Here is a 55,719-nt window from a genome sequence, read left to right as displayed (position 1 = left end):
GTCATCTGGAGATAATGATTGGATAATTTCAATTAACTTATAGACACTTTCTCCATTACCACTAATCGATAATTTATTAGCTATTTCTTCAACACCATTGTCTAAGTAAAATGGAGTTTCATCATGTTTAGTTGATAACCCCCTAACATAATCTGCTTTTTTTAGGAATTTTTCTAAATCGCCTGTGGGCATCCATAGGTTATCTAATCTTGATTTTATTGGACTTATTAATTTATTAAAATATTTATCAGACTCTTCTGATTTTTGTAATGTGTATAATTTCCAAAATCTTGGGTTTTTAGCATCTATGAAAAAGTAACCTTCATCACCAATACGTAACATGTAGAACTCATATTCATCCAATAGCTCTATTTTTCCAGTTTTTATTATTCTTGATAATTTTTTAGGATGGGTATTCGACTCTAAAATATATGTTTTTACAACATTTTGTTCGGGTTCTAATTTTGTGTCATCTAAAATGTCTTTATAAGATCTCTCCATGTTTCTTTCTAACCATTCGTATAATTGAGGACGATTTGTTATATTGGGTATGGTACTTCCAGCAAATGTTGCATCCATGATTATCACATCTCCTAATAACAATAAAAACAATGTAAGGTATTAAGAAAACATTCCCAAAATAGACATCAGTTAATTTATTTTGAATAATTTATTTTAATGAATAAAAAATTTTCTTTTTACCTTTTGTTATTAACTTTTCTAATCTCACATATTAAGAAATTTAAAGAGAAGATTTTATATATGATTATAATTATATGTCTATTCGTAAAAATATGTTCGAACATAATTTTACTAACAGAATTAATTAAATGACCACCCAAGCAACATGACGGCGTTGCCAGAGTTGGGTGGGAGGTAAGCCCTGGATCTATATGCGAAAAAGTTTCGCCAAAGGACCATAATAGTTTGTGCGGAAAATTTTCGCCATAGGTCCTAAGTGTGATTGCTATGAAGGAGTATAAAATAGGGGATAAGTCAGTCTGGATTGCTTATGATGGACATTCTAAAAAATATAAAATTGAGGTTCGGAAGGGGGTTGAGGTTGTTGGGGAAATGGAATGTTCAAAAAAGCAGGGGGAGCGAATTATTGAGTTTCTTGAGTTACTTGGGGTTGAGAAAATTTGGGATTTTTAAAAAGAGATTGGAGGAATAGTTATGGAAGAAGTTGTAGCCCCTAACTATTCATTACCTGAAAAGTTGAGACAACATGGAGGTTTGGATGACAAGGTTCTTAAAACCTATGCTGAAAGGGTGAGGTCTATGGAAAAGAAAGAGAGGTTTTACAAATACATTTCAAACAATGGCACTGTAATATACCATAGGGGCAACAAATGGCGTGGGCTTGGAGAGGATGTTAGGATTAGCAAGGAGGAATATGTAAAGTATAGGATAAAGCAGGTTGAGGATGTTAAGTATGCTGTTAATTTAACTGAGAAGGAGAAGGAGCAAATTATTAATGATATTTTAGATGAATTGGAAGAACTTGGAGTTGATACAAAGGAAATACTAAAGAATTTATTGAAACAGGAGATGCGTGAAGAATTGGAAAAGGGGAATAGGATTGCCCCGATATTCTGGCTGTCTATGGATGAACAGGGGAACCCTTGCGGGGAAGGGATTTACAAACCTCTAACTTTAAAAGACATTCAGAATTGCATTAAGGAATTAAGGGAAGAAGGAATAGCAAAGGCACATGAGCCAGTTTCAATTCAAAAAATAAATATTATAAAAGATACCTCTAATGCCATTTTTCTTTCTATTTTTTGGGATTTATAAATGTTTTGGTGGTGGTTATGGAGGTTGAGGGTCTTTTATCAAGACTTGTTAATGAAGTTGAAAGGGCAAAATCTGATTATCATAATGGGGATGAGATTGGATTTTTAACCCATTTAACTAATGCAGAGGGGTTGATTAGGGAGATTATAACATTGCACAATATTATGAAGGGGGAGAAGGGGTATGATGCAATCTTCATCAAATGAGATTCGTGTCTAAATGAGAAATTAAAAAGGTGGTTGTATGGGGATGGGGGTTAAAAGTATTTTAGATGAGATTAGACGGTTGAAGAGAGAAAATGCCCAATTAATTAAGGAGAAGAAAGAACTCCAAAAAATGAGGGATGAACTTTATGCTATGATGGTGGAGATAGAGGAGCAGATTCAAAGAAACAATGCAAGGATTAACAAACTCATCCAAGAGGCCAAAGAAGTTAAAAGATTTGGAGCGTTATAGGTGGTTTAAATGGTTGAAGATGGCAAAAATCAAACCAAAGAAGGTAGGAGGATAAGAATTCGCATGATTGATTTTTTGAATTAAGTGCAAAAGAGTTTGAGAAGAAGTATGGAATTTCATATTGGATGTTAGAAGAAATATTAAGAAAAGGAGAGTTTGAGATTATTTGAATTGCTTAATTTTTATTTTTTATTTGGTTTTTGGATTTATAAATTTGAATATATAAATTTTTAAGATAAAAAAATTCAAATGGAAAAAATTTTAATGAAAATAGCAAGATAATAGTATTTTTATAGAGGGGGAGGTGGTGCCTATTGAGGATTTTTAGTAAGTTGGGGTTTATATTTATTTGTGTAGTAGTTACCATCGCTGGATGTGTTGATATTCCCCAATCATCTAAAAATAGTAAAAATGAAATATCTCCCAACGTAGCAACTGCTTTCAATATGTATAAAGAGGGTAGGTATCAAACGGCTCTGATCTATTGTGATAAGGCAATTAAAGAAAATCCAAACGATAAGTGGGCTTGGTACCTTAAGGGAAAGATTTATTATCAGCTTAATGAATCAGCCAAAGCTGTAGAATGTTTTAATAAATCCATCCGAATAGACCCTAACTTTGCAGATGCTTATTTCTGGATGGGTTTAACATATACATCATACTATATTACTAATGAACCTTCCCACTATGCCGTAACATGTGATTACAAAACTGCAAGGAAATACATTGGTAAAGCAATAGAATTGAACCCAAACAAAGATATTTACTACTCTTATATGGCTCAGTGCTATATTCTTGATGACTTGGATAAATCTATCGAGTATATCAACAAAGCTATAGAATTAAATCCAGATAATGCGTATTATTGGGTTCAAAAGGCAGATTATTTAGAATTAAAAGGAAAATATAAAGATGCTCTATTGTGTTATGATGAAGCATTAAAAATAGAACCTGACAATGTGGATATTATGCTTAAAAAAGCAGAACTGTATCATAGAATGGGACTCACTTATAAAGAAAAAGAAATTTTAGAAGAAGTTGAAAAGATAGACCCACAAAAAGCAGAACTTTATAGATTTACTCATTAAGCGAGAATTAAATTAATCATCCTCGTTGGTATATTTTATTATCTCTTTTAATTTTTTATGGGTATTTTCAAAATCATTATTTTTAATATGCATTTCTAATTCAGAAAATAGTATTTGCACTTGTGGGGTGTATAGTTCATTTTTAATTAGGTATTCTTTATACTTCCAAACCAATTGCATAAGTTCTTCTTTTTTCATTTCTTTGATTGTTTCTTTTGCATATTCCCAAACTGTGGATTTTGATATACCCAATTCTTTCCCAACTTCTCTAATTGAGTAGCCTTCTTTTATTAAGTTAATAATCTTTTGCTTTATAGGGTCGTCAACTTTTTTCTTTCTCCCTCTTTTCTTTGTTTTTATTTCTAAGTATATGGTTGGTTCTTTTTTTAACATTTCAATTTTGTATTTCATTTTTTTGTTTTCATATACGCCTTTTGGAATTCTAACTAATACAAAATCTTTTTTGGATAGGTTTTTTATTCTTTCAATTTCTTTCCAATTTACTATTTTATTAAGGTCGATTTCAATCATCCTATCCTCCTTAAAACATCATCTGCTATCTTTTCTTGAGTGTATTTCATGATCATGTTCATGTTTTTGTGTTTTGTAATTGAGGCTATTATTTGGGCTGGGATTTGTTGCCTTCCTAAATGGGAGATGTATGCATACCTAAGGGAGTGTGTGTTGATTTTAAGGTTTGTTAAAAACCATTTTGATGCGTTATTTGCTATTCTTCTTAATTCTTTTCCTTTCCAAGATTCAATAACTTCTTTAACAGTTTCTAAATCGTTGTTTGTGATTTCTTTTGGTAAGATTATTTTTCTTTTTGTGTTGTCTTTTCTTTTTTCTACTTTGACTTTGACTTCTTTTTCATTTGTTTCTATTATTTTTATTAGCCCTTCAACTGCCTCCCCTATTCTGCATCCATTTCTTAATTGGATTAGTCCAATTAAGAGGTATGTGAGGGCAATTTTATCCTTTTGGTATAGTGGTTTTTTGGTTCGGTATTGTTCTATTAGTTTTAGTAGTTGTTTTTTGGCTTCTTCATAGTCGAGTTCCATGTCCCAATTATCTTTCATGGTATCCCCACCATGTTTAAGAGTGTCCAAAAATTTCTAACCTTGGGTAATAAAATAACCAAAAGATTACCTTTTACTGGTAAATCCAATAGGTCATAAAACTCTAACATCATCTGAATTTACATGATAAACAAGAAATATGGTATATCCACAGGAATAGATTTTTTGTCTATATTTTTTAGTCTTATGCAAAATTAATAAATAATCTAAAATCCAAAAAATAAACCAAATATTGTGAATGTTAATGTTTTCACTTCCCCTAACCTTCAACAATAAATAAAAAATGAGAATGGTGTTACTATGTTAAGCTATCACCCTACTGCTATTAAACTCAATAATGCAAGAGATGTAGTTCTCCGCAATGTAATTATAAAGAATTTTCCTGTAGGAATAGTTGCTGAGAATTCCCAAGTGTCTATGAGTAGAGTATATTTGCATAATAATGATATTGGTTTGGATGTACATAGTTCTAACCTTACGATAGCAAATAGCCAATTTTCCAATAGGGGGGCTGATATAGTTATTAAAGGCAAATCCAGGGTAGAAATTATTGATACAGTGGTTAGAAAAATACTAAACATTATCGGAACCTCTTCTCAATTAGATAATGAGGCACTTAATATTGGATATTTAGCACACAAAATCCTTACAACAACAGATGCTAATGAAAAAGAACATCTATGGAGCAAAATAAAACATTATATAAGAACTACTATAATTAAGGGAGAATATATTGCAGATTGGATAATAAGGATAAAAGGCCTCATTGAGATATTTGGTTTATGATATATCATCTCTCTATACCTTATTTCCTTTATTTTGGTCTTTTTGGTCTTTTATTGAAGTTGAGACATCAATGTAAAATGGTAAATAATAATATTTAAATACAATAACAACAGGATATTAAAATACCAACATGATTTCGAAGCTTTTGGGGGGTAATAGTCCATGAAAGTAATTATCAATATAAAATGTCCAAAAGATGACGCAGATGGGACACACTGGGAAGATTATACTATAGAAATCACTGAAGGGGGAGGGTCATTTCCAGTAACTTACGCCAATTGTAAGATTGTATCAGCTTATGTTCCTGTTATTTGTTGTGATTGTGGAGAAAGGTTTGATGCAGAGGTAGAGATTAACGAGGGTGAAAAAGTAGCTCAAAAAGTAAAAGATATGGATCAAGAAATATTATGGCCGATATCTTATGAAGGAAATTGTCCAAATTGTGGAAATCCTGTAGAATTTATAATAGATATGTGGGAATACCCACAAGGTCTTATAGAAACATTAGTTAAAGATTATTCTTCAAATGTAAAATTTATCAAATAATTAATGAGCCACAATTTATCCATAGTCCTCTTATCTTATTTTCCCTTCTTCAATGAGTTTTTTAAACTGCTCTAATTTTTCTTTGAAGTCTTTAGCTTCCCTCAGTTGTTTAATGTCTTCTTCTAATGCTTCTTGTATTTTCTCACAACTTAGGATGTCATTAATCGCTTTATTCTTTTCTTCAAGGAGTATTTGCTCTAATATTGATGGGTCTTCTCCAATTATTCTAAATAATCTTGTTAATGGTGCTGTCAATGCTGAAATCCTTCCAGAATGATAATCAATCCATATTTCGGCTTCTTCTACTCCACCCGTATAGGCAATCTTGCTTAAACTTAGATAATAAGCATCTTTTCTAAACATTGCAAGCAAATCATTTTTTAGCATGTTGATTTCTTCAAGTAGTTCGTTGTATTTGGTCTCATAATCATTTATTTCTCTTATTTCAGTTTGTTGTAGGTTTTGGATATTCTCTTGTCTATCCCTTTTGAATATACTTAAGAATCCCATTTTATTCACCTCCAAGTTTTGCTTTTATGAGTTCATTAAGCAGTTCTAAATCGTTTAGAATTTCAACTGTCAAAATCTTGATTCTATCTTGATACGTGATGTTATGTATGATTTTCAACCGTTCTCCTATTCTAATCATTATTTTTTTGTAAAGTTCATCAAAATTGATTAGTTTTTCTTCTTGTACAGGGGTTGTTTCGGGTTTGCGTTCTGGCTGGGTGTTTTCGGGTTTTTCAGTTGGTTCATCATCTCCAAAATCTGGAATTTTTATGTCTTCTTCTTCAAATGAAATGTCTTCAAAACCTTCAAAATTTTCATTCTCGTTCATCATAATCACCTAAAGATTTCAAGAACTTGTCAAAAGAGAAACTCATATCAAACCCTGCAAACTCTTTGGTTTTGGACGTCTTTTTCTTCTTGTCACTCATGGTTTCTTTTCCAATATATGCCCTCATGGTTGGGTTTAAGTTAAGAGCAGAGTCAATAACATTTGTGAGTTCATATCCAATTTTTTCAAGTGCATTCCTATACATCTCTGCTTCTTGGTGTGCCAATAGGTATGCAAGTCTTTCTCTTGGGTCTTTTGCAAGTGGGATTGCAATTTCAGTATGGTTGTCAACAATGGCAAAACTATGAGCATAGATTGTAATGATGTCCTCAGAAATGTCCAAACATTCTTCTGGAACATGCACTGCCCTATACTGCTCTTTTTTTCCAGTAATTAGTGATTTTATGGTTACAGTGAGTTCTTCAAGCCAGTCCATGCATCTTCTCCTGTATAGTATTACATACATGCCGTTTGGGTGGGGTATCATTGCTACTGGATATCCGTATATTTTTTCTCCCCTCCCAGTGTTCCAAATGATGATTTTTTGTTTTACTTTATATGGTGCCAATGCTACTAATGCCGTATTTTCTTTTTCTTTGTCAATTTTTTTCTTTTTTAGTATTTTGATTGGGTTTAATGTTTTTTCTTTTTTAGTTTCTTGGATTTCTGTGTTTTGAGGATTTTCTGGTTCTTGTTGTGGTGTATTTGGTGGTGTCTCTTGTATGTTGGGTTTGGTCTTGAGCTTTCCAAAGAGTCCCATATAGTCCACCTACAAGGATTGTGGATGTCTGTAGGTAATTCTTTCACAAAATTGTTTGTCGTAAATAAAATAGCCCCTAAACTTGTTCTTTTGTTTGATTTTCAAGTATTCATCTATTGAATTGCATTCTTCCATCATGATATCATCAATGTCGAGGTTTGGAACCATGTTTGCCAATAATTTAGCGTCATCTAATCTTACAACTTTCCCAACTATGGCAATGTGCATAGCACCGTCAATCAATATTTTATCTAATCCTGTTAGAAACTGGGTAGCTCCAAAGAGGTTTATTCCCAAAGACCTTCCTTCTCTGTAGATTTTTGTAATTGCATACTTTCCATGCTGGTTTGTTATGAAGTTTTGAATTTCATCAATGAAAAAGAAGACGGGGATTTTATACTTGAATGCTACTTTTATCGCCCACTCAACAATCATTTTAAAAATAAGGTTCTCTTCTTCATGGGTTAAATCGGAGTTTTGGGAAAAATCGATGATGTTAATTCTTTTTGGGGATATGTGTTTGAAGAAACTTTCATCTGAGGAAAATAGTCTGTCTTTTTTTAATCTGTCCATCGTTTCTTCAATTCTCATGTATGTTTTAGATGGGTTATCAGGGTTTTTCTCATGTTGGAGTGCAATTTCCAAAACTTTATCTGGGTCTCTAATACCCTCAATATCCCATATTTTTCTTAATCTTTCTCCGTGTAGTGTCCCAGTTCCGACATTTGTTAGGTTTTCAAGAAATGCATAGTTTATGTTGCTATATTTTATCTTTGCATCTATAACTTCAGTTTTCCAGCCGTTATCTGCTTTTATATTGTTTAGACGCCTTCTTGGCCTAAATACAAATCGAGTAACTGGATATGCTTTTGGTTCTAAACCAAAGTATCCCAAAATAGAATTATCTCCAGACAATCTTGTGTATTTTCCTAAAACATTTGGCATTCCCATGGCAAAATCTCCAGGGCTTCCATATAGGTGGGGGTATTTTTTCATTTGTTGGATATACCACTCAACGTATTTCCACGTCTTTTCTCCATATTTTTTCATGCATTGTGCTCGGGGATATTTTTGGGTTTCAATATAATAGATTTCTTTTATTTTTTCGGCTTTTGAAACGTCAATTTTTCTTTCAAAAACAAAGATTAATGGATAAATCCCTTTTTCGGTGTATGCCGCCCATATAGCTTCTATCATCCCCCTCATGACTGTTGTCTTTCCAAACCCTGAACCTCCAATGAATAATGTGTGATTTGCTTCTTCTGTTTTTATTGATAGTTTTCTTAGAGTTTTATTTCCGTGTTTTCTCCAACCTAATGCCTTCCCTCTACCAAGATATATTTGCACTTCCATAACTGGCCACCACTTTGTAGTAGTTAAAAAAATTAAAAATCCCTAAAAATTGTTATTTTTAGAAAATATTGATTTATTAGCCAAATAGCGAATAAAAAAATATATAGCATCGTGTAGTAGTTGAAAAAAAACAGTCAAAAAAAAGTTTTCACACTGGATAGTCATACCTTTTTTTGAACTTTATTAATAGTACTCCAATTATTAAACATACTAATCCCCCAATGATAACAGAAGTTTTGAAGTTAGAAACATCCTTTTTCCATTCATTATATGCCATAATGTATTCTTCTTTTGTTTCATTTGATTGTTTGTTGATTAAATCAGTTATAATTGATTTATATACTTCATTTTGTTGTTTGATTAGTTCATTTTCTGCTTTTAGTGTTGTAATTTGTTTTTGTAATTGTGTAATGTTTTTTTGTAACTCTACGTTCTTCTTTTTGTAAGAGATATATTCTGCTAACAATTTGTTTTTCTTATCAAGTTCTTTTTGTAATTTTGATATGTTTCTTTCTAATTCAGCAATTAGAGCATTATATGCCCTGACCATTACTGCAGTTTGGTTCTCTATGACAATTTTATGTATTATTGTGATGTTATCATCCCGAGTGGCACTGCTAACATTGAGTATGTAAATTGTTTTTCCATTAGTTGTGTTCTTCGGATAGCAAGTGTAATAGGTTCCAGTCTCTGGATTATACACCACAATTGAATTAGCATAGGCACCACTCAATAGGACCAGCATTAAAATAGTCATAATTTTTTGTATCATATTCCCTACCCAAAGAGCCCCTTAATCTTCACACTACCCGTTTTTCTATTAACTAAAACATAGCCCATGAAATCTCCTTTTGTTCCTTTCTTTCCAAATAATAACTTAAACTGCCAGTAATAGTTCCCATCTTTTTCATATTCTCTAATACTCCCAGGTTCAACATCAAGATAATAATTATGCTCTTCCAACATCTTGTTGTATTTTTCATCAAGGTATTTCTTAGCAAGATTGTACGCACCAATGGCAGTTATTGGATACTTTTTTGGTGGTGTTGATAGGACCACAAAAGAACCGTCTGAATACCTGATAGTATTGTTGATTATGACATATCCTTTTGCAGGATAGCCAAATTCTAAAAGTTTCTCTTTTATTATCTCATTATCGTCTTTCTGATGTCCTAAAATAGCAAAAGAAATTAAAAAGACAGTTAAAAAAGTAAAAAAGAGAATGCGTTTCATAATACCACTTATGTTATACTTATGTTGACAACTTCAGTTGTGTTCTCAGGGATTACATAGGTAACATTGTTATACAGTATCTCTAAGTAGTAATACATCTCCGAATATGATGTATTTACTGGAACAGTTATTGTTGTCGGCAATGTTACATTAGCAAGTGATGCTGCTTCAGTGAAGTTGGCATTGTCATAGGATGTAAATAACACAATACCGACGGTTATGTTCTCTTTTGATGCATCAACTGATATTATAGAACTGTTAGTTGAGTTGTCAAATACAGCAGCAGTTGAGAATGATAGTGTTAATGTTGTTGAATTATCATCGGTTACTGTTTCATTTACTGTTGAATTGTCAGTATTGTTAATTGTTTCATTAATTGTTGAATTTGTGTAGGTATCGTTTAGGTAGGTATCATTAGTTGTTGAGTTATCAGCTGTTAAATTTTGTAAAAAATCAATTAAAAATCCTCCACCCTCACTACTATGTGAGCTCATCCAGAACGCTCCAATGCATGTGAGCACCAGAGCAATTATTAATCCAATAGTAATGTTCCGTTCCATTTAATCACCTTTTTTTCTTTTTAGATTTTCTTTTATTTTTCATCATGTCTTTTCTATCAGCTTCAACAATGTTGCCTTGTTTGTCCACATAGTAGAACTTCCCCTTTTGCCTTTTTATTCTTCCAACTACTTTTTTAGCCATTTTTTCACCTATGTGGTTAGATTTGAAATGGTTTGGTTGATTGTTTGGTTCAGAGTTTCATTTATTGTCTGATTTATCAATGTGGATGTGTAGTTTTTGAGAAAATCAAGAATTATTCCTCTTTGGCCAAATATCACATCTTTTATTTGGTCTAAAAGGCCAAAGTAAGATAGTGCTATAAAAATCAGCACTGCTATTGCAATCCACTTTATATTTCTTAAAATAAAGCCAATTGCAAGGATAATGAGAATCTCCAACCAATGTTGCTGTATTATACTCAAAATAGAGCTTACATCCATTTCACCCACCTTAATCATCACCTTTAGCAAGATATCCAATTATAACTCCAACACTAATACCCAATATGACTTTAGAAATTTCTAAAACAATCTTCCCTACATCTTGCGTGTAATACAACATTATTAAAATACTAATGACAATTGTTGCAACTGCATCTCCAAAGCCCCAATCTCTAGATGCAAGCTTCCATACCGATATTATAACTAAAAATGTAGTAACACACCAAGCTAATGTCCCATCCAGCCCCAACTTTTCTCCAATTACCATTACCTTATCACTACACACAAAACATAGCAAAAAAGTTAAGATTGCTGCTATAACTTGCTGAATCACATATAATCACCTGTTCATTTATCCTCCAAACCCTGGAATATGAGGTATCAAAGTGAAATACTTTCCAAATGTTGCTATTGTAGCTCCTACCCATAAAAATAGTATGATTTCATCGTCTCCCGTTTCAGGAGCTAAAATATACAGAGTGAGCAATCCTGCAACAGTTATTACTGCTGGACTTACCGTTCCAACGTTTAATGTTAAAGAACCTGTAATCAACCATAAAATCCCAAAGAATGCGAGAACTGCTGTAAGGAACACTGCAAAATATGCAGAAGCATCATTTTTCGTTTGTACAAACGCATAAATGTTTTTGTACACATCACTCTTATCCACGAATTTGTCGAGTATTTCAACAAGAATAACAACGAGTAAGGGGAGTGATGCAAAGGTTGTTACTATCTCATTAAAAGTAACTGATTGCTGTCCTGCATAGTAGAATAATCCTCCTGCTGCAAGAGAACAAACTGATGCCTTTACAAACCACATTCCCCAGTTAGTTTTAGACGCCATAAAAAACACCTCCAAAATATTTGTTAAAGTTTGAAAAAGAGAATTTAAAAAATAAAAGAACACAAAAGAGCATTAGAAGAGCTTAAGTACAATTATCGCACCGCCAACGACCAAAATAATCACCACTAAAATAAGCACCCAATCTGGAATATTTCCAATTCCAAGGCCTTCTTTAAATGACTGCCAAGCACTACCCACCATAGAACCTGCACTGAACCATACTGACGGTTCATATTGTTTTGTAGTTTCTTCTATTTTCTGTGCATTCTGAATATCCAACTGTGCCTGTTCTTCCAATCCCCATGCTGTTTTTTGTGCTGCTGAGTAGTAATAGTCACCAATCATCTCATAGTTTTTTGACAACTTCAATGCTAATTTTATTTTGTCCGCATCTTTTGAACCTTCAATGCTTCTCAACTGTTCAATTGATTTATCATAATATTCTGCTGCTTTTTTTGCGAGATCTTTTGCATCTTCATTTGTTGTCTTATCTGCAAAGTTTAAAGCCGCATTTTTCTTCTTTTCAAGTGATGAAATCATTGTAGCTAAAGTGTCTTGTATCCTTGCAATGTCTTCATCAGTCATCTCATCTTTTTGCAGTAATTCAGCAATTTCTTGCACTCTTTCGTCACTTAGTGTTACTTCAGTGTTTGTTAGTACTGAAATCGCTGGCTTGGCAATTAACCATATTGGCAGTTCTCTTTGTCCTGCGTCATCATTAACTTTCACGTTTGCAAAAATCAAAATATATGTCTCATATCCTGTTGTTAGGTCATCTGTTTTATACTGTAAAGATGTAGCAAAAATATTCAAATTTCCAAGATCTCCAAAATTATCAGAAGATTTTGATGCAACAACCCAATTTCCATTATAATTTCTTAAAACAAATGCTGTAAAGTCATCTGCAATCACAGGGTTAAGTGGGTTAAAGTAGCTTGGATTAGCAATAAATGCAACTTTGTAATCAGCAGATGATGAGAGCACGTGAACAGGAGTTGCCCAAACCCTTGCAATCATATTTGAGACAGCACCATTAACATCTGTTTTGTATGCCACATATTCCCTTTTATCTGCGAACTTAATAGGTAATGAACCTGAGAACCCACCTGTTGAATATTTTCCAGCATTTTCATGATTCCATGCAGATAATGATGTAAGTGTTGCTGAAATTGGATCGTCTCTAACATGCTCTTTTACCTCTGTTACAGTACCATCCTCATGTGTAATTGTTTTCCAAATCCAAACTTCCCTGTAACCTTTCACCTCAACAACTAATTCAAACTTATCTAACTTAGAATTTAATAATTCCAATAGTTTTTCTCTATCAGGAGTTGTTAGCATGCTTTTTGCTATTCCATAATATGGATCGGGCGTCTTAACAATAAAATGCCATGTGTATTCAGAGTTTCTTAATATTTTATCTCCTTTCCACGTTGTTATCCACCATTTCTGTCCATTACTATCCACCACATAAACCTTGACTTCCTGGATGTGGACCTTATTTTCACTTGGATCGTCTGCGCATGGGGCATATATATTTATCAATACTGGGAATGCAGAAGGTCCATAAATTTTATCAGGTCCTTTAAGTGTTACCCTAATATCTGCCAAACTCCCAGTAACTTGCTTATCATACGCTACCAACGTAGTTTGAAGTTGTTGCCTTAATTCCAAAAGGTCCTTTGCAACTTCATCCTCAGATGTTGCTTTTGTCATTGCAAATGTGCTTTCAATATCAGTATCATTTATAAGCTCCTTGTCAGTTGGCATCTTACCATCAGTAACTACTGCAGAATCTTTTTTCATGTCTAAGTCAAGTTCCCCGTCAGATATATAATCGATTGCGGCACCGATGAGTAGCCCTACAAGCACTCCTGCAACGATTGCAGGAATAATCCCTCTTTTTGATTTTAACTTTTTTAAAACAAATCTTTTAGATGCTTTTAAAAACCACATAAAACCACCTAAAAAATGAGATTTTAAAAAAGAGATTATCTTTTCATAATAAAGTATGCCCCAATTCCCCCAATTAAAAGAATACCTACTGCCAATGCCCATGTTGGAATGTCCTCTCCCCCACCAATTGGAAGGAATGAACTTTCAACAATCTTCAATACAACTTTGTCAGTGAATATCGGTTTTGAACTATCTTTTTCGAATACTTGAACTGAAATTTCATAACTATCATATTCTAAATCATCTGGAACTTCAAACTTTAATTCTACTGTTTTTGTTTCTCCAGGTGCAATTGAAAACGTAGTCTTTGGAGTCTCTGAATTATTTGAAAATATACTGCCAGTGATTATTGCATCGTAGTATTTTACTTCATTAGTTGGGTTTTTTATTTCCAATTCAACTGTTGCTACTTGCCCCTTACCTGCTTCAACTTCTGGAGTTAGAAGTTTTATTGGCTCAACTACGGTTATTGGAACGTATGTTGTTACCTCTCCGTTTTTTGCTGAAATTTCTAAAACATAATTTCCTGGAGCAGTTATTGGGATTGTGAATGTTTGAGTGTCATAAGCGCTTAGTGCACCGCTTTTAGACCAAATTACTGAACCATTAGCATTCTTTAACATTAACAATACTGAATAATCATCTCCAGACTGTTCAATAATAGATACTTCATTATCCCCAATACTCCATGATGGAGGTTGTTGCACAATGAATGGTAAATCCTGAACTTGATAAGTAATGGTTTTCTGAGTAACATACTCATTCCCAAGAATATCAGAGCATATGAATCTAACAATAAATTGATGCCCTCCAGTAGAATCAGGAGTTGCAAATACAATCTTCACATTTGTAGGTTCTTTAAGATCCCCAATAATATATGAACCATCATTAGATTCTGGAATGTTTATGCCGTTCTTTTGGATCTTTATGACATCAACTCCCGTAATGTACAATTTGGTTGAATAGGCATCTTGAATTGGTTCAAGATTTAGAACTACTTCAAACATTGAGGATGGATAAGTTTCAATATCCTCAGGTGTTTGTGAGATTTTCAAAATGCTTTTAGTTGGGAATAATTCGATTGTTATGTTTTTGTCCCCATCTACAGTTATTGTCCTTGTATCATTCCAATAACCACCCTTATGGAAGATTAAAGTATATTCTCCATAAGGCATATTAGTTGTAAAAGTTCCATCAATTGTTGTTGTTAAATCTCCTGAAACACTTACACCCGCTAAACTTTCTCCTGAAAGCCCATCAACTACTTTAATATTTACAGTTCCATAATCAAAACTAACTGTATTGTTTATATCTGATTGAACATCTACTGTTTTTTCGATTGATGAAATTCCACTAATAACTACTTTAACTGTATAAGTTCCAGGCTCTTTGAAAGTTGTAAAAACTCCATTTTCATCAGTTGTTCCTTCTTTAACTCCATCAACATATACTTCAGCACCTGGTGCGGTTTTTATTGTTAAAGGATATTTAATACGTTTATATTGAACAATAGATGCCGAAATTCCATTATTAGTTATATTTTTCACAGGAGCCTTAGAGAATATAGCCCCCTTCGTCCATGAAGGTCCAACACCATTATCCCACACTTTAATTACAATAGTATTCAGAGGTCTAAGATTGTATGCGTATGTATTTCCAGATAAGCGATTTCCGCTGTCATCGTATATTCCACTTCCACCACCAGGTGTATAACCCCCTATTGCAATAGTCGATGGCATTGTATAATCCTCAAATTCAATAATACATGATGCCGAACGACTTGCTGAGCCCCTGAATGTAACAACGTATCCGTATGGAATTTCTACAATCTCTGGTGGAAATGCAAAAGCATTTCCTCCATCATATGGAAGAATGAATCTAATATAATCTTTCTCTGTTGGAAATGTTATAATTCCATTTCCAATGAAATTATACTGAGGAGTATAATACTTCCACGTAATGGACTGTAACGTTTGATTAATTACATCATCACTCAGCCCATCAATCTTAACCATATAAGATTCAGCACTTACCGCAGATATTGATACTACTGCTAAAAGTGAAAGCAAAATAAATAATATTTTTTTCACCATAGTAATCACCCCTCAACAAAATAGTCCATGGTAATCAACAAAACAAGAATTCCAATCCAAAACAGAATTTCATAACTGAACCCATCCAAAAACCCCCGAATGAAGATAGTTGCCAGATAAATATCATAAAACAGAACTCTAAAACCAGCCCCAAGTGGTTTAATATTGATAATATCTTTGTTTCCCTTATTTGTCAAACTCCAATGAATAATCAAACCCACAATAGTACCCAAAATAGCAAACTCCGTTAAAATCAACTTCTTCCAAATTAGATAAAAAGAAACCCCCAAAAACAACAACATTTGAATAATTGATTTAACACCCAACTCAACCACCCTGTAAAACAGAATTTAAAGCAGTTTCTAAAATCTTATAATCTTTCCACCGAGGATGTTGCCTTTTTAACTCTTCAACCTTTTCCATGAACGCTTTTTTCTCATCACCACCCAACTTTAACTTACTCGCTATTTTTCCAGCAACAATTTTCAATCCCTGCAAATTTGAACATTGGGCATTTTTGTAGATTTTTGAGCCTAAAAGAACACTACACTCTAAATTTTCAACATCCACCTTAACTGGATGCACTTCGTGCTCTAAATAATCCTTTTGATAACATAAAACAGGATTGAGACAATAAGGACAAACATGCACATACACAATAACCCCTCCAAAATCCAAAATAATCAACTTTTTAAAAAGACAACGACACTAACCTCTACCCTAAAGCCCCCTCCTCATAGAACGTATCTCGGAAGGGGAAGGGCTAAAAAGAGTAGTTCAATCCAATATTAGTATAGAATTACTACAATCTATATATTTATACCTTTCGATATATTCTGCAAAATTTTAATCTTACAAACCAATATTCCAAAAATAGCAGTCCTTTAAAATTTTCTTTGAGATTATCAAAAAATAAGGTTAAAAACATTATCGGATTTATGCTAATCTTGAAAATAACACTTTTGTTTTAATAGAAAACTTTATATATTAGTTTTGTATTTACTATATCACAACGCAATACTTGAAATCCCATGGGGCTCTGCCCCGCAAGGGTTCAAATCCCTTCCCCTGCGCCATTTATTTTAATGTTGTTTTGATTGTTTTCTATTTTCATTATTTTATATTCGAAATTGTCATAAATATATTTAAATTTATGGATTAATATGTTGTTTATCAACTCTTTTGGAGACATATAAAGAGTAGTGGCATCTTAATACCCAAAATCTTTATATATTTTAAGATTAAATAGATGTTGGAAAATTTTATTGGAGGTTATAAAATGCCTGCTCCAAGGTACAGATCAAGTTCATACAGGAAGGTATATAGAAGAGTCCCTGGAAACAGGACTGTAATCCACTACAGAAGAAAAAAACCAGCAAAGCATAAGTGTGCAGTTTGTGGGAATATTTTAAATGGAGTCCCAAGAGGAAGGCCTGTTGAAATAAGAAAACTTGCTAAGACAGAGAAGAGGCCAGAGAGGCCATATGGTGGCTACTTGTGTCCAAAATGTTTGAGAAGATTAATGATCCAAAAAGCAAGAAGCATGTCAAATATAACTTTGTAAACGAATAGGAATTTAACTAATTTTTAAAATACCTTCAAAATTTTCAAAAATTTTTAAATGCGAAAAGTATATATACTAATTTTTAAATTTTAAAGAAGTTATTCAATTAAGTTAAGGTGTAAGCATGATCATAACCATTGGGGGCCTGCCAGGAACAGGAACAACAACAATGGCAAAGAAAATTGCTGAAAAGTATGGTTTAAAGCACGTTTGTGCAGGATTCATATTCAGAGACATGGCAAAAGAAATGGGCATGGATTTATCAGAGTTCAGTAAGTATGCAGAGGAAAATGAAGAAGTAGATAAAGAGATAGACAGAAGGCAAGTAGAAATGGCAAAAGAAGGGAATATTGTACTGGAAGGAAGATTAGCAGCATGGATGTTAATGAGAAATAACATAAAAATAGATTTGGCAATTTGGCTCAAAGCCCCCCCAATGGTTAGAGCTGAGAGAATAAGTATTAGAGAAAATGAAGATGTTGAAGAAGCCATGAGAAAGATGCTCGAAAGAGAGCAAAGTGAGAAAAAAAGATATAAAGAGATATATAACATAGATATAGATGATTTATCCATATATGATTTGGTTATCGATACATCAAAATGGGGTGTTGATGGGGTATTTAATATCATCTGCACCGCAATCGATAACTTAAAAAAGTAGGCAGATGATATTAATACCTCCCCATTTTGAGAATGAGTTGTGATTGGCGACAATCACAACAACAAAAAATGAGGTGAGGTATCATGCCAGCAATTGAAATTGGGAGAGTTTGTATAAAAACAATGGGAAGAGAAGCAGGAAAAACATGTGTTATTGTCGACATAATAGACAGAAACTTTGTCCTTATTGATGGAGAAGTTAAAAGAAGAAGATGCAACATAAAACACATTGAACCAACAGACAAAAAAGTAGATATTGAAAAAGGAGCTTCAACAGAAGAAGTTAGATTAGCATTAGATGCTGCAGGATTATTGAAAAACTAAATTATTTAAAAAATAATTGCTAAATACAACTATAATTATTCTATTCTCAATTCTATGCTTATTTTTTTATTTTTTGCATGGTTTTTTAGCTTTATAAGTCCAAAGATTTCATTTAAATGTAATTATCTTAAAAATTTTATTTATTAATTTAAATTAATAAATCTAAAAAGCAAAAAATAAAAATAAAATAAAAAAATCACATTACGAATTTACTCAATATTAATTCCTTTCTTAACAGATTTTTCTGCTTTAGGTAATGTGACAATTAATAATCCATTTTCGAATTTAGCTGATGCGTTTTCTTCTTTTACAGCTGCTGGTAATTTTATTGTTCTATATAATTCTTCATCTTCTGGAATTTCTGAGTAGACAACTCTTTCAGATTCTGTTATCATTAATGGGGCTTTCTTAGCCCTTATTTCAAGTGTGTCTCCAACAGCATTTAATACGATGTCTTCTTTATTGACTCCTGGAAGCATTGCTACGACTTTAATGTGTTCATCCCCTTCAATAATTGCAACTGGCATGAAACCTTTTCCGGAGATTTCTATTGATGTGCCCCCTCCCATTCTGTAGGACATTCTTGATGTTGTGAATGGAGTCATGAACATTTCCATCATCATTTTTTCAATTTCTGCAAATGGGTCTCTTCCGAACATGTAGTATCACCCCCTACACTAAAAGGTTTGTTCTTAATACTATTTATTCTTTATCTTCATTACATACATACCGTTGAAGTTCTATATAAATTTTTCGGTTTTGTTCATTTTTGTGACACAATATTAAACATACTAAATTAATATATATAAAGGTAAAAAGTTTAAGAACAATGAAAAATTTTCATGGTGACAATCATGTTTGGAAAATTAAAGGAAAAACTGGGAAAGACCATCTCAAAACTCACTGAAAAAATATACAAAAAAGGAGAAGCAAAAGAAGTAACTATTGAACAATCAAAGGAAGAAAAACCCCAAACTCAGATGGAAAAAAGTGAAAAAAAATCGCCATTCGGATTTTTAAAACGTGATACCCCAACCAAAGATAAGGAAAAAGAAAAAACAATAGAAAAAATAGAAGAAACTCCGCAAAAGAAAGAAATCAGTTTCTTTGATAGGTTCAAAATTACAAAAACAATTAAAAAAGTTCTTAAAAAAGAGGTTGTTATAACTGAGGATGATATTGAGGATGTTTTGGAAGAGTTGGAGTTAGAGTTGTTGGAAGCGGATGTTGCTTATGTTGTTGCTGAAAAGATTATTGAATCATTGAAGAACCAGTTGGTTGGAATGAAAATCTCTCCTAATGATGACCCAGAAGAAATTACAATAAATGCATTAAAAAATGCTATAAAAGAAATTTTATCACAAGAACATATAGATGTTGAGGAAATTATTAAAGAAAAAAAGAAAAAAGGAGAACCGGCAGTATTTGTATTTGTAGGAATCAATGGAACTGGAAAGACCACATCTATTGCAAAGTTGGCATATAAATTAAAAAATAAGGGTTATTCTGTTGTTTTAGCAGCAGGAGACACATTTAGAGCAGGAGCAATTGAGCAATTGGAAGAACATGCAAAAAATGTTGGAGTTAAGGTTATAAAGCATCAAAAAGGAGCTGATAGTGCAGCAGTAATCTATGATGCCATACAGCATGCAAAGGCAAGAGGTATTGATGTTGTTTTGGCAGATACTGCAGGAAGGCAGGCAACAAATGTCAACTTAATGGATGAGATTAAGAAAGTTGTTAGAGTTACAAAGCCAGATTTGGTTATATTTGTTGGGGACGCATTGGCTGGAAATGATGCAATTTATCAGGCAGAGGAGTTTAACAATGCAGTGAATATTGATGGAGTTATCTTAACTAAGGTTGATGCAGATGCAAAAGGAGGGGCTGCATTATCTATTGCCTATGCTATTGGAAAGCCAATTTTGTATTTGGGTGTTGGACAGAGGTATGAGGATCTAATTGAGTTTGATGTAGATTGGATGGTGAATAAATTGTTTGGGGAGGAAGAGGTTAAGTTCTCAACGGAGAGAGAATTCTAATTGAAACTTTTAGAAAAAGTTGAACAAAACTCTTCGAGTTTTGTAGCTCGAACCTTCGGTTCGATTAAACGAAAACCTTTTCGGTTTTCGTAGCCCAAACTTTACGGTTTGGTTTCATCAAAAAGGAAATACCTCCTCGCTGACGCTCGGAGGTATAGATAATTGTTATTTTGTTTTTTATTTTTTAATTTAATTTTATTAATTTTGAGGGGGATTTTTATGGGAAGATACAGAGTTGGTATTGATATTGGAGGAACATTTACAGACCTTGTTTATTTTGATGAAGATAGCAAAGAGTTCCATATAACAAAAGTCCCAACAACACCAAAAAGTCCAGCAATTGGGGCAATTAATGCAATAAAGGAGGCAAAAATAAATTTTAATGAGATAGATATTCTTGTCCATGCAACTACCTTAGGAACAAACATGTTTTTAGGGCAGGAACATCTTTTACCCCCAAAGATTGCATTAATAACAACAAAGGGATTCAGGGATGTTATTGAAATAGGAAGGCAGAGAAGACCTAAACTTTATGATTTATTTTTTGAAAAACCAAAGCCATTGATAAAAAGAAGAGATAGATATGAGGTTGAGGAGAGGATAGGCGCAAATGGAGAAATAATAACGCCACTAAATGAAGAGGAACTATGTAAAATTGCCAAAGAAATTAAAAATAAAGGATATGAGGTTGTTGTTATCTCTTTCTTACATAGTTACAAAAATCCAATCCATGAAAAGAAGGCAAAGGAAATAATAAGAAAACTCTACCCAGATGTTGATGTTATTACCTCCCACGAAATCGATCCCGAATATAAAGAATATGAAAGAACAAGCACTACTGTGGTAAATGCCTACCTAAAACCTTTAATGTCAAAATATCTCAAAAATTTAATAACTTCTTTAAGAAATGAAGGATTTAATGGGAAATTTTATATTATGCAGAGTAATGGAGGAGTGTCTAACATTAAATATGCCACTGAAAGGCCTGCGGCATTTATCGAATCTGGCCCCGCAGCTGGGGCAATCGCAGTAGCTTATTACTCAAAAATTTTGGGGGATGAGAAAGTTATTGGCTTCGATATGGGGGGAACTACTGCAAAGGCATCAACAATAATCAACCACGCCCCATTAATAACAAATGAATATGAAGTTGGTGGGGAAGTTCACGCTGGGAGGTTAGTTAAGGGTTCTGGTTACCCCGTTAGGTTTCCATTTATTGATTTAGCAGAGGTCAGTGCTGGTGGAGGGACTATAGCATGGATTGATGAGGGAAATGCGTTGAGAGTTGGTCCAATAAGCGCTGGTGCCGATCCTGGGCCGGTTTGTTATGGAAAGGGAAATGATAAACCAACAATAACAGATGCAAATTTAATTCTTGGAAGATTGGGAGACAAGCTTAGTGGAGGAGCATTAACATTAAGGAAGGATTTGGCAGAGAAGGCAATATCAAAATTGTCGGAAAAGATTGGAGAGAGCATAGAGGATGTTGCATTGGGAATAATAAGATTGGCAAATACAATAATGGCAAAGGCATTGAGAATAGTTACGGTAGAGAGAGGATATGACCCAAGGGACTTTGTTATGTATGTTTTTGGAGGAGCAGGACCGTTGCATGGTGTTGAGTTGGCGGAAGAGATGGAAATTAAATCAATATTAATTCCCCCTTCATGTGGGGTTTTCTCTGCGTTGGGGCTTTTGCTATCTGATTGCAGAGTTGATAAAGTTAAAAGTATATTAAAGGATGCAGATGAAGTTGATGAAGAAGAAGTAGAAAATATATTTGTTGAATTGATAGAAGAAGGAATTAAAGAAGTTGATGGTTTTGAGGAAATAAAAATAATTAAGCAAATTGATGTTAGATATAAAGGGCAATCGTATGATATAACAATCCCATGGACTGGGAATTTAGAGGAGGTTATAAATAATTTCCACAAGAAACATGAGGCAATTTATAAATTTAGCTCATTGGATGAGAATGTTGAATTTGTTAATGCAAGAGTCACAATTGTTGGTTTATTAACAAAGCCAGAGATAAAATACAATGAGATAAAAGAGTATGTTCCAAAACCTAAATGCTATAGGAAAGTTTATTTCAGCAATGGATGGGAAGAAACCCCAATCTACAATAGAGATAAACTTAGGCCTGGAGCAACATTTGAGGGCCCTGCGATAGTTGAGGAATATGACTCAACAATTGTTATCCCACCAAATTATCACGCTATTGTGGATGGTTATGGAAGCATAAGGATTGAGAGGAATTATAGTATTAAAGAAAAAATATAAAATATCCATTATAGTCATTCTACAATTAAGCAAAATCCTTGCGGATTTTGCAGCTCTTCGCTTCGCTTCGAAACCGAAGGTTTTAAATCTACGCTCACTTCATGAGCTCCGATTAAATGACATTTAGCATAACTCTAATTTAAATTGGAGTTTTGTTAAATTACCTAAAATTGAAAATTTAATATTATGGACAGTATCATATTTTGTAGAACGACTATACTTAAATCCAAATTCAATAAAATGAAAATGGTGAAGTATATGGATATAAAAAACATAAAACCAACAAAAATTATTTGTGTGGGGTTAAATTACATAGACCATGCAAAAGAGTTAAACATGGAAATTCCAGAAGAGCCGATAATATTCATGAAACCCCCATCATCAATAATCTATCATGAAGATACCATCATAAGACCTAAAATTTCAAAAAGAGTGGATTATGAAGTCGAATTGGCAGTAGTTATTGGGAAAAAAGGAAAAAATATTAAAAAAAATGAGGCAGACAATTACATATTAGGATACACAATCCTAAATGATGTAACAGCGAGGGACTTGCAAGCGAAGGATGGACAATGGACAAGGGCAAAGTCATTCGACACATTCTGCCCAATAGGGCCGAGAATAGTTAAAGATATTGACCCAATGAATTTAAATATTGAATGTAGAGTAAACGGAGAAATAAAGCAAAAATCAAACACCAAAAACATGATTTTTGATGTTTATGAGTTGATTGAATTTGTATCTTCAATAATGACACTTTATCCTGGAGATATTATTTCAACTGGAACTCCTCCGGGGGTTGGAGAGCTTAAAAAAGGAGATGTCGTTGAGTGTGAAATTGAAGGTATAGGAGTTTTAAGAAATTATGTTGATGACGAATAAGAAGGATGCCGAGCGAAGCGGGGCATTCTGTCCCGTTTCGATGAAACCAAACCGTAAGGTTTGGATTACGAAAACCTAAGGTTTTCGTTTAACTTTTTGGCTCATATGTAATTTTAGGCGAACATTTATAGTTATTCTATCAACTTCTGTACTAATCAATATCTTTTTTATAAATTGAGTTTCGCTAATGTGATAAGTAACAAATTTATTAATTTAAGCAAATAAGTAGTAATATTGCCCTGTTTGATTTGAATACTAAAAAATCCCCCAAAATCAACCATTAAAAAAGTAAAAAATCTTAAAATGTGTTTTATCAAATAAATCGCATCAGCTAAAAGAAGCAATTAAGTGGCAGATTTGTTAAAAATATTAAATGTTTGCCATATTGGTTTTAAAAGGGGGTCTGTCCAACGTGAACAATCATAGACAAATGTCCACGTTGGACTTGGATGTCATCAGCCTCAGTTCCCTCTGGGTTCATCGGGAACATATCATCGGTCTCCATCCCTGTCACGGGGACCCCAGCTCCGCCCATAGGTTTAACACTCAGTAAAGTCCGCCTCCTTAGGTCTCCAGTATCCACCTTCATCAGAGGCATCATCCTTATATTTACATGTATATAAACTCATATATAAAAATTTCGAAAACGAAAATACATTAATGTCCACATTCGTCAATGAAAAATTAAACAGTTTCAAACGGCATTTTTATAAGCATTATGTGGGATTGTTTAAATATCTCTCAGAGTTAAAACATACAAAAGTATCAGTTGAAATATACAGATGAGCCTAATTTTAAAGTTTCTTATTGATGCCCAAGCATTTCTTCTTTTTCTTCTTCTGTTAATATCTTAACTATTTCTTCTGGTTTTCCAATTTTTACAATTTTACCGTTTCTCATTAATGCTGCTCTATCACAGACATTCAATACAAAGTCCATATCGTGAGAGACAATTATGTATGTTTGATCTAATTCCATTCTTGATTTATGGATGGACTCTGCAACAGTATTCCTTGTAATTGGATCCATTGTCCCTGTTGGTTCATCTAAGATAACAACGTGCGGCTCTCTAATTAAGACTTGTGCTAATGCAACTCTGTGTCTCTCCCCAACACTCAATTCTTTTGGATATTTTTCAAGTATTGCCTCTGCCTCTTCTTCGGAGAATCCAACTGATGTTAATACGTGAATTGCCTTCATTCTTGCAAATTCTCCAGGCAATTCTAAACCAATGGATTCAGTTAAGTTGTATAAAACTGTCCTGTGTGGATATAATGCATATTCCTGATATAGAATACCTATATATCTCTTAACTCTTCCCCTGTGCATTGGTCCTGGTTTTGTCATGTCAATCCATTCATCCCCTAACCTGAAGAAGTATTTACCCTTTGATGGAGGTAAAACCCCGGCAATGATTTTTGACAGTGTTGTTTTTCCTGCTCCACTAAGCCCAACAAGACCAAATATTTCCCTTTCGTTTATTGTTAAAGTCACCCCATCAACTGCCTTAACAACCCCTCTTTCAACTGAACAGTATTTTTTCTCAATATTTTCAAGTTTTATTATCTCATCCTTAATCTCAACACCTTCAAATTTCTTAAATTCAGTTACTGTTTTCATGAATTCATTAACAACTTCCTCAGCACTACCTTGCATCTTAATTTCTCCTTTCTCAAGCCAGATTGCCTTTTGAGCAAGTTCGGCAATAACCTCTGGCCAGTGAGAGGTAATAACCATTGCTATATTTTTATCTATAACCAATTTTTTCAATGCATCGTGAACCAACTTAGCGGTTTGTGGGTCAAGTGTCCCTGTTGGTTCATCAGCAAGGAATATAAACGGATGTTTTGCTATCTGTCTTGCTAAAACAACCCTCTGCTTTTCTCCACCACTTAAATCCCTTGCAATATGTGTTATCCTATGCTCTAACTTAACCATTTTAATTAATTTTAACGCATAATCTATTGCTTCGTTTCCTTCATATCCGGCACTGTAAAGGGACTCTAAGATGTTTTCAATAACTGACTTTTCCCCATACAATGCAAAAGTTCTCTGAAGCATGATAGCAATTTTTTTCTTTAGGTTGTATGTGTATTTCTTATCATTCCAAAAATCAACAGTTATCTTTTCAAATGTCCCTCCACACTTACATTTTTCTCCTTCTTTTGATGGGACATCAACATATCCACATTTTGGACATATTGAAACATGGTAGATTATTTGTCCTTCAGTTGGCTCATAGCCTTCCATTCCCCTTAGCATGTGCAACAATACCGATTTTCCAGCACCACTCTTCCCCAAAATACCTAAGACCTCTCCCTCTCTGAGTTCAAAACTTATATTTTTAAGCACTACATTATCCCCAAATGCCTTCGAGACATTTTTTACTTCCAACAATAACATAAAAACCACCTTTTTATTCTTCATGACTTTCAAATACTTCACAAGGTTTTAGCCTGAATCTGCAGTATTTGTATTTTCCACACTTTTCATCAAATTTGCATTCTCTTATTTTATAATACCCGCCTTCTATCCTTATGCCTTTTCCATTAATCAATGCATCTGCAATTTTCTTTCTTGCCGATTTTAGAATATTCCAAAACACCCTCCTTGAAATACCCATTGCCCTTGCTGCTTCTTCATGCTCATATCCCAATAAGTCCACTAACCTTACTGCCTCTAATTCATCAACCTCCAATCTTATTATTTCTAAATCCTTTACTGGAATACCTTGTGGTTTAAATACTTTTAATTTTGGTTCTTCTGATATCAAACGTGGAATTTTTGGTCTTCCTCTTCTAAATCTCATAAATATCACAACTATTGTAGCATTATTCTTTATCAGGCATATTCACTTTAATGTCTTCAATTGGGATTTCAATTATTGTATATTTATCATTTGCCAACCTATCATGAATAACCTTTTCTAAGGTTTCAACACTTTCTGTATTCAACACCGTTCCTATCAAAATGGCATTTTCAGATAAATCATTGATAATTTTTACCGCACTTTCGGGGTCTTCATTCAGCAAAAATCCCTTCCAGTCCTGTGGGGACATACCTTTGTAGTCATACAAGAAAAACCCTGTAATACCCCCTTCAGTCAGTGCATTTATTGCTTTTCCCAAATCTTCACTCCTAATGAATAGATAAACAAGAACTTTCATGATACCTCCTCTTACCTTTTTTTGCAGGTGTTAATTTTTATTTTGTTTATTGGTATTTTTATTATTGTGTATCTTTCGTTTGCCAGTTTTTCTTCAATTATATCCTCCAAAATTTTTGCCTTCTTTTTATCTATAACAGTTTTGATAATTATAGCATCGTTCAATTCTCTAATGGCTTCCACAACCTCATCCAAATTTTCTAATATTACTTTGAATTTTTTTGGTGATATACCTTTGCATTCATGAAGGAAAAACCCTGTAATACCTCCCTCAGTCAGTGCGTTTATTGCCTTCCCAACATTATCTTTTTCAACGAATAATTTAAACAGTAACATAATCAATCACCAAAACCTACATTCACATATGTGCAAAAATATGTATAAATACATTATATAAATATGCATAGTAGTTGATACAATTTAGTTAAATTTTAATAACACTTTTATGAAAGTGTATTGTTTGCACATTTTACTCCACAACTATCTTACTTGCCATCCCCCTACCAAGTGCTATTTTAGTATTTCCAACTCTAACCAATATAGGCCCACAATCTCCAGAATTTATCAGCGTTATTCTCTTTCCTGGGCAAATACCTAACTCATAAAACCTCTGCTTACATCCATGACCCCCTAAGATATCCTTAACCACATAAACTCCTGGTTTTTTATCTAACAATGTTTCCATGATTTCCCTCTTTTAGTCGATAATCTCAATACCTTTATTAACAACTACTTATTCAATTTAGAGAGTTTTGTCACTGACTATAATATACGGCAAAACCTATGGGTTTTGCCATTAATTTCAAATAGTAGGTTATTCTTTTTTAAAATTTGAAATAACTTGTATAGCCCTTAAAAAATTTATTGCAGTTATATCTCAAATTCTAACGCACACGACTATAATTGTTAATCTTAATCAATAATTTCAATTCCCCTATCAACAATTTTAAACCTAACTTTTTCACCTTCCTTTGCATATCTATGCTTTTCCAATATTGCCTCCCTGTATTGCTCGTATTTTTCAATTCTTACAATGGTCTTGCTCCAATACTCTAAAATCCTTCCTCCAGTTGCCTCAAATCCATCTAATGTATCTCTAATTTGGTTGGTTATTAGTATTGCTAAATCATTCTTTTTTGCTACTTTAAGTAGATTTAAGATTTGCCTACCCAAAATTCTATTTAACCTTGCGTTTTTATTTACATCATCACTCAACTCTAACCTATACAAAGATGCAATACCATCAACAACAATTAAACCAACATTATTTAATAGTGGGACTTTTTTCTCAATGACCTCAGTTTGCTCTTCAAAATCATAGGGTTCATATATTATCATATTCTTTAAAATATCCTCAAAATCATTGGGGCAAATTTGTTTTATCCTTTCTAAGGATAAACTTCCCTCAGTATCAATATAAACTACTTTTTTTCCTTTTTTTATTGTGTTTATTGATGATATTATGCAGATGTTTGTCTTTCCTGCTCCAGGAGGGCCATAAAGTTGGGTTATCGTTTTCTTCTCAATTTCTCCCTTTAAAATATTCTTCAGCATGCAGATCACTTGTTTTATTTATTTTGGTAAAACTAAAAAATTCATTCAAAACCAAATAAATGAAATTTAGGATTAGATAGTCTGTTTTGATGAAACCAAACTTTTTCTAAAAGTTTCTTTTAAAAGATTTCATTTTGGGATAAAAATGGTTCAATGTCATCTTGAATATCATTTTGCAGAGTTCAAACTTTTCCGAGAGAATGCTGAGCGAAGTGAAGTATGGTACATTATAATAAAATTTTAGTTCATGGCTAAACGCTAATTTAAAATTAATTATTGGTTTAAATATATCATTAAAAAATTCGCACACAACCCTATCCTACCCTATTTGGATGAAACCTTTTTAAAAGGTTTCAATTAGAATAACAAAATTGGCTTGCTTAAATGCCTTCTTGCAGATGGTGGAACTTCATAAAAGCCCTCTGTAATGTCTCTCTCAACTTCAATCAACTTTATCTCATCATATTTTATAACTTTCCCACATTTTCTGCATTTATAGCCTCCTTTTTTTCCTTTTGCCTTTAAAGTTCCTCCACATTCACATTTTTTGTCTTTTGTGTATTTTTTAGCCAGTTTAATTATTTTTAATTTTTCTATATTTATTTCAAATGGTTTTTCTCTAACAGTCCCATAAACTCCAACTAAATCCCCAACTATCAACTTCCTAACAATGTTTCTGAATTTTTTGGTTGGTTCATAGGCAATGCAGTCAATTTCTCCCGTACCATCACTTACTCTAAACACTACATGTCCTCCAGGTAAGTTTTTTGGTTCTTTGACAACCTTTCCATAAACAATTACACCAGTGTTTGGGTAGATATCCTTTATTTTCATATATCTCAAATGCACATCAGTTCCTTGATTGGTTTTGAATATCATATACCTGTCTATCTCCTCGCTCTTTATCATTTTCATTGCTTCTATTAGGATGTCCTTATCTATTCCTCTTATTCCATAAAGGACTGGACATTTTGTGTGTGGGGCTATTATTGATTTGCCTTCATCATAATCTACATTGTTAAAGGTAAAGGGAAATGTTTTCTCATCCATTTCAAATACTGATTTTTCATCCACAAATCTCTCTTTTCCCCAATTTTCTCTCTTTCTATATGCCAAGAGTTCATAAGTGTAGGGAGGATTTGATGATATCGCTCCTAATGCTCCTATTATGCCATATCCCTTTTTGTATTTAATATACTCAGCATTGATTTTTTTCAAAATACTTTCAACATAATCTATTGATACGATATCATAAAGAACCTTTTTGTAATAACTATTTAGTAAATCTTTGTTTTTTGCATAATTCTCTTCATCCAAAAAAACAATTCCAGGGTTTGTTGTTTCATATTCAAAATCTGCATAATTTTCCACATATTCAATAACAATATCTTTTATTTCCCTTTTCTCATTATCGCTTAATTTTTTGTCTTCAATTATCCTTATAGATACTCCACCGTTTCCCCTTGTTTTATATTTAACCGTTGGATTCATTCTTATCAATTTTGGCATTTCAACATTATACCCCATTTCTTTGAACTTTTCAACCAGTAATGTTGCTATGTATGTTGTGCAGTATTTATTTGGGCTGTCTGTATCGTCTATCCCAATGAACAAGTTATCACCTTCATGAGTTAAATGTTAATGTTATATATGCATCAAATACATAATGTTAATTAATACAGTCCCTTAAAATTGAATTTAGAGTTATTTCTTTCAAATATTCGGAGGGGTTAATTTTGGTATTTAAAGCATATGATATAAGGGGAATTTATGACAAAGAGTTAAATGAGAAGTTTGCATATTCTTTAGGGAGGAGTATTGGCAGAGAATACAACGGCAAAGAAATTTTAGTTGGAATTGATGTAAGAATGGGCTCGAAGGCATTGGTTAAACCATTTATTTATGGACTTTTGGAAGAGGGGTGTAGAGTGAGGTATGCAGGAGTTATCTCAACACCTCTAATGTATTTTGGAACAAAAGATAATTATGATTTGGGGATTATTTTAACTGCTTCCCACAACCCTCCCCAATACACTGGATTTAAGATGTGCGATAAAGATGCAATTCCACTATCACCAATCGAAAAAATTAAACCAATATTTAAAAATTACGAGCTAAATGAAGAAACTACTAAGGAAATTGAGGATATTGATTTGGAAAAATTAAAAGTTGATATTATTGAGAGTTATAAGAAGTTTTTCTTAAAGAGATGTGAAAAATCAGATAAAAAAATAACTGTTGATTTTGCAAATGGTGCAACAACTATTGCTGAAAAAGAAATATTAAACGAGTTGTTTGAGGATAAAGTTTTCATAAATGACTATCCTGACGGAACTTTCCCTGCCCACCAACCAGATACATTAAAAATGGAATGCCTAAAGGATATAATTAAAGCAGTTAAAGAAAATAATTCTGATTTAGGAATTATTTTTGATGGAGATGGAGATAGGATTGGTATTATAGATGAAGAAGGTAATGTTTTGCAGGGAGATATTTTAACAGCAATTATTGCAAAGGAAATTTTAAAGGAATATGAAAATACAAAAATAATATATGATTTGAGGTGTAGTAAGATAGTTCTCGAAACCATTGAGAAATTTGGGGGCGAGGGTGTTAAGTGTAGAGTAGGACACTACTTCATAAAAAAACTTATGCATGAAATTGATGCCGTCTTTGCTGGAGAGTTGAGTAATCACTTCTACTTTAAGGAGATTGGTTATTTCGAAAGCCCATTGTTAGCATTAAATTACATACTAAAGGCAATGGAAGAAGAAGGTAAAAAACTCTCAGAAATAGCAAAGGAATACAAAAAATACTTCCATAGTGGAGAGATTAACTTTAAAGTAAAAGACCAAAAATACATTATGGAAAAGATAAAAGAAAGATACAAAAACTGCAAAATTGAAGAGATTGACGGTATATCAATTTATTGTAAAGATTTTTGGTTTAACATTAGACCTTCCAATACTGAACCACTTTTAAGGTTGAATTTGGAAGCAGAAAAAGAAGATATAATGAAGGAGAAGGTTGAAGAAATAAGGAAGTATATCGAAGAGTTAAATAAAGATGCTAAAATATAAATTTAGATGTATCAATTATGCACCACACTCAATAAATATAAGAGAGGATTTTTAAAAAGTTTCATTCGAATTCTATGGTTGCTGGTGGTTTGTCTGTTATGTCTAACACAACTCTCGCTACATTTGGAATTTCTGATGTTATTCTTTTGCTTATTCTCTTCAAAACATCCCATGGAAGTTCTGGAACATGGGCAGTCATTGCATCAATGGATTTAACGAATCTTAAAGCAACAATCCAATTGTAATCCCTAATATCTCCCTTAACTCCTGTTGCTTTTGTATCTAAAACTGCAGCGAAATATTGCCATAATTCCTTATCCAATCCTGCTTTCTCTATTTCCTCCTCAACAATAGCATTTGCCTCTCTACAGATGTTTAATTTTTCTTCTGTAATTTCTCCCAAAATTCTAACTGCTAAACCTGGCCCTGGGAAAGGTTGCCTATGGACAATTTTATCTGGTAATCCTAACTCTTTTGCTACCAACCTGACTTCATCCTTATACAAATCTCTCAACGGCTCTACGACCTCTAAAACCATTCCTCCAGGCAGTGCAATGTTGTGGTGGGTTTTTATTTTCCCTTCACTCTCAATCCAATCTGGTGCTATGGTTCCTTGAACTAAAACTTCCTCCCCATTCTCCCTTGCAACTTCCTCAAACACTTCAATAAATACTCTTCCAATAATCTTTCTTTTTTCTTCTGGGTCTGTAACTCCTTTTAATGCATTTAGGAACCTATCTTTTGCATCAATACATTTGAAATTCAACCCTAACTGGTCTCTGAAAATTTTTGTTACCTCTTCCGGTTCTCCTTTTCTCATCAATCCAGTATCAACAAAAACTGCCAAAAGTCTATCTCCGATTGCTTTGTGGGTTAATACTGCTGCAACTGAACTGTCTACTCCTCCACTTAGTGCAATAATTGCCTTTCTGTTTCCAATTTGTTCTCTTATTTCTTTTATACTTTCCTCAATAAACTTCTTTGGATCAAACATACTCTACCTCCTAAATTTTTAAAACATTAAAAAACAATTAAACATTTATTTATTTAAATTTATTATAAATATTGGGAATATTTAATTTTAAATAAAATTATTCTTAAGTTCTTTTTTATGAAAACTTTTTTAAAAGTTTCGTTTAGAGTTTCTTTTAGAGTTTTCTTATAAAAAGCTAAGAGGCACTACCGAGCGAAGCGAGGTAGTGCATCCCTTTGATGAAATCGAAGCGAAGCTTCGAGCTGCAAAACCGACAGGTTTTGCTTAATTTTTTAAAAGTTTCGTTTAGAGTTTCGTAATTTTTTGCCCTTATTGCTTTTGGTTCTTTTATTATTCAAATATTTAAAGGCATTTTCTGCCAATCTCCTGGCTAAATTTTCAGGCACTTTTTCGCCATTTTTAGATAGAATTTCTGCAATGCTTGCAGAGAGTAGAAAAATTGCCGCTCTTTGTTCAACTTTTAGTTTGTGGATATAATGGGGTTTTATATCTAACTTCTCATAAATCCTTAAATACTCTGAATCACAATTATCATTGTCATCAAGTAATTCCCTAACGACGTGAACAAAAAATTGATGTAATTCCATTAGTTGTTCTTTGTGCATTGTATCCCCATTTTACAATGAGTAATTAGGTTAAATATTTTAATATTTTGAAATCGAATATTGAACCCAATTTCATCGATTTCTGTAAATAATACAAACTTAAAATTAGTTGAGAAGGTATATATATTTTTAACTCCAACGTGCAATATTTCAACATATATTTTTAATAGGTGGAAAAATGCTTAGGGAATTAATAAATGAAATAAATCCAATTGTTGTTGAAAAGGCATCAAAGAAATTTGGAGTTTCAAGGATATTAAAGAAATACGATGGACAACCAGTTTATATAAAAGATGTTGATGGATACGAAGTTATAGGTAACCTCTGCAATAGAGAAGTGTTGGCCAAATCTTTGGGGATAAAGAAAGAAGATTTGATGATGCACATTTTAAAGGCAATGGACAATGAGAAAGAAGGAAAGTTGGTTGTTGATAAGTCATTAAAAAACAAGTATGTTGAGGATGATTTGGATAAATTAAAAGAGTACCCAATACCAACATACTACGAAAAAGATGCTGGACCATACATAACTTCTGGTGTTGTTATTGTTAAAGATGAAGATTTTGGCTATAATGCATCAATTCATAGGATTTTAGTAAAAGATGAGCATTTAGTCATTAGGATGGTAGAGCAAAGGCATCTCCACTACTTATATACAAAAAATATGAAAGAGAAGGACGAAATGGATGTGGCAATTGTTATAGGTGTGCATCCTGCTGTTCTTTTAGCAGCAAGTACATCCGCAGATATAACATTTGATGAGTTGAGATTTGCATCTGCGTTGATGGGAGAGCCGTTGAAGGTTATGGAGTGCGATAATGGATTGTTAGTTCCAGAGGGAGAATTCATCATTGAGGGAAAAATAACAAAAGACATGGAGGATGAAGGTCCTTTTGTAGATATAACTGGAACTTATGATATTGTTAGAAAGCAGCCAGTGATAAAAATAACTTCCCTAAAAAGAAAAGAAAAACCTATCTTCCATGCTCTATTACCAGGAGGAAAAGAGCATAGGTTATTAATGGGGATGCCACAAGAGCCGAGGATTTTTAAAGGTGTAAGAAATGTCGTTCCAACAGTGAAGAATGTTGTTTTAACTGAAGGGGGATGCTGCTGGCTTCATGCAGTTGTGCAAATTGAGAAAAAGACAGAAGGGGATGGGAAAAACGCTATATTAGCGGCATTGTCTTCTCACCCAAGTTTAAAGCACGTGGTTGTTGTAGATGAGGATATAGATATTTACGATATTAATGATGTCGAATTTGCAATTGCTACAAGGGTTCAAGGGGATGAAGATATAATTATCATTAGGGGGGCAAAAGGTTCATCATTAGACCCGTCATCAAACCTCGAATACAAAACAACAACAAAAATTGGTATAGATGCAACAATAAGTTTTAAAAAAGATAAAAGCCACTTCATTAGGGCAAAAATTCCAGACGAATAACTTAAATTTATTTTTTAGGGCGTGTATTAAATATTATAGGTTTTTGTTTTTAATTAATCAATTTTTAGGGTTATTTGGATAGAAAGTTAGAGAAAAAGAAAAATAACTATTTAGTTAAAATTAGAATACGAGTCATGCATAATTTTATTTAGCAAGAATTATTTATAAATTTAAATTATAAATATATATAATCAAAATATAAAATTTATAAAAAAGAGGATTTTAGTTTAAATTAAGTCAGGATTGCTTTCAACGGAGATATATAACTGTCCTTTTGGTTTGTTGTATACATAATCCCCGCTAAACTTGTAGAATTTACCTTTAATTGGTGTTCCTTCGTCCTTTTTAGATAGTTTTATGACTGGATCCTCAACAACTCCCTCAAATTTGAATGATGGGAGGAGCTCTTCAACTTTTCCATAAACAACGATTGCTCCTTTTTTCATCTCTCCACCAACTCTTGCGTCAACATCCCCCTCTATAATTATAATTCCTCCTTCTTGGTGGATTCCCGCCATTAAACCAGCGTTTCCTTTTACGTGAATAACTCCCCCTCTCATGTATTCCCCAATCTCGTTTCCAACATTTCCTTCAACAATGATTTTTCCTCCACTCATACCTCTCCAATCTCCTCTGTATGCAGAACCAACGTAATCTTTTGCATTTCCTTTAATAATTAGCTCTCCACCTTTCATGTTTTGTCCAGCCCAGCTGTCAGCATTACCATTAACAATGATTTTTCCCCCTTTCATCTCACAGCCAACATACATTCCAGCGTCTCCTTCAACAATAATTTCCCCTGTTGTCATCTTTTCTCCAATTCTTTTCAACTTAATGGTGGAGTTTTTGATGATTATTCTTGATACATCAGCATCCTCATTTAACTCAACATCAAATAAATCTTTTAATAAAACTTTTTTGTTTCCTTGTGGCAATTCAATGTTCTTTATTTCATCCAATGTCATGTTTTCTATCTTTTCTGGAATGACAGCATCCATCTCTACTGGAACAATGATATCCTCTTTTAAGGTAAGGATCAACTCCTTCATCATTCTCACCATTTCAATCTTTTAATTTTGAAAAATTTAATTGGAAAATTTAAAAATTATTATTGAGCAGAGTTTAGTTTATGTCTGTTGCATCAATTTTGATAACTTTCCAGCTGTTTGCATAAGCATCTTGGACTGGGTAGTTGTCTAAGTTGATTGAGTAGTATCTTGTGAATTTCTCTCTTAAGTCCTTCATAATTTCTTGCTCTAAGGATTCATCTACTCTAACATCTACGTATATTGTGTCTCCATAGATTTCTTTAACAACTTCTCCATCTTTAACAACAACTTCTCCTTTCTTCAATACATATGAAGCATATCTGAATGCTTTCTCTATTTTCTTACCATCTTTTTCTTCTGGGTTTATGTCATAAATAGCAATGTCCGCATCTGCTCCAACACCAAGGTGTCCTTTCTCTTTGCTTAAACCTAAAACTTTTGCTTGGTTTGCTCTTGTGACTTTTGCTATTTCATATAAGTCATATTCCTTATCATTATCTGCTACATGGCTTCTTTGTATTGCCCACTTGTGGACTTTGTTGTATAACCATTCATCTCTGTATTTTTTGCTCATTAACCATGCAATAACTCTTGGATATCTTGTGAATGGCCCTGCATTTGGATGGTCAGTTGTTAATAATACTTTGTCTGTGTCTGTGTTTAAGAATAAATCCAAACCAATTGCCCATTGGACAGCGTAGACAGGTCCTTTTGGGGAGTAGATGAATGGGACAACCCCTGAACCTGTCTCAAGCTCAACATCACAGTTTGCCCATTTCAAACCATTTGTCATGTGCAAGTCGTATTCCATTGGCCCATCTGCGGTCATTGTTGTTGTTTCATCAAGTGTAACTTGTCCAACATCAATTACAAGGTGGTCGTGCTTGTTCACATACTCAGCAATCTCAACACCTTTACTTTCAAAGTCCTTCCATGAGGTTCCTCCATATGAGTGGAACTGAGTGTGTGTGTTGTAGTATACAGTTTCCCTTTCCCCATATCTTGGTTTTGCTTTGATGCCTTTGACACAGTCCATTGTTGCAAGTGTTGTTTCCCAGTTTCCTGGGTGTCCTAAGTTGTTTGGGTGAACGTGGATTGAGTGAGGTAATCCAAGCATTTCGTTAACTTCTGCAAGACCTCTAACGATTTCTCTTGGTGTTATGTCAAAGTATGGAACTGGGTCATCAATGCTGTGGACGTTTTTACCCCAACCCCATGCTTCTGTTCCACCTGGGTTAACTATCTTTATTGCAAAACCTCTTGCTGCTCTCAAAAGCCATGCTACGTAAGCAGCACATTTTTTAAGATCCCCTTCTTTTAAATATTCAAAGACAAACCAGTTGTTTCCAAATAATGGCATTGCAGCTTTATCTACTTGTGGTGTTTCCATAAATTCTTCATGTACGTGTCTTGCTATTAATGGAGGCATTGCTGCCTCAATAACAGTTGTGTATCCCATCTCTGAGTATTGGTAACCAGTTTTGTATGTTGATGGAACTGAAAATCCTGTCCCAGTTCTTAATCCTTTTTTTGCGTAGATTTCTTTTTTACTATCTTCTGGCCTAAACATTCTACCAATATTAACCTTTGGTCCAGCAACGTGGGTGTGAGAATCAATTCCACCTGGCATTACAACTTTTCCACGTGCATCAATAACTTTTGCACCACTTGAAACATCCTCAACTATTTTCCCATCTTTAACACAAATGTCCATTTTTTCTCCATTTATTCCATTCAAGGGGTCGTAAACAATCCCATTTTTTATAATGTATTCCATTTAACCACCTTCTTTTTAATTTTTTTGATTATTTGGTTTATCAACTCGTTTAGGTATTGCTCAATTTTTTAATAGTTTATTCTAAGTTATTCTAAGTATGTTCTCATTAATTTTGGCATGTCTAAAAATTCCTCATCAGTCTTTTCAATTTCTACTAATACTGGCCCTTTAAGTGATGGCATTGCGGTACTATCCGTTTCTGGACATACTATTTTGTTAGCCCAAGGTCCCATTGGTATATAGACCATTCCTTTTGGCATCGGCTCTCTTGCCTTTTTTGCAAATACAACAACTTCACCATACTCTGATTTTACTTTTATCTTGTCTCCTTCTTTAAGCCCTAAATCTTTCATTTCATCTTCATTTATGTAACAAACTGCAGCTGCTTTAACATATAAATCTAAGTTTTTTCCTGCTTCTATTGCCTCCCCTTGCCAAATAGTTCTTCCAGTATTTAAATAGAATTTTTTCATCTTATCACCTTAATCTAAATCAATTATCATCTCAATCATCTTATAGATCCCACAATTATTTTTCAATGACCAACTTTATTGCATCAACTGGACAAGCCTCAATACATGCACCGCATCCACCGCATAAGTCGCCATTTACTATAGTTACAACTCCATTCTCTACTCTTATAACAACTTCATCAGTTTCCGGTCCTTTTCCTCCCCATGTGTTTGGATCTTTTGCGTTTACAGGGCATGATACAACACAGTTCCCACAACCGTGGCATTTTTCCGGATATACCACTAACTTATACATTTAATCACCTCAAATTTATGTAATTTTGATTATCCTTATTTTGCCAATAATTTTTCAAATGCTTTCTTCCATGCGGTTGCTTTTGTTTCTGTCATGTTAATCTTTGTTCTCTTAACTGTTATTGCACTAACTGGACATGACTTTGCACAAGCTCCACAGAGGACACATAAATCTTGGTTAACTGCCAATCTTGGCACTTTTTGTGCTTTGTCTGCTGGTTTTGGGAATGTCAATGCATTACATGGGCAGATTGCAACACAAGCACCACATGCGTTACATGCTTTTTCATCAATAATGAGTTCTCCTTCAAATGGCTTCTCAACTTTAATTGCATTTACTGGACAAATATTTTCACACCATCCACATGTAACACATAAATCTTTATCAATTGTTGTTTTTCCTTTGATATCTGTGTATAATTTTGGTTTTTCAATTCTCTTAGCCAATGGACACTTGTAACAGATAACCTCTATTGCATCATGTGGACATGCTTTTTCACAAACTTTACAGAATACACATGCATCTGTATCAACAACAATATCCTTTATTGGTTTTGGGCTTAATGAGTTCATGTCGTTTGGAATTAAGTCAATTGCATCTGCTGGACAGTATTCAGCACAAATTCCACAAAGAACACACTTATCTTTGTTTATGCTGATTTCTCCAAGAACCAAGTTCTTTCTTGGTGGTAACTCCCTCTCTACCTCTATAGCACCTTGAGGACAGACAATTTCACACTGTCCACATAATACACAAGTTTCTTGGCTCAATGTTATATTTCTTAATATTTTTGGATATTGTGGAAGTTCTTTTATTGATTTATCGTTGATTTTCAAATCAATAGCGTTGAATGGACATGCACATGCACACATTCCACAGAGAACACAAACATTCCCGTCAATGTCTAATTTTGGAGCGTCAATGTCTCCTTTAGCAATAGCCCCTAAAGGTCCCATTGTAATTGCTTTTGTTGGACAGATATCGTGGCAAATTCCACAACCAACACAGATGTGGTCACTCCATGTTAAAACTCTCTTTTCTACACCCTCTCTTGATATTGTTATGGTTCCGTTGTATTCTTCTTTTATTTGCATGTTCATTCCTCCACAAATTTTAAAGCATTCATAGGACATTTGCTTATGCATTCTCCACATAAAACACAACGATTCTCATTAATTTTTACTTCAATACCTTCTATTGATATTGCCTCACAGCCGAGGCATGCTCCACAGGCAAGGCATTTATCCTTTTCAATTTTTATCTTGGCATTGTAGATAACTTTTATGAGTTTCTTTGCAATATACTTGTCGTTACTTAGAGAGTGGATTATCCTTGCTCCATACTCTACTGGAAGTTCTACTATCACTTCTGAGACTTTCATAACCCTATCTGAAGGATATCTACCGTGAAGGTAGTGGGAAACTATTGACCTGTCCATATTTAAGTACTCTGCAATCTCTTTTTGTAATTTTCCCTCCTTTCTCATCTTCATTGCTACAAGTGCTTTTATCCCTGACAGTATATGCTCTGGCATACTCTCATCTCATGTGAGTCATATTCAACATTATTTTTGAAGTATATAAATAATTCTTCTAATTTCAAATAGAAAATTATATATAATAATGTGTGTTTTGCTCACATATAATTTGAGTGAGGTATTGAAGGTAAAGTGAATACAGCAAAAGTATATAAGACAAAAATTTTTGTTTTTTCAAAGTTGGGAATTTACGGTGGGTATTATAGTTGTTCGCATTAATAATTGGTTATAACCGCTAATAAATTTAAGGGTAGAATAATCCATTTCCTAAAATTAAACACCTGATTTATTCTCCTTTCAAAAAAATTGATGGCAAAACAAGGTTTTGCCGTATAATTTCGCGAACAACTATATGCAACCTTTTTTATAGCTTATAAAACAAAAATTTAAAGAGTGATTTTTATGTTTTTACCAATGAGTAAGGAAGAGATGGATGAAAGAGGATGGGAAGAACTTGATGTTATTATTGTCACTGGAGATGTTTATATAGACCACCCTTTATTTGGAGCATCTGTTGTTGGAAGGTATTTGGAAAAGCATGGCTATAGAGTTGGAATCATATCCCAGCCAGATTGGAGGAATTTGGATGATATAAAAAAACTTGGGAAACCAAACTACTTCTTTGCAGTTACTGCTGGGAACTTGGATAGTATGCTTGCTCACTACACCCCCCAAAAAAGGGTTAGGGACTTTGATGCATGTTCTCCAGAGGGAATAAGAAAAAGACCAGATAGGGCAACAATAGTATATACAAATTTAATCAAGAGGGCATTTAAAGGAGTTCCCGTAGCTTTGGGGGGAATTGAAGCATCTTTAAGGAGATTTGCCCACTACGATTATTGGGATAATGAAGTGAGGAGGAGTATTTTATTGGATGCGAAGGCAGATATCCTAATGTATGGAATGGGAGAAAAGAGCATATTGGCAATAACAAAAGCATTAGAAAGCGGAGAAAATATTAGAGATTTAGAAGTAAATGGGACGGTTATTAGGTGTAATAGAAAAAAAGTGGAAGAATTAAAAGAAAAATATGATATCGTTGAACTACCAAGTTATGAGGATGTCAAAAATGATAAGATAAAATATGCCGAAATGCACAGAAAATTAATGACTATGGATAAAGTGACTATCCAAAGGCATGGAAACCAATATGTTGTCCAATTTCCACCAACTTACTTAACTGAAAAGGAAATTGATGAAATCTATGAACTTCCATTTGAAAGAAAGCCCCATCCATCATACAAATGCCACATTCCTGCAATAGTGCCTGTTCAATTTTCTGTTGTGACGCATAGGGGTTGCTTTGGAGGGTGTTCATTTTGCTCAATATTGTACCATCAAGGTAAGGTAATTCAAAGCAGGAGTGAGAAATCAATATTGAATGAGATAAAGAGACTCCTCAACCATGAGGATTTCAAGGGAGTTATTCAAGATGTCGGAGCTCCAACCGCAAACATGTATAAAATGGGTTGTAAAAAGGGAATTGCCCACAAATGTCCAAAAAACTGCCTATATCCTGAGCCGTGTGAGAATTTAAACTTATCCCACAAACCTGTAATTGATTTACTCAAAAAAATAAGGGATTTAGTTGGAGATGATGTTAGAGTTTACGTACGTTCTGGAATTAGGTATGATTTGGTGATGTATGATAAGGAATATGGGAGGAAGTATTTGGAAGATATTTGCAAATACCACGCCTCTGGGAGATTGAAGGTTGCTCCAGAGCATATATCCAAAAACACTTGCCAAGCAATACAAAAACCAGATGGAAATTTGTTCAAAAGGTTTTTGGAAGAATATAGGAAAATTGCAGAGGAAGTTGGAGGGACAAAAGAAGTCCTTCCATACTGGTTAATTGCCCATCCAAATTGCAGGATAAAGGACATGATTAAACTTGCAGAGTTTATACATGAATATAAATGCTATTCAAGACAAGTTCAGGTCTTCACACCAACACCTATGACATTATCAACAACAATGTATTATAGTGGGATAAACCCATTAACAATGGAAAAAGTTTATGTACCATACACATACAGAGAAAAAAAGATTCAAAAAGCCATTTGCCTTTATAGAGAAAAAGAAAACTGGGAGAAGGTACTTGAGGGATTTAAAGAAGTAGGTTATAAGGGCATTATTTACAAATGGATAATGGAGCAAAAATTAAAAGAAAAGGAAAAAGAAAAGAAAAACAAGAAAAAATTAAAAAAGAAAATTTAACATTTATTCTTTCTTGTCTCCACATGTGCAAACAACTTCTCCTTTTTTAACTAATGTGTGTGTTCCAAATACAATAGGAACTTCCAATTCTTCCATCAATTTCTTTGCTATTTCTTCAAAGTTTATATATGGGCATTTTGGTTCTAATAAAGAGCAATTCGCTATGTGGATTGCCTCGGCATTGCATGCATTTTTTAGCATTTTAATTCTCATTGGGAATCTCTTTCCTGGACATCCCCCGCATGTTGTAAACGCAACTAACTCAACATCCTTGTATCTCTCAAATGCTCCACTTTTTTCATTTATTGCTTTAAAGCAAGATACACATGCCTCTTTTCCAGGACATCCCATTTCAACCATTTTTTGGCATGCGATAATTGCTACTTTCATTTTATCCCCCCAAATAATCTTTCAGTTCTTTTTTAATTTCTTCAACAGTAGGAACTTTTCCTTCAAAAACTATCTCATCATCAAATGCAACCCCTGGAGCAACAAATATCCATTCAGAAATCTCGTTTATGTCAGTAACTTTAACTATCTCTGCATCTATGCCAAGTTCTTCAACTGCCTTTTTAACATTCTCGTATGTTTGATTGCATTTTGGACATCCAGTTCCAAACACTCTTATTATCATAACTACCACCCAAATAGACATTTTTCTAACCAATATTTAAACCTTTCGATATATCAATTAATTTCAATGTTTTTAAAATATATTTAAATGTTTAAATGTTATATATTTGAATATGTAGAACAATATTGAGAGGTTGTCGAAAAATACGAATACTATAAATAATAGTAATAATAATTATGAGCGGCAGAAAAACCAAAAGAAAAGGATACTGGAAAGCCTACGATAAGAGGTTTAAGATATTCAATATTAAGTACACTTATGATTTTGTTTCATTTATTATAAATATTTTACTTCCATATAAAGAAAAACGCAAAGTAGGAAGGCCTTTAGCTATAAGTTACAATGAATATATAGCTACTCTAATAATAAAACACATTTTTAGAATTAGTTTAAGAGATTTAGAAACTCTTTCCGATTATTTACATAAAAAGCATATAGATAGCTCCACATACGGAAAAGCTTTTCAGAGGATTAAAATAAGCGATTTAACTAAAATAATCGTTGGATTACACTTAATTATTGCTAATTCGTTAAAATCATCGGTTATAATTTACATAGCTGATTCCACTGGAGTCCATTTATTAAGAGTGTATTGTGAAAGAATCAGAGTTGTGAATAATGAAATAAAAAAGGTAAAGTATCGGGTTTTTGACAAAATGCACGTATTAGCTTGCTATTATAAAGATTATGGATTAATTTCGATTGTTATGGTAAAATGGGATAATGGATATAGTTCAGACAGTAAAAACTTACTAAAAATGATAAAATCTTTAGATTTTGTGAAAGGTGCGATAATATTGTTGGATGGTGGTTACGATGATGAAGATTTACTTAGAGAGTTGTTATCCATAGACCTCATTCCAATAGTTAAAACAAAAGAGTTTAAATGGGATTACGGTATTTCTAAAATCAGAAAGAAAGTTAAAAAATTGTTTGATAAGAAACTGTATAAAATTAGAGGGGTAATAGAAGCGATATTTGGAGGGCTAAAAACTAAATTTAGATTAACTCTAAATGAAAAACTACCTGAAAGTAGATGTAGAGCTACTTTAGCAGTAGCAATCGTTCATAATATTTTAACACTAATGAGAGTTATTAGTATTAGAGAGTAATATTTAAATTCATTGATGAAATAATTTTTCGACAACCTCCAATATTGAGTAAACTTTATATAATTTACCACATAAGTGTATTTTATCTAAAAATATTGTTTCAATAGGGATATTATGAAAATAGCAATACCGACAGAAAATGGAAAAATTTCTCCACACTTTGGAAGATGTGAGGAATTTGTTATTGTAGAAATTGAAGATGGTAAAATAAAAAATAAAGAGATAGTAGAAAATACTGCTCGTGGAGGAATGCATGGAGTAGGGACAACTGCAGCATCCATTGTTGGAAATTACAATGTAGATATTTTAATAGTACAGAATATAGGACCAAAGGCATACGATGTGTTTAAAAAATTGGGTATTGATGTCTATAAATGCAATACATCATCAATTGATGAGTGCGTTAAATTATTCTTAGAGGGAAAATTAGAGAAATTTGAGTGAAAGCATGATAGTGGCTATAACTGGTGGAAAGGGAGGTACTGGGAAATCTACTTTATCAGCAAATCTATTTTTTTATTTTATGGAAAATTATTCAACTGCATTAGTTGATTGTGATGTTGAGACACCAAATTTGGAATATTTAGTTAGTGAGGATTTAAAATTTGCAAAGGAGGTTTTCATTGAAATTCCTGACATAAGAGAAGGGATAAGTTATAATTACAACAACGTTTGTAAGGAAGGTGCATTGCTAAAAATAAATGATAAACTCATATTTATTGAGGAGTTATGTAGTGGATGTAAGGCATGTGGCATAAAAACAAACATAAAATTTAAGAAAAAAAGCATTGGGAAAATTTATGAAAAGAAATTTGATGGTAGTTATTTAATCGTTGGAAAATCAAACATTGGGATAACTAAAACAAGTAAAATTGTAGATGAAACAAAGAAATATGCTCTATCAAAAAATTGTGAAATTAATATTATAGACACTGCCGCTGGGATACATTGTAATGTTGTAAGGGCATTAATTAACTCAGATAAGGTTCTTGTAGTTACAGAACCAACACCATTTGGAATTTCAGATGCAAAAAGGATAATAAAAATTATTGAAAAGTTAAAAATCCCATACAAGATTGTTTTAAATAGATATGGAATCAACAATTTAAATGTTGAGTATGATTTTAAAATTCCTTATGATAAAAGGATTGTTGAAACCTACTGCAAAGGAGAGGGTTTTTTGAAGTATAGTGATTTGAAGAAAGATATTGAAGAGATAGCAAATTGGATTATTTGGGGATAAGATGAAAATAGGTATTGTTTCAGGAAAAGGTGGGGTAGGAAAATCATCCATCTCAACATCCTTAGCAAAACTCTTCTCAAGAGAGCTAAATATAATTGCATTGGATTGTGATGTCGATGCACCAAATTTCAATTTAATGTTTGATGTTAAAGATAAGAAGTTAATAGAAGTGATTTATCGTGACTTGTATAAAATAAATGAAAACTGCACATTTTGTGGAAAATGCCAAGATATTTGTAAATTTGGTGCTATTGAGGAATATAAAATAAATCCAATACTATGTGAAGGATGTGGGGCTTGTGAATTGATATGTGAATATAATGCAATCGAACCAATTAACCATGAGAGTGGCTACATTTATGAAGGAAATTGTGGCTTCCCATTGATATGGGGAGAGTTGGAACCTGGAGAAAGTGGAAGTGGAAAAATTATAGAGCACATAAAGAGACATGCTAAACAATATAAATCTGAATTGGAAATTATTGACGGCCCTCCTGGTGTTGGATGTCCATTGTTTGCCACGGTTAAAGATATTGATTTGGCATTGTGCATAGTGGAGCCAACAAAATCAAGTGTTAATGATTGTTTAAGATTAATTGAAACATTGAGATTTTTTGGAATAGATTATTTAATTGTTGAAAACAAAAAAGGCATGAACAGCATAGATTATCCATTTAAAATCTTCCATTCAATTCCTTACGATTTTGAAGTGCCAAAATTAATTGCAAATAAAATTTTGCTTTGTGATGGTAATGGAAAGGCATCAAAGGCAGTAAAAGAGTTATATGAAAAATTAAAAGAGTTTATTTGATTTTGATGAAGTAGTATTTTTTCCCATCAATTTCAGTGCATTCTAAATTTTCACTATTTTTTAATGCATATAAATACTTTCCAACCTCTGAAACATGCAATCCTAAGACATTAGCTAAATCTTCAACAGTGCATGGTCTTATTTTTAATATTGAGGAGATTCTTTCAAGGAAGTTAGAGTTTAATGATTCTTTATACTTCTTTTTACATGTTTCTATTATGTATGCTTTTTCTCCAAGTATTTCTTTAATTTCTTTTAGCCTTCCATAACTAACTTTTTTTGCATATTTCTCGCATGGTGGTCTTATTGGTGTGTTTATTTCAATATTATTTGGGTTTATTTTATCAATTATTTCTTTGAGTTTGTATATGACTTCATTATCATCGTTTATTCCTTCCAATACCATCAATTCGATATTTAAAATGGTTTCTTTTGCCACTCTTCTAAATTTAATCAAGCCATCAACAACATCTTTAAGTTTTATTTTTGTTCTATGGATTTTTTCAAACGTTTCCTGGTTTGTTGAGGTCAATGTTGCAGAAACCAAATCTGTTTCTTTTAATGCGTTTCTAACCTTTTTATATTTTAACAATGATGAGTTGGTTATAACGCAAATTGGGATGTTAAATTCTTTCAATCTTTCAATTGCATCTTTTAAATATGGAGAGAGTGTTGGTTCTCCACTTCCAGCAAAGGTGATGTAATCAATACCTCTACAATTATCAACTATCTTTTTAACCTCATTGTAAATATCCTCATCCGTTGGAAACTTTTCTAATATTTCTTTTGGAATCTCTTTTGGAGAACTAACTAAATACCTTGTTCTTCCAAGTTGGCAGTAGATGCAATCAAAGGTGCATGTATAATAAATTGGATCTATCCCTAATGATAAACCCAATCTTCTTGATGGGACTGGACCATAAACTATCATTTTCCCACTTTCAAAATTTCTTAGTAAATACTTTACTATTCATTTAATTTTTGAGAAACTTTAGTATTTAGTATTTATAGTACATAAATCCACAAAAACATTTTACAGCTTTCTAAATACTTTTTTAGCCTCTTCATCAGTCAAATCAAAAACCTTTACAAACTCGTCTGAAATTTTCTTTATTGTTTCAGTTGGATACGTCTCAATAAAGATGGATATCAATTTTAATTTTTTATCTTTTTTAAAATCATCCAATTTTTTTAAGAATTCATCACTAACTTCTGCATATCCATCGGTGATCAATACAACATCTGCGTTATCAAAACCTTCCTCTATCATCTCCATTGCACATTCTAATGGTAGTTCAAAATTTGTCCCTCCCCCATAATACAATGATGCCAACTCCAAAATGTCATCAATGGAAATATCTTCAAATATCCTCTTAAACCTCACATCATCATCAAATGCAATATAACCAAATTTCCTCTTTTCCCTTTTTGCTATCTCTATTATTGATAAAGCTACGGCTTTCCCCCAAATTTCCCTCTCCCCAAACATAGAACCGCTGTGGTCTAATAAAACAATAATTGGGCCTTTATTCTTTTTAACCTCATTATCCAAATCATAGGTTAGGAGTTTTTTATCCACAAATTTCCTTAAAAAATCAAGGTATAAAACTTCATCAGAAAAATTAACAAGTTCTTTTGGTAATAAATGCTTCAAGTCATCCCCTATTTTTATCGAATAAATCTCCCCACTGTAATGCTTTATCTTTGATTTGTATTCATTTATCGCTATGAATTTTAATTTTCCAAGTTTTTTAATGATTTTGTGCAAGTTTTTATTTTCCAAGATTTTTGATGCCAATTTTATTCTCTCTTCTGGATTTAAGGCATTTTTATTTCCCTTTCCACTACCCCAAGAAGACACTGCATTCATCCCATTTATCGTATCTTCAATGTCCTCAGAGATTTCTTTTAATGAATTTTTGGCAACATCTTTTATTTTTGACACGAATTCATCAAGTTCTGCATTTTCACCTTCGCTATCTAAACTTATGCCTTCACTATTTCCTTTTTCTTTATTTTTAGCTCTTTCAGCAAGTTCTTTATAGACATTTTGGAGTTTTAATGATTTAATGTTCTCAAAAAACCTCTCAAGGAACATATTGGTTGCCATTCCTGCATTAACTTCATCCAATTCAGTCATTAACTTTGTCTTCTCATATTCAATTGACTTCATTCCACTTTCAAGGATGATTTTGTTTATTTTAAATTCCTCCTCAACAACTTCATTAAATTCAACAACATACTTAAAAAAAGCATAAAATGTATCCTCTGCCAATTTTTCATGTAATGGACTGAACTGGCTATAATTTCTCAAAAGTGCCTTTAGGTATCTGTTATTTTTTAGGAAACTTTCAAATGCCTTCTTGTCGTAGGCATCATGAACGATGACATTTTTCATAACTTACACCAAAATTACTTTCTGATTAGGGAATATTCCTCACAAAATTCGATTCTATTGCTTTCTTCATAATAGGTTATGTAAAGACTGGTATTATTTTTCTTAAACACAAGGAGATATTTATTTGAGAATGTTGGATGGTAAGTTTTGCTATACTTATAACCATTATTTTCCAAATGATTTTTTATAATTTTAATGTTATCTTTTGTTATTGGTCTTTTAACAACATAAGTCAATGTTATTCTTGGATAATGACCTACAACAGTAATATCAACCCCATATAATTTTGCCGTTTGAAACTGTTTAATTTTTCATTGACGAATGTGGACATTAATGTATTTTCGTTTTCGAAATTTTTATATATGAGTTTATATACATGTAAATATAAGGATGATGCCTCTGATGAAGGTGGATACTGGAGACCTAAGGAGGCGGACTTTACTGAGTGTTAAACCTATGGGCGGAGCTGGGGTCCCCGTGACAGGGATGGAGACCGATGATATGTTCCCGATGAACCCAGAGGGAACTGAGGCTGATGACATCCAAGTCCAACGTGGACATTTGTCTATGATTGTTCACGTTGGACAGACCCCTCTCCTAAGATTGGCTTTATGAAGTTGTTCATTCTTAGGACATTTTTTCCGTAGGAGATATTGTTAATTTCTAAGGTATCGTCGTATATCTTAAATTCTGAAACCCTACTATAGTTCAAAGGATATTCGTCCCACTTTTCAAATCCATAATTTAATAAAACATATGAAGCAATCACGATTGTCATTCCAAGGGCAATACCAAGAGAAAAATATTTGGTTTTAATGTCATTAATGCTTTTTTCCATGTTTTTCCCCCACATAAGAAGTTAATTTTAAAATTTGGTATCTTTTTAAGGATTTAATTTTTCAAAAGACCTTCTACATAATTTTTTAGCCCTTCTGCTTCCTTTAAAACCTCCTCCACGAATTCAGATGGTTTCCCATTCTCTTCTGCCTTTCTTTTAACATCTTTTAAAGTTATGGCAATGCTATTTATCTTTCCAAGAATTTCAAGAACTTTTCTGTATTCAATGCCTCCAAGTGGTAGCCTATCTTTGTTTATCTTCTTTAATTCTCCCATTAGAGCATCTAAAATTTCCCTCTGCTCCAGAGCAAAGCCAGAGAAGTGATTTGAGATTTTGAAAATGGTTATTGACACCTTATAAAACTCATTCGGCTCATCCCAGTATATATGCCTTAAAATATCTAAATCATTCTCATCTGCATTATCCTTCCCATTTAAAAAAGCATAAGCCTTAACTGCTTTAACTGATTTCTTAAATCTTCTATCAGAAATATAGATGCCTTCATTCTCCAACGTCATTTTAATGTCTATTAGATATCTCTTTATGTTAGATATATCAACCTTCTCTATCTTTTCTCTCAATTTTTTTATTTCATCTATGTCCATTGTTGTTTTTGGTTTATAATTCTCATTTAAATCAATTAATTTTTCAAGATTTAGCATAGATTTTATTCTATCTACTTTCTTCCTAAACAAAAACCTATCGTAAAATGCTAATAACTCGTTTTCCTCTGGTAGTTCATTAGATGCTCCGAACAAACTTATCAAGGGCACTTTTTGGATAACATCTCCATTGTGGTAAATTCTCTCATTCATTATTGATAATAATGCATTTAATATACTACTATTTGCCTTAAAAATCTCATCTAAGAAGGCAATTTCAGCATTTGGCAAATAATTCTCTGTCTTCCTAACGAATCTATCGTTTTCCTTGAGTTCTTTAATGCTTAATGGGCCAAATAACTCATCCTCTGTTGAAAACCTCGTTATAAGCTTTTCGAAGTAATTGGCATTTATATGGGATGCAATTGCCCTAATCAATTGCGATTTAGCAACTCCTGGATTTCCTAAGAAAATGCAGTGTTCATTTGCAATTAACGCAGTTAAAGCAATATCGATTTCTTCCCTTCTTTCTAAGAAATAATCATTAAGTTCTCTTCTGATTTCTTGTAGTTCCATTTTTTCACCAAATTGTTTAAGATAATTTTTTATTTTTTGATGAGTGTAATTTATGGTAAATAATACTAAGATAATCGCAAATATAGTTGTTTGCCGTTCAAAACTGTTTAGTTTTTTGTGGGTATTTGTGAGTATATATATGTTTATGAGTTTTCGATATATTTATATAAGACTTTATAAAGATAAGAATATAGATGGGTGGCTCTGGGGTCATCTCGGAGCGAAGCGACGAGAACTTAAAAACCGTTAGGTTTTTATGTCCACGACAGGGGCAGAGACACTCTCGTGTGGCTGATGACGCCCAAGTTCAATATGGGTATTTACTCACCAATACCCATATTGGACAGACCCCTTACTTCTTTAGCCTTTATTTGGAATTTTATGTTGGTTTATTGTTCTTTTAAAAAAATAAATGGCAAAACAAAGTTTTGCCGTATAAAATTGGCAAACAACTATAATGGTAGTATGGAAATGCATTACTCTATCTTATATTTATTCAAATATCCCCTTGGGGTAACCATCTTTCCATCTATTATTTTTGTATTCGAATTTCCAATTATTAAAGTTGTATTCATGTCAATAAATTCCATGTATTTTTCTAAATTGTTAATTAGCTCGTTGATTGTTATTATCTTATATTCTTCATTCTTCCTACCTGCATTTTTGACAATTCCAATAATATAGTTTGTATTATTCTTTTCTGCATATCTCTTAACAATTTCTATGGTTTTTAAAAACGGTTCTTTTCTTGATTTGCTCATTGGGTTGTAGATTGCAATTACAAAATCCCCCTCTAATGCACATCTAACCCTCTTTAAAATAATGTCCAATGGAGTTAATAAATCACTCAAACTTAAAACAACAAAGTCATGGTTAAGTGGAGCCCCTAAGATTGCAGAGCATGAACTTGCAGAGGTTATGCCGGGAATTACTTCTATTTCAACATTGTAATTTTTCTTTTCATTTAACTCATAAGCAAGAGATGCCAAACCGTAAATTGTAGCATCACCGCTTGAAACCAAAGCAACATCTTTATCTTTGCTTTCTCTTAATGCATATTCTACCCTCTCAATCTCTTTTTTCATTCCAGTTGTGTATATTGGCTTGTTAAACCTCTCTACAAATTTTTTGTACCCCTTATAGCAAACTATTAAATCAACGTTCTTTAAAATCTCTTCTGCCTTTTTTGTAAGATGTTCTTCTCCTCCCGGTCCTATTCCCACAACATAAAGCATGAACATCTCTCCTTTTGAATTCATTAATGAATGAATATTTACAATAAGTATTTAAAAGTTAAATCTTGAATTCCCCTTTAATAATTCTCTCTTTTAATTCTTCAGCAAGTTTTAATGCCCTCTCTCTATCAGATTGCCTACATGTTATTGGAATGCCCAATATACTACCAAGTTTCATTTGGTATATTCCATACGGACAGCTTGTTGCACAAACTCCACATCCGAAACAATCTTCATTAGGCAACCTTCTCCCACCTAAATACTCCACCCTTCTTACTGCTTTTGTTGGACATAACTCTTCAACAATGCAAAAATCACAATTTCTACACCTATATACATTAATATGTGGTCTTAAATCAACATCTTTCCAAACCTCTGAATATTTCCCAACATCCACAATTTTCCTACCAATGACATTCGTTAATGGCAAATCAATATCTTCATCAAGTTTCTTTAAATACTCCTTATGCTTCTCATTCACCTCTATTGGAATTGCTATAGTGTTAAATACCTCTGGCCCTGTTGAGGTTATAAAGCCACCCAAATAGTAAGCATCCATATTGTGCATATCTGCAGATATCATGATGTTTGGTTTTTCCTTAGAGTATCTTGTCCCAAATCCTAATATAACACCTTCAGCTCCATTCAACAAAATTTTCTTACCAACAAGTTCCTTCTCATCCACGTGCATATTTTGTAATGGGTTTATTTCTCCACAACCTGAGAATGATGCCTCTCCTTTTCTCAAAAACTTTCTATGGAATATTGTTTTTATTGGTTCATCTCCAAAGTTTGTAACTGCAACATAATTTTTAAATGCCATTCTTGTTCCAATCATTCTTGCAGTTGGGATTTCGTCGAGAGTTATTTCTCTCTCATATATTTTTCCATCACATTCAACCTTTACCTCAACCTCTTTTCCTTTCACTAAATCCTTAAACAAAAATCCTCCTCCATAGTCACCATTATGTTCAGTTCCAAAAACAACCACATCCACACTACCAAGGTATTCGTTTGGACATGGTCCTGGGAAACCTCTAATACCATTTAAATATACTTTCTCTGCTTTTCTAAACCTGTCATTCATTGGGATGTAAAAGATTGCCATTGTTCCAGACATTATACCGCATGTTGCTGCTGTGACAATATCTATTTCGTCTATTTTATCCTCTTCATTGTTCCTTATCATCTTTTTTAACTCATCTATTGTAACTACTACTTTATCCATAGATTCACCTTTATTACTTTATGTAAGGGAAATTTACAGTCATTTGCTGATTTTTGCATGTATTTGGGAGTAATAAAAATATTTTGAGAAAGATAAGATTGATTAATTCTCAAATAAAGCATAAATATCGTTTAATTTTTCATTTTAACTATTTATAGTGAGGACTATGCTTTAAGTCCCAACTTTTCCATCCATAAGCAAACCTTGCAGATATCCCCTGATGCTGGTTCTCCGCAAATCTTACAGGTTTTTACTTCCATTTTAATACCCAAGTGCTTAATTAATTTTTCAAAACCACTTACAATTGAATGCATTGTTCCTGGATGACTGTCTTCAAGTTTATCTATAATCTCACTTATCTCTGCCCTATATGAGATTGATGAGTATGGGCAGGGTTCTTTTTGATACTTTAGTCCAACTAAATCAGCATACAATTGAACTTCTTCCTCTGGGACATATTTTAGAGGTCTTATCCTCTTCACCAAAAGCGGATGTTCCACATCTTTACCTAATCTAACAAGTTTTTCTATGGCTCCATCTATATAGTTCATCATTACTGCTTGAGCCATGTCATCCAAGTTGTGTCCTATGGCTAAATAATTACATCCCTCTTTCAATGCCACCCTATTTAATAATTTCCTCCTCATTACACCACAAAAGGAACATGGGTTTAAAGTTAGGTTTTTTTCTCTTGCAATTTTCACAATATCATCAAGACTAACTCCAATTTCCTCCTCAAGTGGGATGATTTTATATTTTATACCATATTCCTCACAAAACTCCACGACAAATTTTCTCGCTACTTTTCTAAATCCCTTTATACCCTCATCCACAAAAAATACAATAATTTCTGAATTTGGAATTGGCTTAAAGAATTTATTTAGTATGTATGTCATAACCACACTATCCTTTCCTCCACTCAACCCAACGCCTATCTTCATATTGTTTCTTATAATATTTCTGCCAAGAACCTTCCTAACTTTTCTCTCAACATCCTTTATAAAACATTCTTTGCATAAATATAAGCCAGAGTATTTTTGGTGGTATATTGCTTCTTTTCCACATTTACTGCATTTCATTCTGCTCTACCTCGTATTTTATTTTTGATTTTTGTTGTTATTTTTTATTTATTCTATTTTTTGTTCTATTTTTTTATTTATTCGTCAATTACTTCGTTTTCTTTTTCTTCACTCTTTTTCATTTTGTTTTCTGATTTTATTGCAGCACTTACAACCATTTCCCTAACATTCTTAACTTCTTTTTCAAGGAGGCTGAGGACTTCATGCGCCCTTCTTCTAATATTATCTCCTCTGTTCCTACTGTAAGGACATTCATCTTTGTCTCTATAGTATTCAATGCCACATTCATTAAGTGCTTTTATAATGCTCTTTTCAGAAACTGGGAGGAGGGGCCTGATAATGGTGCATGGTTTTAAGGTTATTTTAAAGTACTTATAATCAACGACGTTCTCATAGAATTGTTTTATTGGTTTAAGTGCCTTTATAGCACACCCTTTAAGAATATTTGCCAATACGGTATCTGAGTTGTCCTCTAAAGTATGCCCAAATGCAATTTTGACGTCTCTCCCTTCTTTTTCTTTTAAACTATCTGCATACTTTGTTAATAAGTGCCTCCTTATAATTGAGCAAGAGAAGCATGGGGAATATTCAATCCCATTGTCATTTTCTGATAATATTCTTGATAACTCAACAACGTTCTTATCACATTTCAAAACCTTGTGTGGGATATTTAATTTTTTGCAGTGGTCTTTTATGAGTTTCATTCCCTCCCTATCCTCACTCCAAGGCCTAATCCCATCTACGTTTAAATCAACTGTAATTGCATGAATATCTATCCCGTACTTCCTCCTGTATGGCTCTAACAAGTGTAGTAACATTAAGCTATCCTTTCCTCCACTTAACCCAACTACAATAATGTCTCTTGGGTTTATTATTTTGTTTCTAATTATGAATCTCCCAACTTTTTTTGAAACTTCTTCGTAAGTTCTTGAATATATCACAGGAATGCCAAATTCTTCCTCTATCTTGTTCATTTTTTCTCTTGATAATCTCGCCTCTCTTTTATTACAAACTAAAATTTTGTCCTCTCTTATTGTTAAATAAGATGGATTAGCATACCTTTTTAATTGTTTTATATCTATCAAAAATATCCCTCCTATTTAGGTGTTTAAGACAGAATTCAATACATAATTGGAATTCAAAAAATGTGTGTTGTGTTTAGAATTAGCAAATAAATTACAAATTTTAGAAAAAATGTATGGCTATGTTTCGTGCGTTATATGGCAAAACCTTGTTTTGCCATTTAATTTGTCATCGAACCGAAGGTTCGAGCAGCGTCCACTGCAACCTTCGGTTGCAGGGAAGTTGAATAACGTAGTTATTCAACTAAATCTTTGATTTTGCCCAATTTATTTACATAGCATTTACTTAACAATGTTAACATTATTATTAACATTATTAGTTTATATACTTTTTGCCTTGGGACCTTAATATTCCATCACATATTTAAATATTTATTAATATAAATATAAACTTTATCCATTTCCTCAATGTTGTAAGCCTGAGGAATTGACAGCAAGTGCAGAAGAGCAAAACAGGGGTGCGATGAGATTAGTAGAGTTATTGAAAAAGCTACTGAAATATCAGAAAATGTCAAAAAAATTGCTGATAGATTTAGAACATAAACTCCAAAATTCTTACTTTTCTATTTTCCAACTAAATATATTTTATTTTCAAATTTAACACCAACCCTATCCCCTATATTTAAATTATTTAAATCAATATCTTCTTTATCTTCTTTTAAAATACATCTTAAAATATTTCCCTCAAAATCAACCATAACTTTTTTATAAAACCCACAATCTATGATATTGACTATTTTCCCCTTACTTCCCCTACAAATTACAACATCTTCCGGAGCTATTGCGAACTTTTCTCCATTTATTTTAACAATATTATAACCCAAAAATTTAGCAACTCTTTCGTTTTTTGGTTTTTTAAATATCTCCCTATCCCCAACTTCCACAAGCTTTCCATCCATGAAGATTGCTATTTTTTCTCCAAGTGTTTTTGCCTCAACGAAATCGTGAGTTATGTGAATTATTGGGAGAATTTCTCCAACCCTCTTTAATTCACCAATGATTTTTTCTTTATTGTTCATATCAAGTGCAGATGTTGGTTCGTCAAGTAAAAGTAAATTTGGTTCTAAGACTAATGCCCTTGCTAATGCAACCCTCT

The 55,719-nt window shown here is 33.0% G+C and carries 68 protein-coding genes (2 of these 68 only partly in view); 22 read left to right on the top strand and 46 right to left on the bottom strand.

Annotated features, from left to right (window positions below; translation table 11 throughout):
* Positions 1-579, bottom strand: the beginning of a protein-coding gene (locus METIG_RS02535; RefSeq protein ID WP_013798681.1) for a hypothetical protein. Its footprint begins 639 nt before the window's first position; 579 of the gene's 1,218 nt are visible here — the first part of the coding sequence; the start codon lies at positions 577-579; its stop codon lies off the left edge, out of view.
* Between the two features lie 390 nt (positions 580-969).
* Here METIG_RS02535 and METIG_RS02530 point away from each other — a divergent pair, with 390 nt between their 5' ends.
* From METIG_RS02530 to METIG_RS02510, 5 genes are all read left to right on the top strand, one after another.
* Entirely contained in the window at positions 970-1,155 is a 186-nt protein-coding gene (locus METIG_RS02530) for a hypothetical protein (RefSeq protein ID WP_013798680.1), read from the top strand.
* Positions 1,156-1,176: 21 nt separating this feature from the next.
* A complete protein-coding gene (locus METIG_RS02525) occupies positions 1,177-1,797 on the top strand; it encodes a hypothetical protein (RefSeq protein ID WP_013798679.1) in 621 nt (206 codons plus the stop codon).
* A 17-nt stretch (positions 1,798-1,814) separates the two neighbouring features.
* Complete coding sequence (locus METIG_RS02520) at positions 1,815-2,003, top strand: hypothetical protein (protein WP_013798678.1); 189 nt, start codon at positions 1,815-1,817, stop codon at positions 2,001-2,003.
* Positions 2,004-2,040: 37 nt separating this feature from the next.
* A complete protein-coding gene (locus METIG_RS02515; protein ID WP_013798677.1) occupies positions 2,041-2,253 on the top strand; it encodes a hypothetical protein in 213 nt (70 codons plus the stop codon).
* Positions 2,254-2,567: 314 nt separating this feature from the next.
* Positions 2,568-3,341 carry a tetratricopeptide repeat protein gene (locus METIG_RS02510; RefSeq protein WP_013798676.1) on the top strand — a complete coding sequence of 258 codons (774 nt, stop codon included), beginning with the start codon at positions 2,568-2,570 and terminating at the stop codon, positions 3,339-3,341.
* A 12-nt stretch (positions 3,342-3,353) separates the two neighbouring features.
* On the opposite strand, the gene METIG_RS02505 is transcribed toward METIG_RS02510, so the two are convergent.
* Together METIG_RS02505 and METIG_RS02500 are read right to left on the bottom strand one after the other, a co-directional pair.
* Entirely contained in the window at positions 3,354-3,872 is a 519-nt protein-coding gene (locus METIG_RS02505; RefSeq protein WP_013798675.1) for a helix-turn-helix domain-containing protein, read from the bottom strand.
* Positions 3,869-4,420, bottom strand: coding sequence for a tyrosine-type recombinase/integrase (locus METIG_RS02500; RefSeq protein ID WP_013798674.1), 552 nt, complete (start codon positions 4,418-4,420; stop codon positions 3,869-3,871). Before METIG_RS02500 ends, METIG_RS02505 begins: the two co-directional genes overlap by 4 nt.
* 300 nt (positions 4,421-4,720) lie before the next feature.
* On the opposite strand from METIG_RS02500, the gene METIG_RS02495 reads away from it, so the two are divergent.
* Both METIG_RS02495 and METIG_RS02490 read left to right on the top strand, forming a co-directional pair.
* Positions 4,721-5,206, top strand: a complete 486-nt coding sequence (locus METIG_RS02495) for a hypothetical protein (RefSeq protein WP_013798673.1) — start codon at positions 4,721-4,723, stop codon at positions 5,204-5,206.
* A 162-nt stretch (positions 5,207-5,368) separates the two neighbouring features.
* Positions 5,369-5,752: a hypothetical protein gene (locus METIG_RS02490; protein ID WP_013798672.1), complete on the top strand. Its 384-nt coding sequence runs from the start codon at positions 5,369-5,371 to the stop codon at positions 5,750-5,752.
* A gap of 30 nt (positions 5,753-5,782) precedes the next feature.
* Here METIG_RS02490 and METIG_RS02485 read toward each other — a convergent pair whose 3' ends face one another.
* From METIG_RS02485 to METIG_RS02420, 15 genes are all read right to left on the bottom strand, one after another.
* Positions 5,783-6,262: a hypothetical protein gene (locus tag METIG_RS02485; RefSeq protein WP_013798671.1), complete on the bottom strand. Its 480-nt coding sequence runs from the start codon at positions 6,260-6,262 to the stop codon at positions 5,783-5,785.
* 1 nt (position 6,263) lies between these two features.
* Positions 6,264-6,590 carry a hypothetical protein gene (locus METIG_RS02480; RefSeq protein ID WP_048055498.1) on the bottom strand — a complete coding sequence of 109 codons (327 nt, stop codon included), beginning with the start codon at positions 6,588-6,590 and terminating at the stop codon, positions 6,264-6,266.
* On the bottom strand, positions 6,577-7,350 hold the full coding sequence (locus METIG_RS02475; protein WP_013798669.1) for a hypothetical protein: 774 nt from the start codon (positions 7,348-7,350) through the stop codon (positions 6,577-6,579). The genes METIG_RS02480 and METIG_RS02475 overlap by 14 nt, the downstream gene beginning before the upstream one ends.
* 9 nt (positions 7,351-7,359) lie before the next feature.
* The gene (locus METIG_RS02470; RefSeq protein ID WP_013798668.1) at positions 7,360-8,703 is read right to left on the bottom strand and encodes an ATP-binding protein; all 1,344 of its coding nucleotides are present in this window, start codon (positions 8,701-8,703) and stop codon (positions 7,360-7,362) included.
* A gap of 148 nt (positions 8,704-8,851) precedes the next feature.
* On the bottom strand, positions 8,852-9,448 hold the full coding sequence (locus tag METIG_RS02465; RefSeq protein ID WP_245527624.1) for a hypothetical protein: 597 nt from the start codon (positions 9,446-9,448) through the stop codon (positions 8,852-8,854).
* 32 nt (positions 9,449-9,480) lie between these two features.
* Positions 9,481-9,936: a hypothetical protein gene (locus METIG_RS02460; protein WP_013798666.1), complete on the bottom strand. Its 456-nt coding sequence runs from the start codon at positions 9,934-9,936 to the stop codon at positions 9,481-9,483.
* Positions 9,937-9,944: 8 nt separating this feature from the next.
* Positions 9,945-10,496, bottom strand: a complete 552-nt coding sequence (locus METIG_RS02455; protein WP_013798665.1) for a hypothetical protein — start codon at positions 10,494-10,496, stop codon at positions 9,945-9,947.
* A 4-nt stretch (positions 10,497-10,500) separates the two neighbouring features.
* On the bottom strand, positions 10,501-10,638 hold the full coding sequence (locus METIG_RS09510; RefSeq protein WP_013798664.1) for a hypothetical protein: 138 nt from the start codon (positions 10,636-10,638) through the stop codon (positions 10,501-10,503).
* An 8-nt stretch (positions 10,639-10,646) separates the two neighbouring features.
* Positions 10,647-10,937 carry a hypothetical protein gene (locus tag METIG_RS02450; RefSeq protein ID WP_013798663.1) on the bottom strand — a complete coding sequence of 97 codons (291 nt, stop codon included), beginning with the start codon at positions 10,935-10,937 and terminating at the stop codon, positions 10,647-10,649.
* Positions 10,938-10,947: 10 nt separating this feature from the next.
* Complete coding sequence (locus METIG_RS02445; RefSeq protein ID WP_013798662.1) at positions 10,948-11,271, bottom strand: hypothetical protein; 324 nt, start codon at positions 11,269-11,271, stop codon at positions 10,948-10,950.
* A gap of 18 nt (positions 11,272-11,289) precedes the next feature.
* The gene (locus tag METIG_RS02440) at positions 11,290-11,784 is read right to left on the bottom strand and encodes a hypothetical protein (protein ID WP_013798661.1); all 495 of its coding nucleotides are present in this window, start codon (positions 11,782-11,784) and stop codon (positions 11,290-11,292) included.
* Between the two features lie 72 nt (positions 11,785-11,856).
* Positions 11,857-13,740, bottom strand: a complete 1,884-nt coding sequence (locus METIG_RS02435) for a hypothetical protein (RefSeq protein ID WP_013798660.1) — start codon at positions 13,738-13,740, stop codon at positions 11,857-11,859.
* A 35-nt stretch (positions 13,741-13,775) separates the two neighbouring features.
* Positions 13,776-15,833, bottom strand: a complete 2,058-nt coding sequence (locus METIG_RS02430) for a PEGA domain-containing protein (protein ID WP_013798659.1) — start codon at positions 15,831-15,833, stop codon at positions 13,776-13,778.
* A 5-nt stretch (positions 15,834-15,838) separates the two neighbouring features.
* Positions 15,839-16,168 carry a hypothetical protein gene (locus tag METIG_RS02425; RefSeq protein WP_245527623.1) on the bottom strand — a complete coding sequence of 110 codons (330 nt, stop codon included), beginning with the start codon at positions 16,166-16,168 and terminating at the stop codon, positions 15,839-15,841.
* Positions 16,161-16,511, bottom strand: a complete 351-nt coding sequence (locus METIG_RS02420; RefSeq protein WP_245527622.1) for a hypothetical protein — start codon at positions 16,509-16,511, stop codon at positions 16,161-16,163. The genes METIG_RS02425 and METIG_RS02420 overlap by 8 nt, the downstream gene beginning before the upstream one ends.
* A 601-nt stretch (positions 16,512-17,112) precedes the next feature.
* Here METIG_RS02420 and METIG_RS02415 point away from each other — a divergent pair.
* The 3 genes from METIG_RS02415 (at position 17,113) to METIG_RS02405 (ending at position 18,381) form a co-directional block, all read left to right on the top strand.
* Positions 17,113-17,397: a 50S ribosomal protein L34e gene (locus METIG_RS02415; RefSeq protein WP_013798656.1), complete on the top strand. Its 285-nt coding sequence runs from the start codon at positions 17,113-17,115 to the stop codon at positions 17,395-17,397.
* A 124-nt stretch (positions 17,398-17,521) separates the two neighbouring features.
* A complete protein-coding gene (gene cmk, locus METIG_RS02410; protein ID WP_013798655.1) occupies positions 17,522-18,058 on the top strand; it encodes a (d)CMP kinase in 537 nt (178 codons plus the stop codon).
* Between the two features lie 83 nt (positions 18,059-18,141).
* On the top strand, positions 18,142-18,381 hold the full coding sequence (locus METIG_RS02405; protein WP_013798654.1) for a 50S ribosomal protein L14e: 240 nt from the start codon (positions 18,142-18,144) through the stop codon (positions 18,379-18,381).
* Between the two features lie 209 nt (positions 18,382-18,590).
* Here METIG_RS02405 and METIG_RS02400 read toward each other — a convergent pair whose 3' ends face one another.
* Positions 18,591-19,040 carry an Hsp20/alpha crystallin family protein gene (locus tag METIG_RS02400; RefSeq protein WP_013798653.1) on the bottom strand — a complete coding sequence of 150 codons (450 nt, stop codon included), beginning with the start codon at positions 19,038-19,040 and terminating at the stop codon, positions 18,591-18,593.
* Positions 19,041-19,235: 195 nt separating this feature from the next.
* Between METIG_RS02400 and ftsY the strand changes: the two genes are divergently transcribed.
* From ftsY to METIG_RS02385, 3 genes are all read left to right on the top strand, one after another.
* On the top strand, positions 19,236-20,423 hold the full coding sequence (ftsY, locus tag METIG_RS02395) for a signal recognition particle-docking protein FtsY (protein WP_048055497.1): 1,188 nt from the start codon (positions 19,236-19,238) through the stop codon (positions 20,421-20,423).
* 219 nt (positions 20,424-20,642) lie between these two features.
* On the top strand, positions 20,643-22,706 hold the full coding sequence (locus tag METIG_RS02390) for a hydantoinase/oxoprolinase family protein (protein ID WP_013798651.1): 2,064 nt from the start codon (positions 20,643-20,645) through the stop codon (positions 22,704-22,706).
* A 258-nt stretch (positions 22,707-22,964) separates the two neighbouring features.
* Positions 22,965-23,588 carry a fumarylacetoacetate hydrolase family protein gene (locus METIG_RS02385; protein WP_048055496.1) on the top strand — a complete coding sequence of 208 codons (624 nt, stop codon included), beginning with the start codon at positions 22,965-22,967 and terminating at the stop codon, positions 23,586-23,588.
* An 804-nt stretch (positions 23,589-24,392) separates the two neighbouring features.
* On the opposite strand, the gene atwA is transcribed toward METIG_RS02385, so the two are convergent.
* The 7 genes from atwA to METIG_RS02345 all read right to left on the bottom strand — a co-directional run bounded on the left by atwA (position 24,393) and on the right by METIG_RS02345 (position 29,922).
* Entirely contained in the window at positions 24,393-25,991 is a 1,599-nt protein-coding gene (gene atwA, locus METIG_RS02375; protein WP_013798648.1) for a methyl coenzyme M reductase system, component A2, read from the bottom strand.
* Positions 25,992-26,004: 13 nt separating this feature from the next.
* Entirely contained in the window at positions 26,005-26,397 is a 393-nt protein-coding gene (locus METIG_RS02370; protein ID WP_013798647.1) for a DUF134 domain-containing protein, read from the bottom strand.
* Positions 26,398-26,419: 22 nt separating this feature from the next.
* The gene (locus METIG_RS02365) at positions 26,420-26,755 is read right to left on the bottom strand and encodes an MJ1244 family protein (RefSeq protein ID WP_013798646.1); all 336 of its coding nucleotides are present in this window, start codon (positions 26,753-26,755) and stop codon (positions 26,420-26,422) included.
* An 11-nt stretch (positions 26,756-26,766) separates the two neighbouring features.
* Positions 26,767-27,090 (bottom strand): MJ1244 family protein, encoded by a 324-nt coding sequence (locus METIG_RS02360; RefSeq protein ID WP_013798645.1) that lies wholly within the window; start codon positions 27,088-27,090, stop codon positions 26,767-26,769.
* Between the two features lie 133 nt (positions 27,091-27,223).
* On the bottom strand, positions 27,224-27,439 hold the full coding sequence (locus METIG_RS02355; RefSeq protein WP_013798644.1) for a FeoA family protein: 216 nt from the start codon (positions 27,437-27,439) through the stop codon (positions 27,224-27,226).
* Positions 27,440-27,666: 227 nt separating this feature from the next.
* Positions 27,667-28,308, bottom strand: a complete 642-nt coding sequence (gene radB, locus METIG_RS02350; protein WP_013798643.1) for a DNA repair and recombination protein RadB — start codon at positions 28,306-28,308, stop codon at positions 27,667-27,669.
* Between the two features lie 357 nt (positions 28,309-28,665).
* Positions 28,666-29,922 (bottom strand): tRNA(Ile)(2)-agmatinylcytidine synthase, encoded by a 1,257-nt coding sequence (locus METIG_RS02345; protein ID WP_013798642.1) that lies wholly within the window; start codon positions 29,920-29,922, stop codon positions 28,666-28,668.
* A gap of 122 nt (positions 29,923-30,044) precedes the next feature.
* Here METIG_RS02345 and METIG_RS02340 point away from each other — a divergent pair, with 122 nt between their 5' ends.
* The gene (locus METIG_RS02340) at positions 30,045-31,388 is read left to right on the top strand and encodes a phosphomannomutase/phosphoglucomutase (RefSeq protein ID WP_013798641.1); all 1,344 of its coding nucleotides are present in this window, start codon (positions 30,045-30,047) and stop codon (positions 31,386-31,388) included.
* Positions 31,389-31,449: 61 nt separating this feature from the next.
* On the opposite strand, the gene guaA is transcribed toward METIG_RS02340, so the two are convergent.
* Positions 31,450-32,382: a glutamine-hydrolyzing GMP synthase gene (gene guaA, locus METIG_RS02335; RefSeq protein ID WP_013798640.1), complete on the bottom strand. Its 933-nt coding sequence runs from the start codon at positions 32,380-32,382 to the stop codon at positions 31,450-31,452.
* A gap of 272 nt (positions 32,383-32,654) precedes the next feature.
* Positions 32,655-32,987 (bottom strand): UPF0058 family protein, encoded by a 333-nt coding sequence (locus METIG_RS02330; protein WP_013798639.1) that lies wholly within the window; start codon positions 32,985-32,987, stop codon positions 32,655-32,657.
* Positions 32,988-33,165: 178 nt separating this feature from the next.
* On the opposite strand from METIG_RS02330, the gene METIG_RS02325 reads away from it, so the two are divergent.
* Positions 33,166-34,434 carry a UbiD family decarboxylase gene (locus tag METIG_RS02325; RefSeq protein WP_013798638.1) on the top strand — a complete coding sequence of 423 codons (1,269 nt, stop codon included), beginning with the start codon at positions 33,166-33,168 and terminating at the stop codon, positions 34,432-34,434.
* Between the two features lie 227 nt (positions 34,435-34,661).
* Here the strand turns inward: METIG_RS02325 and fwdC are convergent, their stop codons facing one another.
* The 6 genes from fwdC to METIG_RS02295 all read right to left on the bottom strand — a co-directional run bounded on the left by fwdC (position 34,662) and on the right by METIG_RS02295 (position 39,562).
* Entirely contained in the window at positions 34,662-35,483 is an 822-nt protein-coding gene (gene fwdC, locus METIG_RS02320) for a tungsten-dependent formylmethanofuran dehydrogenase subunit FwdC (RefSeq protein WP_013798637.1), read from the bottom strand.
* Between the two features lie 73 nt (positions 35,484-35,556).
* Positions 35,557-37,260 carry a tungsten-dependent formylmethanofuran dehydrogenase subunit FwdA gene (fwdA, locus tag METIG_RS02315; RefSeq protein ID WP_013798636.1) on the bottom strand — a complete coding sequence of 568 codons (1,704 nt, stop codon included), beginning with the start codon at positions 37,258-37,260 and terminating at the stop codon, positions 35,557-35,559.
* Between the two features lie 86 nt (positions 37,261-37,346).
* A complete protein-coding gene (fwdD, locus tag METIG_RS02310; RefSeq protein WP_013798635.1) occupies positions 37,347-37,733 on the bottom strand; it encodes a tungsten-dependent formylmethanofuran dehydrogenase subunit FwdD in 387 nt (128 codons plus the stop codon).
* Positions 37,734-37,788: 55 nt separating this feature from the next.
* Positions 37,789-38,028: an ATP-binding protein gene (locus METIG_RS02305; protein WP_013798634.1), complete on the bottom strand. Its 240-nt coding sequence runs from the start codon at positions 38,026-38,028 to the stop codon at positions 37,789-37,791.
* A 35-nt stretch (positions 38,029-38,063) separates the two neighbouring features.
* Positions 38,064-39,122: a tungsten-dependent formylmethanofuran dehydrogenase subunit FwdF gene (gene fwdF, locus METIG_RS02300; RefSeq protein ID WP_013798633.1), complete on the bottom strand. Its 1,059-nt coding sequence runs from the start codon at positions 39,120-39,122 to the stop codon at positions 38,064-38,066.
* A 2-nt stretch (positions 39,123-39,124) separates the two neighbouring features.
* Positions 39,125-39,562, bottom strand: coding sequence for a 4Fe-4S binding protein (locus tag METIG_RS02295; protein ID WP_013798632.1), 438 nt, complete (start codon positions 39,560-39,562; stop codon positions 39,125-39,127).
* 405 nt (positions 39,563-39,967) lie between these two features.
* Between METIG_RS02295 and METIG_RS02290 the strand changes: the two genes are divergently transcribed.
* A complete protein-coding gene (locus METIG_RS02290; protein ID WP_013798631.1) occupies positions 39,968-41,785 on the top strand; it encodes a YgiQ family radical SAM protein in 1,818 nt (605 codons plus the stop codon).
* A gap of 3 nt (positions 41,786-41,788) precedes the next feature.
* Here the strand turns inward: METIG_RS02290 and METIG_RS02285 are convergent, their stop codons facing one another.
* Positions 41,789-42,175, bottom strand: coding sequence for a CGGC domain-containing protein (locus METIG_RS02285; protein ID WP_013798630.1), 387 nt, complete (start codon positions 42,173-42,175; stop codon positions 41,789-41,791).
* Position 42,176: 1 nt separating this feature from the next.
* A complete protein-coding gene (locus tag METIG_RS02280; protein WP_013798629.1) occupies positions 42,177-42,419 on the bottom strand; it encodes an MTH895/ArsE family thioredoxin-like protein in 243 nt (80 codons plus the stop codon).
* 176 nt (positions 42,420-42,595) lie between these two features.
* On the opposite strand from METIG_RS02280, the gene METIG_RS02275 reads away from it, so the two are divergent.
* The 4 genes from METIG_RS02275 (at position 42,596) to METIG_RS02260 (ending at position 45,585) form a co-directional block, all read left to right on the top strand.
* The gene (locus METIG_RS02275; RefSeq protein ID WP_013798476.1) at positions 42,596-43,531 is read left to right on the top strand and encodes a transposase; all 936 of its coding nucleotides are present in this window, start codon (positions 42,596-42,598) and stop codon (positions 43,529-43,531) included.
* A 114-nt stretch (positions 43,532-43,645) separates the two neighbouring features.
* Positions 43,646-43,975: a NifB/NifX family molybdenum-iron cluster-binding protein gene (locus METIG_RS02270; RefSeq protein ID WP_013798628.1), complete on the top strand. Its 330-nt coding sequence runs from the start codon at positions 43,646-43,648 to the stop codon at positions 43,973-43,975.
* 4 nt (positions 43,976-43,979) lie between these two features.
* Positions 43,980-44,774 carry a nucleotide-binding protein gene (locus tag METIG_RS02265; protein WP_013798627.1) on the top strand — a complete coding sequence of 265 codons (795 nt, stop codon included), beginning with the start codon at positions 43,980-43,982 and terminating at the stop codon, positions 44,772-44,774.
* Between the two features lies 1 nt (position 44,775).
* Positions 44,776-45,585: a nucleotide-binding protein gene (locus METIG_RS02260; protein ID WP_013798626.1), complete on the top strand. Its 810-nt coding sequence runs from the start codon at positions 44,776-44,778 to the stop codon at positions 45,583-45,585.
* Here the strand turns inward: METIG_RS02260 and METIG_RS02255 are convergent.
* The 3 genes from METIG_RS02255 to METIG_RS09505 form a co-directional block, all read right to left on the bottom strand.
* Positions 45,578-46,516, bottom strand: a complete 939-nt coding sequence (locus tag METIG_RS02255) for a radical SAM protein (RefSeq protein ID WP_013798625.1) — start codon at positions 46,514-46,516, stop codon at positions 45,578-45,580. The two genes, METIG_RS02260 and METIG_RS02255, sit on opposite strands and share 8 nt — an antisense overlap.
* Positions 46,517-46,618: 102 nt before the next feature.
* Positions 46,619-47,983, bottom strand: a complete 1,365-nt coding sequence (locus tag METIG_RS02250; protein ID WP_013798624.1) for a vWA domain-containing protein — start codon at positions 47,981-47,983, stop codon at positions 46,619-46,621.
* Positions 47,984-47,997: 14 nt separating this feature from the next.
* The gene (locus METIG_RS09505; protein WP_172632602.1) at positions 47,998-48,159 is read right to left on the bottom strand and encodes a hypothetical protein; all 162 of its coding nucleotides are present in this window, start codon (positions 48,157-48,159) and stop codon (positions 47,998-48,000) included.
* Positions 48,160-48,469: 310 nt separating this feature from the next.
* Here METIG_RS09505 and METIG_RS09685 point away from each other — a divergent pair, with 310 nt between their 5' ends.
* A complete protein-coding gene (locus METIG_RS09685) occupies positions 48,470-48,598 on the top strand; it encodes a hypothetical protein (RefSeq protein ID WP_281033958.1) in 129 nt (42 codons plus the stop codon).
* Here METIG_RS09685 and METIG_RS09390 read toward each other — a convergent pair.
* Complete coding sequence (locus METIG_RS09390; protein WP_013798622.1) at positions 48,549-48,821, bottom strand: hypothetical protein; 273 nt, start codon at positions 48,819-48,821, stop codon at positions 48,549-48,551. The two genes, METIG_RS09685 and METIG_RS09390, sit on opposite strands and share 50 nt — an antisense overlap.
* A gap of 53 nt (positions 48,822-48,874) precedes the next feature.
* Positions 48,875-49,999 carry an AAA family ATPase gene (locus METIG_RS02240; protein WP_013798621.1) on the bottom strand — a complete coding sequence of 375 codons (1,125 nt, stop codon included), beginning with the start codon at positions 49,997-49,999 and terminating at the stop codon, positions 48,875-48,877.
* A 194-nt stretch (positions 50,000-50,193) separates the two neighbouring features.
* Here METIG_RS02240 and METIG_RS09210 point away from each other — a divergent pair, with 194 nt between their 5' ends.
* Positions 50,194-50,403: a hypothetical protein gene (locus METIG_RS09210; protein ID WP_013798620.1), complete on the top strand. Its 210-nt coding sequence runs from the start codon at positions 50,194-50,196 to the stop codon at positions 50,401-50,403.
* A gap of 72 nt (positions 50,404-50,475) precedes the next feature.
* Here the strand turns inward: METIG_RS09210 and cobJ are convergent, their stop codons facing one another.
* The 5 genes from cobJ to METIG_RS02210 all read right to left on the bottom strand — a co-directional run.
* Positions 50,476-51,234, bottom strand: a complete 759-nt coding sequence (gene cobJ, locus METIG_RS02230) for a precorrin-3B C(17)-methyltransferase (protein ID WP_013798619.1) — start codon at positions 51,232-51,234, stop codon at positions 50,476-50,478.
* Between the two features lie 58 nt (positions 51,235-51,292).
* On the bottom strand, positions 51,293-52,462 hold the full coding sequence (locus METIG_RS02225; protein WP_013798618.1) for a methanogenesis marker 16 metalloprotein: 1,170 nt from the start codon (positions 52,460-52,462) through the stop codon (positions 51,293-51,295).
* Between the two features lie 164 nt (positions 52,463-52,626).
* A complete protein-coding gene (locus tag METIG_RS02220) occupies positions 52,627-53,541 on the bottom strand; it encodes a TIGR00269 family protein (RefSeq protein WP_013798617.1) in 915 nt (304 codons plus the stop codon).
* Between the two features lie 77 nt (positions 53,542-53,618).
* Entirely contained in the window at positions 53,619-54,626 is a 1,008-nt protein-coding gene (locus tag METIG_RS02215; protein ID WP_013798616.1) for a tRNA lysidine(34) synthetase, read from the bottom strand.
* Between the two features lie 560 nt (positions 54,627-55,186).
* Positions 55,187-55,719 carry the 3' portion of an ATP-binding cassette domain-containing protein gene (locus METIG_RS02210; protein WP_013798615.1) on the bottom strand. 406 nt of this gene lie beyond the right edge of the window, so the window shows 533 of its 939 coding nt (coding positions 407-939); its start codon lies off the right edge, out of view; the stop codon is at positions 55,187-55,189.

It is taken from the genome of Methanotorris igneus Kol 5 (assembly GCF_000214415.1).
In the GTDB taxonomy this organism is placed as follows: Archaea; AGJL01; Methanococci; order Methanococcales; family Methanococcaceae; genus Methanotorris; species Methanotorris igneus.
The sequence above is the reverse complement of the archived record's forward strand: the minus strand, read 5'-3'. Positions and strand labels throughout refer to the sequence as shown.

What these genes read in the sequence shown, in the direction of transcription:
- fwdC (WP_013798637.1), bottom strand. Translation starts at nt 35,483, where the DNA reads ATGAAGGAGTTGATCCTTACCTTAAAAGAGGATATCATTGTTCCAGTA.
- METIG_RS02525 (WP_013798679.1), top strand. Translation starts at nt 1,177, where the DNA reads ATGGAAGAAGTTGTAGCCCCTAACTATTCATTACCTGAAAAGTTGAGA.
- METIG_RS02400 (WP_013798653.1), bottom strand. Translation starts at nt 19,040, where the DNA reads ATGTTCGGAAGAGACCCATTTGCAGAAATTGAAAAAATGATGATGGAA.
- guaA (WP_013798640.1), bottom strand. Translation starts at nt 32,382, where the DNA reads ATGTTTGATCCAAAGAAGTTTATTGAGGAAAGTATAAAAGAAATAAGA.
- METIG_RS09685 (WP_281033958.1), top strand. Translation starts at nt 48,470, where the DNA reads ATGGAGACCGATGATATGTTCCCGATGAACCCAGAGGGAACTGAGGCT.
- METIG_RS02500 (WP_013798674.1), bottom strand. Translation starts at nt 4,420, where the DNA reads ATGAAAGATAATTGGGACATGGAACTCGACTATGAAGAAGCCAAAAAA.
- fwdA (WP_013798636.1), bottom strand. Translation starts at nt 37,260, where the DNA reads ATGGAATACATTATAAAAAATGGGATTGTTTACGACCCCTTGAATGGA.
- ftsY (WP_048055497.1), top strand. Translation starts at nt 19,236, where the DNA reads ATGTTTGGAAAATTAAAGGAAAAACTGGGAAAGACCATCTCAAAACTC.
- radB (WP_013798643.1), bottom strand. Translation starts at nt 28,308, where the DNA reads ATGCTGAAGAATATTTTAAAGGGAGAAATTGAGAAGAAAACGATAACC.
- METIG_RS02330 (WP_013798639.1), bottom strand. Translation starts at nt 32,987, where the DNA reads ATGCACAAAGAACAACTAATGGAATTACATCAATTTTTTGTTCACGTC.
- METIG_RS02280 (WP_013798629.1), bottom strand. Translation starts at nt 42,419, where the DNA reads ATGATAATAAGAGTGTTTGGAACTGGATGTCCAAAATGCAATCAAACA.
- METIG_RS02385 (WP_048055496.1), top strand. Translation starts at nt 22,965, where the DNA reads ATGGATATAAAAAACATAAAACCAACAAAAATTATTTGTGTGGGGTTA.
- METIG_RS02495 (WP_013798673.1), top strand. Translation starts at nt 4,721, where the DNA reads ATGTTAAGCTATCACCCTACTGCTATTAAACTCAATAATGCAAGAGAT.
- METIG_RS02490 (WP_013798672.1), top strand. Translation starts at nt 5,369, where the DNA reads ATGAAAGTAATTATCAATATAAAATGTCCAAAAGATGACGCAGATGGG.
- METIG_RS02295 (WP_013798632.1), bottom strand. Translation starts at nt 39,562, where the DNA reads ATGCCAGAGCATATACTGTCAGGGATAAAAGCACTTGTAGCAATGAAG.
- METIG_RS02275 (WP_013798476.1), top strand. Translation starts at nt 42,596, where the DNA reads ATGAGCGGCAGAAAAACCAAAAGAAAAGGATACTGGAAAGCCTACGAT.
- METIG_RS02515 (WP_013798677.1), top strand. Translation starts at nt 2,041, where the DNA reads ATGGGGATGGGGGTTAAAAGTATTTTAGATGAGATTAGACGGTTGAAG.
- METIG_RS02290 (WP_013798631.1), top strand. Translation starts at nt 39,968, where the DNA reads ATGTTTTTACCAATGAGTAAGGAAGAGATGGATGAAAGAGGATGGGAA.
- METIG_RS02265 (WP_013798627.1), top strand. Translation starts at nt 43,980, where the DNA reads ATGATAGTGGCTATAACTGGTGGAAAGGGAGGTACTGGGAAATCTACT.
- METIG_RS02225 (WP_013798618.1), bottom strand. Translation starts at nt 52,462, where the DNA reads ATGGATAAAGTAGTAGTTACAATAGATGAGTTAAAAAAGATGATAAGG.
- METIG_RS02240 (WP_013798621.1), bottom strand. Translation starts at nt 49,999, where the DNA reads ATGGAACTACAAGAAATCAGAAGAGAACTTAATGATTATTTCTTAGAA.
- METIG_RS02470 (WP_013798668.1), bottom strand. Translation starts at nt 8,703, where the DNA reads ATGGAAGTGCAAATATATCTTGGTAGAGGGAAGGCATTAGGTTGGAGA.
- METIG_RS02390 (WP_013798651.1), top strand. Translation starts at nt 20,643, where the DNA reads ATGGGAAGATACAGAGTTGGTATTGATATTGGAGGAACATTTACAGAC.
- METIG_RS09390 (WP_013798622.1), bottom strand. Translation starts at nt 48,821, where the DNA reads ATGGAAAAAAGCATTAATGACATTAAAACCAAATATTTTTCTCTTGGT.
- atwA (WP_013798648.1), bottom strand. Translation starts at nt 25,991, where the DNA reads ATGTTATTGTTGGAAGTAAAAAATGTCTCGAAGGCATTTGGGGATAAT.
- METIG_RS02365 (WP_013798646.1), bottom strand. Translation starts at nt 26,755, where the DNA reads ATGAAAGTTCTTGTTTATCTATTCATTAGGAGTGAAGATTTGGGAAAA.
- fwdD (WP_013798635.1), bottom strand. Translation starts at nt 37,733, where the DNA reads ATGAAAAAATTCTATTTAAATACTGGAAGAACTATTTGGCAAGGGGAG.
- METIG_RS02220 (WP_013798617.1), bottom strand. Translation starts at nt 53,541, where the DNA reads ATGAAATGCAGTAAATGTGGAAAAGAAGCAATATACCACCAAAAATAC.
- METIG_RS02370 (WP_013798647.1), bottom strand. Translation starts at nt 26,397, where the DNA reads ATGAGATTTAGAAGAGGAAGACCAAAAATTCCACGTTTGATATCAGAA.
- METIG_RS02450 (WP_013798663.1), bottom strand. Translation starts at nt 10,937, where the DNA reads ATGGATGTAAGCTCTATTTTGAGTATAATACAGCAACATTGGTTGGAG.
- METIG_RS02440 (WP_013798661.1), bottom strand. Translation starts at nt 11,784, where the DNA reads ATGGCGTCTAAAACTAACTGGGGAATGTGGTTTGTAAAGGCATCAGTT.
- METIG_RS02485 (WP_013798671.1), bottom strand. Translation starts at nt 6,262, where the DNA reads ATGGGATTCTTAAGTATATTCAAAAGGGATAGACAAGAGAATATCCAA.
- METIG_RS02360 (WP_013798645.1), bottom strand. Translation starts at nt 27,090, where the DNA reads ATGTTACTGTTTAAATTATTCGTTGAAAAAGATAATGTTGGGAAGGCA.
- METIG_RS02475 (WP_013798669.1), bottom strand. Translation starts at nt 7,350, where the DNA reads ATGGGACTCTTTGGAAAGCTCAAGACCAAACCCAACATACAAGAGACA.
- METIG_RS02250 (WP_013798624.1), bottom strand. Translation starts at nt 47,983, where the DNA reads ATGAAAAATGTCATCGTTCATGATGCCTACGACAAGAAGGCATTTGAA.
- METIG_RS02270 (WP_013798628.1), top strand. Translation starts at nt 43,646, where the DNA reads ATGAAAATAGCAATACCGACAGAAAATGGAAAAATTTCTCCACACTTT.
- METIG_RS02355 (WP_013798644.1), bottom strand. Translation starts at nt 27,439, where the DNA reads ATGGAAACATTGTTAGATAAAAAACCAGGAGTTTATGTGGTTAAGGAT.
- cobJ (WP_013798619.1), bottom strand. Translation starts at nt 51,234, where the DNA reads ATGCTTTATGTTGTGGGAATAGGACCGGGAGGAGAAGAACATCTTACA.
- METIG_RS02285 (WP_013798630.1), bottom strand. Translation starts at nt 42,175, where the DNA reads ATGAAAGTAGCAATTATCGCATGCCAAAAAATGGTTGAAATGGGATGT.
- METIG_RS02325 (WP_013798638.1), top strand. Translation starts at nt 33,166, where the DNA reads ATGCTTAGGGAATTAATAAATGAAATAAATCCAATTGTTGTTGAAAAG.
- METIG_RS02415 (WP_013798656.1), top strand. Translation starts at nt 17,113, where the DNA reads ATGCCTGCTCCAAGGTACAGATCAAGTTCATACAGGAAGGTATATAGA.
- METIG_RS02530 (WP_013798680.1), top strand. Translation starts at nt 970, where the DNA reads ATGAAGGAGTATAAAATAGGGGATAAGTCAGTCTGGATTGCTTATGAT.
- cmk (WP_013798655.1), top strand. Translation starts at nt 17,522, where the DNA reads ATGATCATAACCATTGGGGGCCTGCCAGGAACAGGAACAACAACAATG.
- fwdF (WP_013798633.1), bottom strand. Translation starts at nt 39,122, where the DNA reads ATGCAAATAAAAGAAGAATACAACGGAACCATAACAATATCAAGAGAG.
- METIG_RS02480 (WP_048055498.1), bottom strand. Translation starts at nt 6,590, where the DNA reads ATGAACGAGAATGAAAATTTTGAAGGTTTTGAAGACATTTCATTTGAA.
- METIG_RS09510 (WP_013798664.1), bottom strand. Translation starts at nt 10,638, where the DNA reads ATGGCTAAAAAAGTAGTTGGAAGAATAAAAAGGCAAAAGGGGAAGTTC.
- METIG_RS02435 (WP_013798660.1), bottom strand. Translation starts at nt 13,740, where the DNA reads ATGTGGTTTTTAAAAGCATCTAAAAGATTTGTTTTAAAAAAGTTAAAA.
- METIG_RS02520 (WP_013798678.1), top strand. Translation starts at nt 1,815, where the DNA reads ATGGAGGTTGAGGGTCTTTTATCAAGACTTGTTAATGAAGTTGAAAGG.
- METIG_RS02255 (WP_013798625.1), bottom strand. Translation starts at nt 46,516, where the DNA reads ATGATAGTTTATGGTCCAGTCCCATCAAGAAGATTGGGTTTATCATTA.
- METIG_RS09210 (WP_013798620.1), top strand. Translation starts at nt 50,194, where the DNA reads ATGGGTGGCTCTGGGGTCATCTCGGAGCGAAGCGACGAGAACTTAAAA.
- METIG_RS02465 (WP_245527624.1), bottom strand. Translation starts at nt 9,448, where the DNA reads ATGCTGGTCCTATTGAGTGGTGCCTATGCTAATTCAATTGTGGTGTAT.
- METIG_RS02305 (WP_013798634.1), bottom strand. Translation starts at nt 38,028, where the DNA reads ATGTATAAGTTAGTGGTATATCCGGAAAAATGCCACGGTTGTGGGAAC.
- METIG_RS02405 (WP_013798654.1), top strand. Translation starts at nt 18,142, where the DNA reads ATGCCAGCAATTGAAATTGGGAGAGTTTGTATAAAAACAATGGGAAGA.
- METIG_RS02505 (WP_013798675.1), bottom strand. Translation starts at nt 3,872, where the DNA reads ATGATTGAAATCGACCTTAATAAAATAGTAAATTGGAAAGAAATTGAA.
- METIG_RS02455 (WP_013798665.1), bottom strand. Translation starts at nt 10,496, where the DNA reads ATGGAACGGAACATTACTATTGGATTAATAATTGCTCTGGTGCTCACA.
- METIG_RS02430 (WP_013798659.1), bottom strand. Translation starts at nt 15,833, where the DNA reads ATGGTGAAAAAAATATTATTTATTTTGCTTTCACTTTTAGCAGTAGTA.
- METIG_RS02460 (WP_013798666.1), bottom strand. Translation starts at nt 9,936, where the DNA reads ATGAAACGCATTCTCTTTTTTACTTTTTTAACTGTCTTTTTAATTTCT.
- METIG_RS02260 (WP_013798626.1), top strand. Translation starts at nt 44,776, where the DNA reads ATGAAAATAGGTATTGTTTCAGGAAAAGGTGGGGTAGGAAAATCATCC.